Below are 57671 nucleotides of genomic sequence, written 5' to 3'. Positions count from 1 at the left end.
TTCGATCAATACCTCTTCATATACCAGTTTAAAAATTACTTCTACAACTGGTAATCAAGCCTATAAGACAATGCATGTCGATTCTTTTAAATAATATTCATTACGATATACAATTTTAACGAGAAATGTAGGAACTTCGGCAATGCGGAAGCGCTGGTCACGGTATAGCCTTTAAGCACAGTTTATTCCGAATTATTATTTGCCCTTCAGTAATAACTGAGAAAAGTGTTATATGCTCTCAACTTTATTAAATAGAAACTTCCGGGGACCGTTTCTCAGTATTTGTGCTGGTTTGATGCTGATATTGGGATCCCAATACTATGCATACAAAAGTGTGGAGAATCTGAGTGAGCATAATATAGGACTCAATAAAACGACCAGAATTCTACATCAGACTGCCAACTTCGGACAACGTGCCAAGGATCTGCAACTCAATATGCACAGTTTTCTGAATACTGATAACCAGGCACTTCTGAGAGACAATTACCTGAAACGCGTTGAATTGATCGAAGTAAGTGATACGCTTTTCAACTTAATAAAGGGAGACAATCAACAGACTTCCAGAGTGAAGGATCTGCTGGAAATTTCCAGCCGCATTGCCTTGTTTGCCCATCAAGTCATGAAGGCATATCAGATCGAGGGAACTGAGCAAGCGAAGACCATGATCCGGCAAGGCGAAGGAATCAGGCTTAACCAATTGCTGATGAATAAGATATCAGAGATTGATCGTTACGAAAATCTGAATCTGGAAAACCGCCGTAAACTGGTAGTCAGCACACATCGAGATACGACGCGTGCAATAACCGGAACCACTATGGCCGGTTTCTTTCTCACTATGGCGGCATTTGTTTTCATGGTACGTGAGCAACGCCGCCAGCGCATGATGCAGGCTGAACTGAATAAAAAGGAAGCTGTTCTCAAACAATACGTTGAAGCCATACCCGACGGTATCATGGTGCTGAATTCCGATAAGGAAATAGGGCTGCTGAACCAATCAGGGAGAGAAATGCTCGGTCTGAAGAATGAAGTGGTGCCAGATCTGAAAACATTATCTGAATATGTGAACTACACTTATTGGGATGATATAGCCAGAACAATTGAACCCGATGATCTACCTGTAAACAAGGCCTTATACGGTTATAAAAATACCGGCAATAAGCTTAATATTCTACTGGATGGTAAGATTAAAAACCTCGAATCAAATGTAAGTCCGGTTTACGAAGCCAACGGAGAAATTGTAAGTGCGATCACTGTTTTCCGCGACATTACAGAACGTGTCAATTACCAGACGATGCTTGAAAACGCACGTATTCTGGCGGAGAAATCACTTCGTGTAAAGGACGTATTTCTTTCCAATGTAAGTCATGAAATCCGTACACCACTGAACGCGATCATCGGTTTTACCAATCTGCTGGAAGGTGAGCTGAAAGACCACAAGAGCCTCGAATTTGTAACATACATACAATTAGCAAGTAAAAACCTGCTGGAACTGATCAACGATGTACTTGACTTCTCTAAAATTGAGGGCGGTCATGTCCAGCTGGAAAAAACACCTACTTCACTCAATGAACTGATTGATTCTGTTTCTGTACTCATCAGTCAGCGAGCGCGCGAAAAAGGTATTGACTACGAAGTTAAGCTAGCCGAAGGTCTTCCCAAAATCATAGATACAGATCAGTTACGCCTTACGCAAATCCTTTTAAACGTATGTGGGAATGCTGTGAAGTTCACAGAAAAAGGAAAGGTTAAACTAAGTGTAACTGCTATTTCTCCTATACGCAATGAGCAACAGGATCTTCAATTTACCATAGAGGATACGGGAATCGGTATTGCTCCTGACAAGCTGAATGAAATCTTTGATCGCTTTGTGCAGGCTTCTGAGAGTACAACCCGGCTTTTCGGTGGCACAGGACTCGGACTGAGTATTGTAAAATCCCTTGTAGAATTACTCGGCGGTACGATCGAAGTAAAAAGCGAGGCTCAAAAAGGCACTCAGTTCATAATACAGTGCTCCTTTAAGGTATTACCGGATGATACGTACGAGCAAAAAGATAAGTTGCTTCAACCTGCTGAAACAACGCTGCCTAAACTTCACGTGCTTGTTGCCGAAGACAATATACTAAATCAGAAGCTATTGAGAGCCATATTTGAAAGGCTGGGTCTGGAATTCACAATTGCTAATAACGGTTACGAAGCAATCCAGATTCTTCAGCAAAACCTGATATTCGATTTTGTGATTATGGATCTCCAAATGCCTGTGATGGACGGTTACACAGCAATAAAAAAAATCAGAAAGGAGATTTCGGCCACCCTTCCCATCATCACCATGACAGCCCACGCACTCGTCGGTGAAAAGGAGGAATGTTTGAGCATAGGCGCCAATGGTTATATTTCAAAACCTTTCAAACAGCATGAATTAATCCGCACCATTCTGCAAGTGACAGGAAAGGATGTTGCGTCGGATGACGAGAATAAAAAAGTAACAATACAAAAAACACCACATATGCCTGAGAGCACTTTAAACCTGACCTACCTGAATGAAATTACCGGTGGCAGTGAGGAACTTCGCGATGAACTGATTGCCATGTTTGAAACAGAAAGTACGACACAACTTGCGATCATAAGACAAGCCAATATAAATCACGATGCAAATGCCCTGGCTCAGGCCATCCACAAATATCGCTCTTCCCTGTTTTCAGTTGGCTTACTTCCGGTCGCTGACAAATACAAGGTACTGGAAGCAAGTTTGAAAAATAATATCTGGCCTGCAGACATCAACGAGTCCATTGTCTCTATCGAAAATGAAGCTTTGGCAGGCCTTTCCGAATTGAAGAATCTCTGAAATGTTGCCGGCAGAAAACAGAAAGACCAGCCCGGTTCAAGCAGGCTGGTCTTTCTGTTTCACAATTAATCACACTTACTTCAGGTATCTGCCTGCATAAGCCAGACATTGCATCGCTGCCAGTCCCCATTGTGCCACTGCATTTGTGGAGATTCCCTTTGCTTCTTCTATAGGCATAATTACCTGAGGTCCGGTGAGATTTTTTACATCATACGACTGACTCTTAATGCCAGCGCCTCCTTCAAAGAATTCATCCCACGCCCTGTCCGCAAGTTTTGCATCTTTCTTTCTCAGTGCTGCAAATGCCGTAAGACGTGCGTGTCCCTGCCGTAGATTCAATTTGGTAAGCGATTGACCCAAAACGCGCTTCTGTTCCTCTGGTGTTGCATTGTACAATTCGCAATACTGCACCCAGGCTTTTTCAAATTCAGGTATATCGAAAACTGCGATCAGTTCCGCGCATATTTCAGCAAGGCCAAATACAGCGCTCAGATGCGAAACAGACAACTTTCCTTTCTGAGCCATCTGAAATTTACCTGTGTTCAGATCCATAATGGATACTCCTGTAAAAAACCCGTGAGGCTGAGCAGCAATGGTTTTCATAGAATTCAGCAATTTGGTCTTCACTTTTTCATCACCGGTCCGCTCCCATTCCGTGAGCCACGCGCTTGCCAGTGCTCCCCAATCCGTTCCAAAAGAAATACTGGCAAGCTCTCCCTTCGGATCATTGGCAGGTGCGGTCTGCCCGATTTTCCTTCCCGGAATAATCGTCCGCAAAGTTTTATCTGCATCAATCTGTTCCTTCATTAAATCGCCTACCCTTTCGTCCGCGGTAAGGTAATAATAGAAGCGACGGTTGGCAGCAGTGCTGATACGCAGTTGCTTCGCGCTACATCCCCAGTGCATCACGTTATGCCGCGAACCAAGCGGACTGAATGGTCCGATATGGTGTACATCCACTTCCCCTGTATGCCTTGTCATAGCTTCCGCCATCCGGAATACATCACTTCGCCCCGTGCGCATGAAATAATACCAAAGCCATAGATCGGTAGAAAGCTCTGAATTATCCCAGGCATAGCCGCCTACATCGTAGCGCCATGTATGCCTGTCGTTATCGTATGCATGCATTACATCCCCGTAATTCCAGAAACCATACCATTTATGCTGATCCACTTGTTTATGGTAATAATCAAAATAAAAGTCTAGTTGCTTATCGATTTTTTCCTCAGCCGGATTTCCTTTTACTACTGCACTGAACGCCCCGCCAAAAACACCTGTTTGTGCAAAATACGCCGGCTCTGCTACGAGTTGCGCCGGATGTTGAATAGCATTTGCAATAGCAGCAATTTCAGCATTTTCAGGAGTTGCGGCTAAAATCTTCAATTGCATTTCACTGGTTCTGGCTACACCTACAGGCCGACCAAACTCCGGCTCATAATCCTCGTAAGTAATTTCAAGCGCATCGCGTTGTTTTTCAAAAGTGTCCTGTCCCATGCCATCATGGTAAAAGCGCAGGTCCATGGCAGAAGCCTTTGGAGCCCAGACCCACAGGGTAATTTCGGCCAGATTTGTATGCGCATTGCGGATATCAAGCTGAGCAGGATGGCTTTGCCAGAAATTCCTTATACCAAATAAAAACCCACCTTTTGACGAACCCAGATAACCTGTTCCTGTAGCTCTTTTCCCAAAAGCCGATTGCAACCAACCATGTCCGGCTTTGGTTCTTTTCTGTATTTCAAATGAATCGGGTGTGGGTTGGAAAAGTGTATAATCTCCGAAAGCAGGTATATAGTGCAGTCTTTTTGAAACGTTGTCAGGGAATTCGGTAGTGGATGGAGTTGCTTTACCATTAATCTGGGCATCTGTCACAGCCTTTCCCGGATCGCGTCGTAAACCTGTTAAACCACGAATAGCTTCAGCAAAAACACCATTGTCCTCACCGGTAAACCTCACATGCCGATTGTGTAGTTCGTCTTCCAGAGGTACACTTAGTCTCAAACCAATGCCGCTGATAAAATCTTTGCTTTCATCAGCATCATATATAATGGTGTGCAGAACACGGATCGCATCGCTGCTCTGATAGAAGTACAGCCTGACAACAAATGGTAATAAGGCTTTATTTTCAGCCGCATGTGAGCCCGTTATTTTGAGTACAGTACGTATCGGGCCACTCTGCTCAATTAAAACTTCCTTTATTTCACCTTGAAAAAACTCGGTTCTGATTTGTTCACCGGGCTCTGCGTCCGGTTGGTTTTGTACCTGTAACACCAGCCGGCCATCTTTTGCCGCAAGTCTCCCATCCCGTTCTATGCGGTCAATGATCAATTTGCCCTTTTTGTTAACCGTGCAAACAATTCTACCTGTATCAATGCTGATCATATCTGCATTTTCCGAAACCTTAATCCCCCCAGATACGGCTGATGCTTTCTCAGGCTTTAGCAATAATCCGCCGGCTATATCCGGCTGTGCAGAAATGGCGTGAGCTGTCCATTTAACAGAACCATCCGGCCATTGAGCTGTCTGCCAGCTTTGCACGGGTATCGCCCTTCCGTCCTGACTTTGCAAAGAAAAAGAGGAGTTTTTCTTCAGCGCTCCTTTTGGCCAGGGAACACCCCATGTCGTGCCAATTGTTTCCGCGCTTATTTTTGAATCAAGCCACTTCAACGGAACAGCTCCAGCCTGTAGGACGCTGCTCTTTTCTGTCTTTGCAAAAGACGAAGCAACCGGTAATCCGGCAGCCAGTACAAGCGCATTTTTAACAAATTTCCTTCGTGTAACCTGAGGTAAATATTTCATAATGCTTATAAATAAACCTATATTTCAAATATCAGAGGATGTAAAATAAGTTTGTAACCCTACTTTTACCAATTATCAAATGTAATCATTCCAATACCAGTCACTCTCCTGAGGTGTTATGTATGATTAATAAAACTTGTTTAATCCTGAGATTTCAAAATATCTTTCATTTTTTCGCTTATGAGAAAACTACTTATAGCTGCCTTACTTTTATGCACGGTCCTAAGCTGTGAACCACGGGAAATAGATACAATCAATATCAGGCAGGACTGGAAAGTAATGAGCATTAAAGAAAATGGAATAGTTGTTTTTGATGCTGCCAATGTTGAAGGAGCCAGCAGAGCTTACTCCAGGTTTACCATTGATCTTACGGATGCAAATGTGGTGAAGATGACAAACAAAGGTGGTGTGAAGCTTTCAGGTGAATGGGCACTGTCCGGCAATTATAAGAAATTGCTATTTACAAACATGACGATTACAGCTACTTCTCAGCCTAATGAAAACTACGAATTTGACATCATCAGCAGTCAGGGTAACAGGCTTCTTCTACAGAAATCCGACTCCCCAAAAGTGTTGTCGGAGTATATATTGATTCATAATTAAAACATATTCCTGCAACTGGCGTATTCCTGTCATTCTATTGTCAGAGATCGGCATTACTCAACTATTAATCAATCAGACTACTTCATTTCAGACAATTTCGGATTATCAGAGGCAATCCCGATAGCAGACAATCGACTGAAATTCAATCACTTAAAACATCAATTTTTCGGTGTTAACAATTTCATAATCTGGAACTAACACAAGGGTAACACAGCAAGGAGACCTTTGCACCCGAACAAAACCAGTGTTATGAACTTATTTACATCTACAAAAAATCTAATTACACTCTGCCTGTTGCTATTTGCAACTGTCGCCTTTGCCCAAAAGGGACTTATCACAGGTACGATCATGGACAGTCAAAAACTATCGCTGCCAGGGGCAACTCTTAAACTCTCTCCGGGAAATCAATATACAGTTTCTGATGTAAGGGGGAAGTTTGAATTTCTGAGTGTTCCGTCAGGAACTTACACACTGGAAGCTACTTACATCGGCTATCAGAATCACAAACAAGAAATTACTGTGCAATCGGGCCAAATCACTTCCATCCAGCTTGTAATGGATGAAGGAAGCCTTGACATGAATGAAGTTGTTGTATTAGGTGACCGTTTGAAAGGGCAAGCCAAAGCGCTGAACCAGCAACGTAACAACGAAAACATCAGTAACATTATATCCTCGGATCAGGTAGGTCGTTTCCCGGATTCCAACATCGGCGATGCACTTAAGCGTGTGCCGGGTATTACGATGCAGAATGACCAGGGAGAGGCACGTAACATCATTGTGAGAGGCCTTGCTCCTGAACTTAACTCCGTAACCATGAACGGCGATCGTATCCCATCTGCGGAAGGAGACAACCGTCGCGTGCAAATGGACTTGATTCCTTCAGATATGATTTCAACCATCGAAGTGAACAAGACCCTTACGCCGGATATGGACGCTGATGCTATTGGCGGTTCAGTAAACCTTGTAACGCGTGCAGCACCAAACGGACAACGCATCTCGGCAACATTATCAAGTGGTTTTAACCCTATCCGCGGAAAAGCGCTTTACACAGGAGGGTTTGTGTATGCCAATCGTTTTGCAAAAAATGCCATAGGAATGGTACTGAGCGGATCGTACAACAATAACAATTACGGTTCTGACGATGTTGAAGCTACATGGAGCAAAGATGATTTCGGCAATGTTTACATTGGTCAGTCGGATATCAGAAAATATGACGTACAAAGAATCAGAAGAAGTCTTTCAGCCGCATTTGATTTCAAATTAGGCCAAAACCACACCATCACTGCCAACGCGATGTACAACTGGCGCGACGATCTTGAAAACCGCTACCGTCTGCGTACTGATAATATCGCCCCTGTATATGACGACAACAACAGCATTACAGGATTCACAGGTCGTATCAGCCGTCAGACAAAAGGGGGTATTGAAAACAGCAGCAACAAAGGAACCAGACTTGAAGCACAGAAGGTACAGAATTACTCTGTAAAAGGCGATCACCTGTTGAGTTCAAAAGTTGATATGGACTGGTCTGTAAGTTATTCAACAGCAAGCGAAGACCGTCCTAATGAACGCTACATCAACTTCCGTAAAAGCGGTAGCCAGATCACTTACAACGGAGATTCCTTCTCCCCGATGTTCACTCCTACCAACCTTTCGGCAGGTTCATTGGGATTGAATGAGATCAGCGAAAACCATGACTTTACGGAAGAAACAGAACTTGGTGCGAAAGTAAATGTTCGTTTCCCATTGTATGTCATTGCCGATCAGAAAGGTCGTATGCGTGTAGGTGGACGTTTGAGATTGAAAACAAAGGATCGCAACAACAACTTCTTCGTATACAATCCTGTAAATGAGGATGATTATGCTACACTTGGAAGCACTTCTACAGTAAATTGGAATGCAGGCGATTTTCAGGCCGGATCACATCTGATTCCTGGTGTCTTTACTTCGAAGCAGTTCCTGGGTAATCTTAACCTGACCAATACTTCTCAATTTGAATCGGAAAGCGTGCCAAGTGAGTTTTTGGGACTTAACTACAATGCGAAGGAAAACATCGTAGCCGGATATGTACGCTGGGATCAGGATTTTTCTGACAAGCTATCTATGATTGCCGGTGTTCGTCTGGAAAACACTTCAATCGACTATACCGGAAATATGATCGAAGATGAAGAAGAACTTACAGGACAGCGTACTGTAAAAAACAGCTATACGAACTTGCTTCCAGGCTTGACCTTCAAGTATAACGCAACAGATAATTTCATCCTGCGTGCAGCTGCCACTACTGCACTTGCACGTCCTAATTACTACGCTCTTGCTCCTTACATCAGCACCATTCCGGGCGACAGAGAGATCAGAGCCGGAAATCCTGATCTGAAAGCAACCTACTCCTGGAATTTTGACCTGATGGCAGAAAACTATTTTGAATCTGTGGGCCTTATTTCAGGTGGTGCTTTCTACAAAAATCTGAAAAACTTTATTTACACATATCGTAATCAATCATACAACACAGCCAACTTCGCAGCAGATTTCCCTGGTGCCAGCAACCCGATTGCCGCTGGTGAGCTGTGGGATTTCTACCAGTCGAGAAACGGTGAGAATGTGAATGTATTCGGTTTTGAAGTAGCTTTCCAGCGTCAGCTTGATTTCCTTCCGGGCGCTTTGAAAAACCTTGGAATTTATACCAACTATACTTTCACCAAGTCATTTGCAAAAGGTGTTTATAACGAAGATGGTGATGTAAGAAATGATGTAACATTACCTGGAACTGCTCCTCATATGTTCAATGCGTCGTTGTCATGGGAAAATAAACGTTTCTCTGCACGACTTTCAGCCAACTACACCGCTGCTTATCTGGATGCATTGGGAGGTAGTGACTTTGATGATATTTACTATGACAAGCAGTTCTTCCTGGATGCCAACGCATCTTACAAGATAACTAAAAATCTACGTGTATTTGCTGAAGCGAACAATTTGACTAACCAGCCGTTGCGTTATTACCAAAGCATCTCATCACGCACTGTACAGGCTGAATACTACCGTCCTCGTTATAACATCGGTATCAAATTCGACCTTACCAAATAATTAAAACTGACAAATGAAGTTTAAAACCTGGGTCTGATTTATTCAGACTCAGGTTTTTCTAAATAACACTAACTTATGATCAAATATACCATTACCGCATGTTCGCTGGCTTTCCTGCTTGCCCTCACTTCTTGCGGAAAAAAAACAAGCGGTCTTAACGGCAACAGCGATTCCACAGCTATCAAACCTGTGATTATTACTGAGGCTGTCAGGCATGATACTGATGATCCTGCTATCTGGCTGAATCCGGAAGATCTTTCCAAAAGTCTGATCATAGGAACTGACAAAGACATTGACGGAGCATTGTATGTTTTCGATTTACAAGGGAAAATTATTGCTGATAAGGTAGTTAGAAATCTGAAACGTCCCAACAATGTTGATATTGCTTATGGATTGATGATCAATGGAAAGGCGACCGATATAGCAGTCGTAACAGAACGCGAAGCCAACAAAATACGTATCTTCAGTTTGCCTGATATGAAGGCGATTGACAATGGCGGCATTGAAGTGTTCAAAGGTGAAACCGTTCAGGCTCCGATGGGAATATCATTGTACACCCGACCATCCGACAAAGCGATCTTTGCAATTGTAGGACGTAAATCCGGACCGGCGGAAGGTTATTTGTGGCAATACAAACTTTCGGACGGAGGAAACGGGAACGTAGCTGCGGAAGTTGTCCGCAAGTTCGGCAAATATAGCGGCAAAAAGGAAATAGAATCTATCGCAGTTGACAATGAAAGCGGATACGTCTATTATTCCGATGAACAGGTTGGCGTAAGAAAGTATTATGCTGAGCCTGAAAAAGGTAACAATGAGCTTGCTCTCATTGCAAATGTGGGTGTCACCGAAGACAACGAGGGAATATCCATTTACAAAACAGGTGAAAAAACAGGCTACATTCTGGTTTCGGATCAGGGAGCAGGCAAGTTCCAGATTTTCCCTCGTGAAGGTAGTGCGAGCAATCCGCACGAACATAAAATGATCAAGTCTGTAAAGGTAACTGCTTTTAAAAGTGATGGTTCGGATGTAACAAACGTTGCGCTGAATGACCAGTTTAAAAAAGGCCTTTTTGTGGCGATGTCGGAAGGAAAAGTATTTCATTACTATCGATGGGAAGATATCATAGGCGCTGAAAAGTAACAGCGCTCCAGCATAATAGAAAACCGGTGCATGCGAACATGCACCGGTTTTTTCGTATTTGCAGGTATCGGGAATAGGCTATACTGCGTTAGTAACCATGTCGGGCAAGGTTTTTATAAAATTCTGATCAATATCTGAACTGGTATTAAACCTAAGGTTTTTATATTGTCAAAGGGATCTGAATTCCTCAACCAATAACCTCGTTATGAAAAGGATACAACGTATTTCGTTTCCCCTATTACTGTTTTTCGGTTTTTGGTTCTATTCATTTCATCCTGCTGAGCCACCGAAAATCAAATTTCCATACAAAGCTGCAGGACTCAATGACCGCCAGGCAGCTGCTCACCTTTTGAGCAGGTTCACCTTTGGGGCCACGCCCTCACAAATTGATGCAGTGGTAAAGCAAGGGCTCGTGGCATGGTTTGAAAGTCAGCTGAATGCCACCTACAAAGACGATTCTTTGAAAAGCAGATTAGGCGCATACGATGCTATCAACCTGAGTAATGAAGAAGTACTGCTGAACTTTCCCAAAAACTTTCAGGTCGTGCGCATGGCGATCAACGATAGTATTATCAGTAAAGACTCCGTCGGGTCGAAAAGTCCGCAGTACCGGGCTGCGATCGACAACTATATGGCTTCCAATGGTTTCAGGCCTCAGAAGGATCTTAACCAGCAGTTTATCAATCAAAAAATACTTCGGTCGGTTTACAGTGAAAATCAGTTACAGGAAGTGATGACCAGTTTTTGGTTTAATCATTTCAATGTGTCGCTAACCAAGGATGATTGCTCTCATTTTATTCCTGCATACGAAAGAGACGTAATCCGGCCTCAGGCATTGGGCAATTTCAGTGATCTGTTGATAGCTACTGCAAAATCACCTGCGATGTTGTATTATCTTGACAATTTCAGCAGCGCATCGGATAATAATCCGTTTAATAAAAAGAAAGATAAAAAGCAGCCACAACCTGCTGCACCGACCGGCGCTGTCGCCGACACCCTGATCGCAAGACTCAAAAAAATACGAAAAGAGAAAGGTATCAACGAAAACTATGCAAGGGAGGTAATGGAACTCCATACCATGGGCGTTGACGGAGGCTATTCTCAACAGGATGTGACCGAAGCAGCACGGGTACTGACCGGCTGGACCATTTACCCGTTTCAGGTCAACAGAAAAACAAAGGCACTGGAACGCAGCGCACGTTTTGAAAAAGAGGGCTTTGTAAGAGACGGGGATTTTCTGTTCGCTGCCAACAGGCATGATGCCGGTACTAAGACGGTATTGGGTAAACAATACGGACCTGACAAAGGATACGCAGAAGGGGTTGAGTTATTGAACGATCTGGCCATCCATCCATCGACTGCAAAATTTATCTGCAAAAAAATAGCCACCCGTTTTGTCAGCGATCAGCCCGTGCAAAGCCTGGTTGAAAAAATGAGTAAAACTTTCCTTTCGCAAAAAGGAGATATCAAAGCTGTTCTGATTACCATGGTTTCGGCCAGGGAATTCTGGGAACCCGGCGCCTTACGTGAAAAGACTAAATCTCCGTTTGAACTAGCCATCGGGGCCATCCGCAGTTTGAATGCGAAAGTGGAAGACCCCTACCCTTTATTTAACTGGATCTCACGAATGGGTGAAAGAATATATTCCTACCAGGCACCTACAGGCTTTCCCGACAAGGGGCAATATTGGATTAACACGGGAGCGCTGCTGAATAGGATGAATTTTGGGTTGGCACTGGCCTCTGGTAAAATTTCAGGTATCCGGGCTGATCTACCCGCTCTGAACCAGTACCATGAACCTGAAAGTTCACAAGCCGCTTTGGTCACTTACAGCAAGCTGATCATCCCCGAACGTGATCTTGCCAAAACAGTGGAACGGCTTAAGCCTATGCTAAATGATCCTGAACTGAGTGAAAAAGTGAACAAAGCCAGCCAGGCCACAGCAGGAAACGACAACGATATGCAGGCTGCAAACAAGACAACAACTACTGCCAAACCAGCCAGGAAAGAAAATGTCACCATGCTGGCCCAGGTTGTAGGTGTGATCATCGGTTCTCCCGAATATCAGCGACGTTAAAACATAACATGCTATGAAAACTTCAAGAAGAGTATTTTTAAAATCAGGCGGACTGGCCCTGTTTGGCATTGGGCTGGCAGGTAGTATACCGCCATTTGTTGCAAGAGCTGTGGCAGCGGAACAAAACAAAATGCCATTCAATAAAAGGAAGACGCTCATTTGTATTTTTCAACGCGGTGCGATGGATGGTTTGATGGCCGTCACTCCTTTTAATGATCCGTTCCTGAAAGCTGCAAGACCAAATCTGATGATGTCTGCTGCACAATCTGCTAACGGAAAATCATTGATTGATCTGGACGGAAAATTTGGCTTACACCCTTCTATGCAGGCTTTTGAACCTCTTTTTCGTGAAGGACGCCTTGGCATCGTACACGGTATAGGATCCCCGAATACTACCCGCTCACACTTCGACGCGCAGGATTACATGGAGTCTGGCACTCCGTTCCAGAAAGGAACGCCAAGTGGATGGCTCAACAGAGCACTGGGACTTTTGCAGGAAGATCATCTGTCGCCATTTGCGGGAGTAGCACTTACCTCTGCGATGCCACGCTCCTTTTACGGCGATAATCCCTCTGTCGCCATCAGCAATCTTCAGGACTTTTCTATTCAAATGCGCGGCAACCAGGCAGGAACCAATATGGCTGCCAAAAGCTTCGAAGAGCTTTACGACAAAACTGCTTCGGGACTGCTGCAGGAAGCCGGAAGGGAAAGTTTTGAAGCTATGAAAATTCTGAAGACAGCGGATTTAAAAAATTACAAACCTGCCGAAGGAGTTACTTACCCTGGCTCAGCATTAGCAAATGCATTGAAACAGATTGCCCAGCTTATTAAAATGAACGTCGGGCTTGAAGTTGCTTTTGCTGAATCGAACGGTTGGGATACCCACTTCAATCAGGGAACAGACAATGGTGTTTTTGCACGTAATGTTGCAGATTTGAGTAATAGCATCAGCGCGTTCTGGAACGACTTAAGCGCGTATCAGGATGACGTAATGCTTATGACGATGACCGAGTTTGGAAGAACCGTTCGCCAGAACGGAACCAGAGGAACGGATCATGGAAGGGCGTCCTGTAATTTCATTTTGGGAAATAATGTTCAGGGCGGAAAGGTATACGGGCGTGTGGATGAATTGTCTGAAGATAACCTGGAAGACAAACGTGACCTTGCTGTAACTACTGACTTCAGAAGCGTATTCAGCGAAGTTGCCACGCAGCACTTACACCTGAAAAACAGTGCGACACTATTTCCTGAATGGAAACAGGAAAATATTGGCTTAATAAAAACTTAGTTTGTAATGAACGGAAGAGAAACATTGTGATAACGGGGCAGCCTGATTTGCTGCCTCATATTTTTAAAGCTCTCCATCGGTCCCTGCGCCGCCAGCATATTCACCATCCAGGCAGGAATAATCCCTCCCGGATCTACCTGTAAAGTGTATTGCACCTGCACCTTATTTCCGGCAAGTGGAGTAATTGTCCAGTAGCCTAGTGACTTCCGTATTCTGACAACACCCTTGTTTTCATTTACCCAGCCCGGAACTGCCGGCGCATTCATTGTTACCACTTTGGTAATCGCGTCCTGTGTAACACGCACATGCGCAACAAAATCGCGGTTCTCTAACGGCCAGGGCAATGCCACTTCCGAGTAATAATAGAGTTCCGAAGGTGATATTCTCTTCACCAATGTGCAGGATTTTGTATGCGAAACCCACTGTATAGCCACTGGCAAATCCATTAACAGGGTTACGAGCTGTGATGCCGATGCTTCCAATGTACACTCCACCTTCACAGCCTTCACCTTACTCGTAGACACCGATTTTGAAAATACACTGATTCCCTCATCCTCTGCAATTAATCTCCAGTCGGACTGGGCTGATACCATATTCCCGCACTGCAAGAGGAAAAACAACATATAATATATTCTGTGCATGGAACTCCGGGTTGGTTCTACTGTTACTTCTGATTGCACCAAAAGTACAATATATATTTTGCGACATATATAGTCACCCGCAAAATTAACGCTACCTTAAAAAAGCGATGCGAAGCCAGGATTTCTCAACAGTCTTTTCAGGATCGGATGGAAAGAAGATTAATAAATTTGTAAAATCTGCGTGAGCTAACGCTGAAAATCCGCATTTTCTTTTGAAATTTGCATGAATGAAGCCATCAAGCATATCGTTTTGCAGATAATCATTCGGCAGATACCATCCTGGCAAAAAAATATTTTTTGCAAAAAACGAATTCCCGGCGACAAATTTTAGTTACATACAGAACCAGTTGCCCCAAGCAGCTATTAAAGCCTCAAACTTAAAAAAATACAATGGCTAAGTACTTAAACGAAACGTCAAGGACTTTCAGTGAATTCCTGCTTATTCCGGGACTTACTACAAAAGACTGTGTTCCTCCAAAGGTTTCTCTAAAAACTCCGCTAACCAAATACGCTAAGGGACAAACTCCTGACATTGAACTGAATGTTCCCTTTGTTTCTGCAATTATGCAATCAGTTTCGAATGATGGCATGGCAATAGCACTGGCAAAGAATGGTGGGGTTTCTTTTGTGTTCGGATCTCAGACTATCCAGGACCAGGCTGAAATGATTCGTAAGGTAAAAAACCATAAGTCAGGTTTTGTAATCAGTACAGCTAACCTCACTCAGGAGCATACATTGAGAGATGTAATTGCTCTTAAGGCCAAAACAGGTCACTCAACCATTGCCATTACAGACGACGGAACAGCCGAAGGCAAACTATTGGGAATTGTTACCAGCCGTGATTACAGAGTCGGAACTGATTCACATGATAAGAAAGTGAAGGAGTTTATGACTCCGTTCTCGAAACTGGTTACAGCGCAATTGGGTTGCACTTTGAAAGAAGCGAACGATTTGATCTGGGAGCATAAGCTGAACAGCCTTCCAGTGATAGACGAGGAAGCACGATTCAGATTTTTTGTATTCAGAAAAGATTATGACAACCATAAGGACAACCCTTACGAACTTACGGACAAGCAGAAAAAACTGGTTGTAGGAGCCGGTATCAATACCCGCGATTACAAGGAGCGTGTTCCTGCATTGGTTGAAGCTGGTGCTGATATTCTTTGTATTGATTCATCGGATGGCTTTTCGGAATGGCAGCGCGACACACTACAGTACATTAAGCAAGAGTTTGGTGATAAAGTGAAAGTGGGTGCGGGTAATGTTGTAGATAAAGAAGGCTTCTTGTACCTGGTTGAATCCGGAGCAGATTTTATAAAAGTGGGTGTTGGTGGCGGTTCTATCTGTATCACGCGTGAAACAAAAGGTATAGGCCGCGGACAAGCAACTGCACTGATCGAAGTGGCTGAAGCAAGAGATAAATATTTCGAAGAAACCGGTATTTATGTCCCTATTTGTTCGGATGGTGGTATTGCACAGGATTACCATATGGTACTTGCCCTTGCAATGGGTGCAGATTTCCTGATGATGGGTCGCTATTTCGCACGTTTTGACGAAAGCCCTACAAGAAAGCTCCTTGTTAACGGAAACTATGTAAAAGAGTATTGGGGTGAAGGATCTAACCGCGCACGTAACTGGGAACGTTATGACATGGGTGATACCGACGGACTCAAATTTGAAGAAGGCGTTGACAGTTATGTTCCATATGCAGGTACGTTGAAAGACAACCTGGCTATTACATTGGGTAAGATCAAATCAACGATGTGCAGCTGCGGAACACTATCCATAAAAGAACTGAAAGACAATGCACGTATCACATTGGTATCTTCTGTAAGTATAGTGGAAGGTGGAGCACATGACGTGATCGTGAAAGAATAGATTTTTAACATAGTAAAACGGTCTGATTTGCAAATTGTAGATCAGACCGTTTTTTATACTTAGCAGGGTAACTAAGCAAGCATCCTTCTGCTCAAAGCACTCACTCTGATCCCTTTAAGGCTCTTCACTCTGGCACCTATTTCGGTCTTATCCCGAAAAGTGTAATCAGGGCCAAACAACGCCTTAAATTCTGCGATGCTCTCTTTCAGTTGCTTTCTTGACAAACCGCTGTATTCCAGCTGCAGGAACCTTGATTTCTCAGCTGTGTATTTTTTTAACTTCCAGAATTGGGGATGATTCATCCCGATGGGTGGGCGAAAATTTTCCTCGTTGTCTCTGATCAAAAATTCAAGATCAAAGTTCACTTCCGATGAATTTTTCAAGGTTTGGCTCTTGATGACAATTTTCGCCTCCCTACCTACTGCCAGTTTGAATATCTTTTCATGTATCATTTTACCTGAGAATGCTGATTAGTGATTGTTTCCATATGACTGAAAACACAAAGTCTATAAATTCGATAGACAAAGAAAAGTATTAGTTTTTATAAATGCAATGTGTTTCACATTTTTTAAGAAATCCTTTTATATCCTAACCCTGTATCTGCTTTCACGGGTGCCTGTCTGGTCCGAAGTTCGACACTCCACAAAGCCATTTTCTGTAAGCCAGTTCAATGACTGATACACCGTAGCAGGACTGATTTTTACATAACTGTTGCGTAGCAAAAGATACAGGTTGGCGGCATCCGTATAGTCCTTAGTCTTTTGTAAATAATCTGCTACCAGTAGTTTTTTACCCGGGCAGCGAACGCCTTTCGCTTTGCAATAAGCTTTGATCTTTGTTGAAATCCTGCTCATGATCCACCTTTTACACGGTTCTGAATATCTTCACTGCCCGACTGTCTTCTTCTTGAAGGAATAATGTCTTTTCCGAAACGATACGAGAACGATAACGTAGCCATTCTGCTGTCAAAACGAATATGTCCGTTCATATCCAGATTCTCGTAGCGCGCACGCTGAATGCGCTGGCGTCCCTGAAAAATGTCATTTACCATGAGCTTCACAGTGGCCTTTTTGCTAAAGACAGACTTCTGCACTCCCGCCGAGATTACAGAGTATCCCTTCGTTACAAATACACCGTATACAGTTTTTGAATTATAGTAACCGGTCAGTTCGGCAGAATACCCATTACCGAAAGTGAACGTATTCTGAGTATTGAATGAGAAAGTAACAATGCTGTTGTTCAAATCTCCTCCATTCTGATCTCCTTTGTACTGATTCCGATACACATTGACGAAATTGTTGCTACTCCACCAGCTGGCAGGTTGTAAAGAGGCTGTAAAACTGATTCCGTAATTAATAAAGCTCTTAAGGTTCTGCGGACTTTGCGATGTGGTATTCAGCGAATCCACCTGTCCCATCATCCAGTTCATTACATCCGATGTGTAGCTGTAATTAATGGCTGTTATAAACTTCCCTTTTAATGAATGGCTCAGTTCCAATGAATGTGTAAGCTCGGGCCGCAGAAAAGGATTTCCTTCATAATACAAAAACGGATCACGTAAAAAGCGGAATGGATTAAGGTCACTGTAATCAGGTCGTTCCACTCTTCGGCTGTACGAAAACTGTCCGGTATGTTTGTCATTAAAAGTTTGTGTCGCAAAAAAGCTTGGGAAAAGCTGAAAATAGTTACGCTTCACCAGTGAGTCTGTGGTTACCTGGTTACTGGTTGTCTGTGTATTCTCTCCTCTCAATCCGAGTTGCAAACTTAGCTTGCCAAATTCCTTACTTACATTCACATAGCCGGCGTGAATGGTTTCCTTGTACTTGAAGTGATTGCTCCATGACGGATCTTTCACCCACTGACCGTTGCTCAATGTATCATAGTTGAGATTATTGTCTACATCCACATAGCTACTTTTCCAACCCGTTTCCAGCTTGGCCTTTTCTCCGAACGGATGCACATAATCTAATTTACCCACATAAACATAAGTAAGAGACGGTACAAAACCTTTCCTAACCGAACGCGTTGCGAGCGAAGGATTCTCGTCATTCAGATAGCGGGTATCCATTGTTTGGTTGGATCTGTTATCATTGACTGAATAATCAAGATCCACCGAAAACTCACGTCCTTTGTCGTCGAACTGATGCACCCAGTTCGCATTGTAGGCTGTACTGTTCCAACGATCCAGATTATCATTATGGGTCTGAGGACGACTTAGTACATCTCCCGCGCCTGAAACCAGCAGGTTACTGGTGTTATTATCATTGATGTATTTACCGAAATTTCCTTTAACCAAAATCCCGAAAGTATTTTTTTCATTTGCAAAAAAGTCAACCCCTGCTTTGTAGTTGTTGGTGTAAAGCGGTTCGTTTGTTCTGGTATCTTGGTAAGAAATACGATTGGGAACTGCTCCGGGATTTCCGTCATGAAATCGCCTGACATAACTAACATATTCGATTTCTCCCCGGTAAGCCCGGTCATAACTGCCATATACGTTCACCTTCCCACTCCGGTAGTTCAGATTTGTTCCTGCACCATAACGATTGGCTCTGCTTCGGGCGGCATTCACATACACACTTCCATTGATACCCGCTTTGTCACTCTTTTTAAGCACAATGTTGATCATACCGGAATTACCAGCGGCATCGTACTTAGCAGAAGGATTGGCGATAATTTCTATTCTGGACACAGATCCGGAAGCAGTCCCCCTCAGCAAAGTAGTCAGTTCCCGTTGTGAAAGATAAGTCAGCTTCCCATTCAGCATGATGGTAACTCCGGCTCTTCCTTTCAATGAAACATTTCCCTCATCGTCGACCGTTACGCCCGGAGCCCGCTCCAGCAATTCCAACGCTGTATTTCCCTCGGCCAGAATGCTGTTCTCAATATTAAGAATAGTCCTGTCGATACGCTGTTCCACTAATGGCTTCTTCGCCGTAACTGTCACCGTTTGCAGCAATTGCTCATCGGCTTCCATCGTTATCTTACCCAGATTTACCTCATTACCTGTAAGATTAATCAGTGTTGAAGTATAAGTCTTATAACCTACAAAACCAGCGGTGACGTAATATGTTTTTCCCGGCACTTTCTCAAACATGAACTTTCCGGTAGAATCAGAAAGTGTCCCTTTGGCCAGCAGTGAGTCTTTTGCTGAAAACAACGCCACTGTTGCGTATTCTATCGGTTGACCCGAAACGCTGCTGAGTTGTCCGCGGACAGAGGCTGTATTCTGACCAAAAGCCAGACCTCCGGCCAGCCATGCCGCAGCCAGCATGGTGAAATTTCTTGTTGTGTTTTTCATTTGATACCCTTAATCAGGTATTTAGATTTTTTGTTAGACGCATACAGGTCATCGTGCCATCTGATTTACAGTAGCACTCCCCCCGAATATTATTTCCGGATCCCCTTCCTCGGAATCCGATATTTCTATAGTTTTTTGATAATCAACGCTTTTCCTTCCACTTTAAGCCCCTTTTTAAGAGACCCCGTCTTGGTGTTGTATTCCCAGACGTAGGATTCATTCTTCTTTTCCGTCACACCAATATAAGCCATTCCATTATCAACCAGCACATTCTCTGTGAAGCCCAGTACATCCGCAGGCAGGTCCAGTTTGGTTTTGGTTTGTGCGTGAATATCAAGCAGATAATAGTCAGCCACACCGCGACCCAGATAATCCATATACTGTTTCACTTTCTTTCTTTCGATCATCTTGATGAGCGCTTTGCCTTCCCCCAAAGGATAGAGCATATAACCTTCCTTATCTGCGTCACCAATTTCAAAAAAATACTCTTTATCAAGTGTTTCGGTACCTTTCCGGATTCTGTAAAGAGCCGTTTTGGCCGAATGATGCCGGTGAGTTCGCTCACCCGGAGCCGCCAGAAAATAGATGTCTCCATTTTCCTGCATGGAATAGGTTGCGTGCAGGTAAAGTCCTCCCGGCGACGTTGAACGCGTATCCGTCTCAATTTTCAATGTTTTCATAGACGGATATTCAATCACCGCCAGAAATGTAGTATCGCTGCTTGGTTTTTTACTTTGCCATCCTGTATGGTGCGTGTAGCCTACAAAAAGCCGGTTGTCACGATAAACTCCCAGGACACCACCAAAATGCTGATCATCTGCCGGTTGCGGTATATCCAGATCTCCACTCTTTACAATTTTCATGGATTTCACATCGATAATACTATAAGTAAACCTATGTCCGTCCATAGAACTTCCCAGCAATATCGTATTGTCATCAATCCAGTTATACCAGCTCTCATAAGCATTCCAGGCTACCTGATGAAACGGAATTTCAACGTCTGTTATCAAACCTTTGTCAGTCGGGATGTACCTGGTAAACTTAGGCTTACCGTCATCAATACCATAAAAATATCCGTTCCCGTAAGCTGATACCAAACTGTATATTTTTTCAGCATCCGGTCTTATTTTCAAAAAACCACCTGACAATGAATCAGTTGTCAGCAAATATTCCTCATCTTCCTCTTCTCCCGCGAAAACAATGATACCGTACTTTGCTTTAGTCCGTTCTGCATCTGTTTCCTTTTGCGCTGATGTACAGGCCTTAAACAAAAACGCCGTAACCAAAAGGTATAAAAAAATGATTCGAAACGGTCTCACAAAAATCCTTTAATTAATGGTTATCAATGTATTTATCCTGATCTGTAAAGTTACAAAAACACATTGTTTCCCATTTTTTATTTATTTCTTTTATCTCTTTATGACAAAACTACCGATCCTGATTATACGATGACTAGAAATTGGCGACCTTAACTTGTTCCGCCGCGTGGTGGAACGAAGATTGTGACAATCCCTTCTACTACGCTCAGGGTTGACAACATCATCACATTGACAGCATCACTAATCATTGCCTGCATTATCACTCACATTCAAATTAACCGAAACTTCCGGTTTTACAGCCTTGGGTCTAAATGCCGGTTTCCGGGGTTCTGCTCCTGCTGAATCTGCTTTGGGTTTTACTCCCGGTTGCTTCGTCGCCTTCCCAACTTTCTTCTTTTTACCATTTCCAAAGCCTTTTCTGTTCCACCAGATGATAAAACCTGTTACCGGAAGAGATGCGCCTATTAAGGCTGCCAGAAATGCAAGCACCTTTCCAGGGAAACCTAATATACTTCCCACATGGATATCATAATTCATCCGACGCAATTTACCCGCAAAAGAGGCTTCAGCAAAGGCTTTATCATATACTTCGTTCCGCTCCAACCTTTTCAAAGTATGTCTGTCAAAATTATAAGAGACAGTATTGTAAAATTGTCCTGCTGTTGGATAAACCGTAAAATTGAGCGTTGATTTCGTATCCGTCGTATCAGGAAATCCATAGTAAAACCCTGTTGTGGCCGGATTCTCAGCTACGACCTTGGCCCACGCTTTATCTAATGCCTGCGCCGAAGTATAAAATTTACCATTTTGCAACGAATCCGATTTGTTTTCCTTCCATTCCGGTTCTGACTCACCTCCTGATGTTACCCAATACAAACCGTTACTATACCATTCTATTCCATAAACCATGCCCGTGAGTGCGATGGCGAGTAAAAATAACAATGAGTAAAATCCAAGTACATTATGAAGATCCAGGTTGATACGTTTCCATGTACCATTCCGTTTGATCTTAAAACTCTTGTCGCGTGTGCTTTGTGTCCATTTTTTAGGATACCACCATATCAGTCCTGTAATCAGTAGTACCACAAAAACCATGGTGGCATAATTTACTATTGGCCGGCCTATTTCCCAGGGCAGCCAGAGAAACCTGTGCCCGTTCAATATCCAGCGAAAAAAATCCTCTTCATCTTTCAAATGCTTTTTTACTGCCTGAATCTCACCTGTATATGGATTCATCAGTACCGTATAATAAAAAGCAGCATCGTAGTCGCCAACGCCCACGTTCACAGCTCTTCCCTGTTGCAACTGCGCATAGGTAACCTTCTGCCCGGGAAATTTTTGGGCTGCAATCTCACGTATCACTGAGGGAGCTAGTACAGCCTTTTCCTGCTTTTCTGCTCGTGTCTCAGGCTCAATAAGCCAGGTTATCTCGGAATTAAAAACCCAGATACAACCAGTTACACATACGATGAAAACGATAATTCCGGAAATCAAACCCAGCCAAAGATGAAGCCAGTCATTGACTTTTCTGAAAGTAGACTTTCCTTCACGCTTTACCTTTCCTCCATTTTCCAATACCTTACCCGATCTTTTTAAAGGATTCATATCATTGAATAGCTGCTACATTCCTGTTTTTTGGTTGAGGATCAGGTGGCATTCATATATAAGTTGCATAACTACCCCTTAACCCGAATGTCGGGCAGAAAAAAAATATATTTTTTCTGCCCGACGTACTCAGTTTAATCTTTTGAACGCGTAATAAATACCTGTATCGGTTTCTTTAACCACAAGTTCATCTGCCGACTGTTCAAGAATCACGAAGTTCCTGTCCGGATTATGCAGACTTAGCTTCTGACCATCCACTTCATATACCCAATAGGTTTTTAAAGTATTCCCGTTAAAGGTAAATGCATTCCAGCGGGCTCCGGCTTTTGTTCATCATTTTTGCAGGAAGCAACCGCAACAAGAAATAGAAGTAATAAAAGGTAAGTGTTAAAAAGATGTTTCATGACTTGTCAGGGATATTTCTGTTGCTGCTTAATATTCGATTTTTGAAATTGTAGTCACATCACTGATATTTTCAAATTCCAAACCTCTCGTACCTGTTGCAGTGCTCGCATTGATGTTGTACACATAGTGTTTACCTGCATCATCCTTCATCACATAACGAATAGTGTTTTTGTCAGCTTCTACAAAAGTTTTCTGCTTGTAGCCCATCTGAGCATGTTCAGGAACTCCTGTTACCCATGTGATTGTCTGCGCTTTCACGTCGACGATAGCCAGTTTAGTACGACCCGTCCATTCCTCCACTTCTTTTGCATTAATAAAGAAAGACATCAGGAATTTACCGTTACCCACATAGTCACCCCTTGAAACTTTCAAACCACCTGATTTTGCTTCCAGATTGAAGAAGTAACTCTGATCGAAAACCTCTGTATCCTTTTTGATACGAACAATTGCCGACGGATTCTTGGATTTTACAGCCGTTGAGTAGGCGTATACATCTCCATCCTCAATTTGTTTCATTCCATGCATTCCGAACCAGCTTCCAATCGGTCCCGTACGCCCATCGCGGATAATTTTTTTGAATTCAAGACCTGGATATGTAACAGCCAATACCCAGGTACTGTCTCGGAATTTTGTTTCAGTAACTCCTGTTTCCGTCGGTGACAGCTCATAAGGAAGGAAAAGCATATTGTTTCCAGCTTCGAATACCCCGTACCATGTCGGCCACTCTGTACCAATTGCCATTTTACTCATATCAATCGTGTTACGTCCTGATAGCACCAGATTATTTGCATCAAATCTGAATATGGTAGCACCAGGGCTTGTAGGGGTTCCAGACCAGCTTCCTCCTACCCAGGAATCAGTTCCTACTGCATTGTATATAGCCGCGGTGGGCGCATTTACAGTATTACCGATTTTCACGACGTTCCCCTTGCTGTCTAAACCGTATGGTGTTACAGGTCCTTGATCACCCCAAACTGCAGCGAATAGTTTATTATTCTGAGGAACAAAAGAATAGGCATCCGTTTCGACACCATTCACCAGATTCACCTTACCACCTGTTAGCGAATCGGCAGTAATAATGTAAGGAGCAGATTCCGAACCAGTTGATCCTACCGAGTAGGCAACAAATACATACTTGGATTTTCCGGTTGGTTCAACATTGCCACCTGTTTCCTCTTTGTCAGAACTACATGATGTAAAACCCAGCATTCCCAATGCGAACATGCCCAGTATAAACCTGTTTGTTTTCATTTTGAAAAGAATTAGTAATAAATAATTGATTGTAAGTACTTGTGAGAGATTCGTTTCTACTCTCTCTCTTAATAACATTATGATAATCAGCGAAGTCATAGCTAATCACTACAAGCTAAAGACTGAGTCTACTTCACGATGAAATAGCGTAGCTTCACATTGAAGGAGCGGCTTGGCTTTTGCAGGCTGAAATTGTCGTACAGTAATGCATCCGCTATGTTGCGGCATTCTACGGCGATGTTGTATTTACCATTGGCCAGCGAATAGGTGACATTCGCGTCATGAGCGATCTGCTCAGGAATGGTGAGCTTACTGCTCGCAGCTCCCTGGCTCGGCCACCTCAGGTAATACTCATGCACATAAAGCATGTTGTAACCAATGGTTAGTGTATTGCCCTGCCTCCCTATGTTCTGGAAAACCAAGGATGCATTTCCATTCCCGAACAGATACGGCATATTTGGAATACGGTCTTTATACACCGGACTTACAGTACTGGTTTGCCCTTCATATTTAGTATTATTGAGGATGTTCTGATACGTGACATTAATTCCCGCAGTGAATAATCTCTTGAATGAATACCTGATTTCGGCATCGGCACCGCTATTGGTCACGTTACGCAGATTGACCATTTGCTGTACCGCACGGTTGTAGGAAGTATAAACACTAGGTCTGATAAAGTCCTTTGCAGAGCGATAAATCACGTTTCCATCAAAATAAAAATGATGTATCTTATTCAGTGAAGTAGTATAGTTCACACCCAAATTGAAATTCTGGCTACTTTCAGGACGAAGAGAAAAGTTAGAGGCAAGGTTAATTACATCACCGAACATTTCATCATTTTCAGGCAGACGATAGCTTTTTTCAAATGAACCCTTTAGCTGCAGATTAGGAAGCAGAAAATAAGTTGTAGCCACACCATAACCTTCCTGCGTGAACTTGTTTTGCTGGGTGTAATATTCATCGTTCAGAATGTTGTAGGAACTGCTGTTCTGAATATATTCTTTGAAAAACAAAGAAGTGTTCCACTTACTGTTCAGATCGAAACGGTAGCCGATACCAATCACGTTCTTTGTAGTTTTCTGCGGCATTTTGTTTCCCTTGTCATCCGGCTTCAACTCATCTTCTCCCTGCCGGTCGAAAGTATTAAATGTGTTATTGATCACAATTGAATGCTTCGCACTAATCTGATAACTCAGGTTGGCATTGAACAACCCATTGTTGTTTCTGAACTTATAAAGTGTTCTCGCTGATTCCCCTCCAGGTGTATCAGGATTACCTTTGTAGATAAACCCACCCAGCCAGTTGTATTGCTTATAGGCAGTGTCGATAGACTGTTCCTGCCCGAAATTAAAGTTTCCGTTAAAGCTCAGGTTTAAGCCTTTTACAAACAGATCATTTTTCGAATATCTGATAGAAGGCATGACGATATTACCTTTTCTACGGCGCTCACCGTATACATCATACATTCTGTTACCAGTCTGAATCTCAGCCTTGTTCTGCCCGAGGGTCATGCCGATTGTTAATCTGTCCGCAAACTTTTTATTTACCACGCCTACGTTGGTTATCACCGTCTCATTGCGATAGGTATCGTTAAAGCGGCGCACACGCATAGGAACGTAAAGACCTGTGTTTAAGTCAGGTACTACGTCCACGTTAACCCAGTAATTATTATCAGAATAATTTTGAAAAGCGTTTACCTGAAAAGTAAATCCATTTTCAGTAGTGATACCGGTGTTAATAGCCGTACGGTGTGTGTTAAACGATCCGTATGAGTAGGACGCATCCAGATAATTACGACGGTTAGGATTTGTAACGATGTTAACCGCACCACCCAACGCATCGGCACCCAGCCAGATAGGTACAACGCCTTTATACACTTCAATACGATCCGCAAGATTGACCGGAATGTTGTTGAGCTGGAACGACGAACCAAAATTGTCCATCGGTATGCCATCCATAAAGAACTTCACTTGCTTTCCGGTGAAACCGTTAAGCGAAAAATTGAAGCTGGAACCTACTCCGCCGGATTCCCTCACACGAACACCAGATACCCGGTCGAGCACATTGGATAGGTCAAGTGTCGTGTTGTGTAGTTGTTTGGCATCAATGGCTGTAACATTAAACGCAAGCTTACTGGTTTCCTTCGCTTCTGTCAAACCAATCACTGAAGCTTCTTCAAGTTCTCTTGCACCTGTACTCAGCTTGAAATCAACACGTTGATCATCTCCATCTTTAAGCACAACCTCTCTGATCTGGGATTCATAACCCAGAAATGTTGCAACCAAAGAGACCCTGCCAGCTTTGAGTTTATCCAGTTTGAAATTTCCCCTGGCATCAGTAAATGTACCCTGGGAATTGTCCTTAACAGAAATGGTGGCACCCGGTAACACCTCACCATCAGAGGATTTTACAGTGCCATGAACCGCAGATTTTTGGGCAAAGGATAACAATGTACAGGCACAAAGCGTGCCTGTAATGAAGATTTTTTTAACTTGCATTACTTTTAATTTTTGACGACTTTAAAAGTTCCACGCTTGCGTGGACGAGCCGTACGGTTGGCGCCGTGCGGTTCTTTTTTTAGATCACTACACTGCCTGGCAGCTCGTTGACCATATTCCTGTTAATAATTATTATTTCATTTTCCTCCATTGGATCATGTAATGCAACATAGGATTTTCCTGGTTTGCAGGTGATGGTGTGCTCAGCTATGCCTCTGGTTTTACAGGTTGAGCTGAATACAATGCGTATATCTTTTGTGGAACGGTTGGTCACTTCCATCGCCCCGCAGAAACTAATGCTGTTTATCGTGTTCGTCAGACTCGCGTGTGCCTTACTATGTGCTGACAAGCGAAACACAAGACCGGAATCACTGTTAAAATCCTTGGTGTGCTGTCCTGACAAATTATCAAGAGACAATTGATTATCAGCGCTTACGATGGCATTCTGATACCAGCCAATTCCAATCATTCCTATCGCCAGACAAGCCGCAGCAGCATATCTCCATAGTTGGCGAGATCTTTGTCTGCGTGTGTCGGCTGAGGTTATCCGTTCGCGAACAGCTTGAAACATATCGCCGCCTGCATTTACCCCGGCGCGAAATACCATCTCCTGTCCCTCCGGCTTCGAAGTTTCCAGCCATAGCTCCACCACCGCTCTCTCGCTGCCGGTAAGCTCATTATTGCTGTATTTCCTTAAAAGTTCGTTGGTGATCTCCATGACTTAGATATGTTCCGTAGTTATGTTGAACAACCCATCGCGAAGTCCCAATGAATATGAAAAAAAATCAGAATTATTTTGCAGAAACGAAAGAAGAAAGATAGCACCTACTCCAACATGGAGCGAATAGAAGATAATGCACGGGTAAGATGATTCTTGACAGTTTTTTCTGAGATTACCATTTCCACTGCGATTTCCTTTGTATTGAGCCCCTGTGAGCGACTTAATTCAAAAACTCTTCGGCATTGATTTGGTAAAGTCTGCACGAAATGCTGAAGCTGCGTATTGAGCTCATTGAGCATTACATGATTTTCTGTCGTATTCTCCTGCCCGTGAAGATTGTGGGCAAATTCATCCAGATGACGACGGTGGATTTGATTGGTGCGGTAGTATTCAAGAATCTTCAATTTCACTGAACGATAGAGATAATGAACTACTTCACCCTCTATGACCAGCGTTTTACGTCTGTCCCAAAGTGAAAAAAACACATCCTGCACTACTTCTTTAGCTAGCTCTTCGTCGGCAAGCCGGTAGGTAGCCAGGGCAAAGAGTTTTTCCCAATGTTGATTATAGATTGCCTCAAATGATTGCTCATCAATAGTGAATGGAGAATTATTTTGTGGCGTATAATCTTTCAAAGCCTGGTAGTATGATAGTTCCTGACTCCGCAAAGGTATATACTTATTTAAAATAAGTCCAAATAAAATAATTTCATTAATCTCATTTTAATTCAAAAAAAGTACACAAAATCCTTTCAGGAACATACGCGACACTTGTGACAACCGTTAGATAACCATTTTTTCGTTACTTTTATGTCCTTACAACCTCCACACTCCGCATATCATTCTGCATTATTATATTTTCACCAAATATTACTAACCGTTAATCTATGAAGAAAAAATTATTACTGTTGACATTAACCCTGTGTAGCTTTCAGTTATTAAGCTTTGGCCAATCTTTCAACAATTTCCCCGTTACCACACAAAAACCGCCACTTCACGCAAAACATTGGATGGCGATTACCGGAAAACCACTGGCTGCCACATCGGGGGCTATGATATTCAGCAAAGGAGGGAATGCTATTGACGCTTCCTGCGCAATGCTGGCATCTACCTGCACCATGTGGGATGTGTTGAGTTGGGGAGGAGAAACGCAGGCGCTCATCTATAATCCAAAGACAAAAAAAGTGATTGCCATCAACGCAATGGGCGTAGCGCCTACAGGAGCAACTGCGGATTTTTTTAAGAACAAAGGCATGAAATACCCGCCGGAATACGGTCCGCTGGCAGCTACTACGCCCGGAACCGCAGGCGGACTCATGACAATGCTGGCCGAATATGGTACCATGAGTTTGAAAGAAGTACTCGCACCGGCTATGCAACTTGCCTCTGGCTACCCTATTGAAGCACAAACTGCCAATTCTATCGAAAAAGGAAAAGACAAGATCAAACAGTGGCCCTATTCGGCAAAGGTATTCCTGACTCACCCAGGAGAAAAGCGTGAAGCACCGGATGCCGGCGAAATATTTGTTCAGAAGGATTTACTGGCTACACTTCAGAAACTGGTTGATACAGAGGCAGCAGCATTGAAAAAAGGCAAATCACGAAAGGAAGCGATTTACGCGGCCTATGATCGTTTTTACAAAGGAGATATTGCCAAAGAAATTGCACGAAGCACCCAGGAACAAGGCGGATTGATCACCGAACAGGATATGGCTAACTGGAAAGTGAAAATTGAGGAACCGCTGATGACCAATTACAAAGGGATTGAAGTTTATAAAATGCAACCCTGGACACAAGGCCCTTTTATGCTGCAGGCGCTCAATATGCTTGAAAACTTTGATTTGAAAAGTATGGGTTACAACTCATCCCGTTATGTTCATACTTTGTATCAAACAATGAATCTGGCATTTGCTGACCGTGATTTTTACTACGGCGACCCCGCATTTGCTCCTGAGGAACCAATGAAAGGACTGTTGTCGAAGGAATATGCCAAAGAACGTATTAAACAAATCAACTGGGAAAAGAACGACCCAAAAGTATTACCCGGCGATCCTTACCCATTTGAAGGGAAGACAAATCCATTTGCCCACCAGATCAAGAACTGGGGTAATTTCCAGGCAAATACAAAAAGGAACACAAACGGACTGGATGAGAAATACATGGAGGAATTTACGGCCGGCACCACTTCTGTTGAAGCTGCGGACGAAGAGGGCTGGGTAGTTTCGATCACGCCAAGCGGAGGCTGGGTACCCGCGTGCATTGCAGGTAATACAGGTGTTGGTTTAAGTCAGCGTATGCAGTCTTTTGTGCTCGACCCACGTGAAAATCCTTTTAATGTGGTAGAACCAGGTAAGCGTCCGCGTGTTACGCTCACACCAAGTCTGGCTTTGAAAGACGGAAAGCCCTTCCTTTCTTTTGCAAAGCAGGCTGGTGACGAGCAGGATCAGTTGCTCCTACAGTTCTTCTTAAATGTAGTTGAATTTGGTATGACTGTGCAGGAAGCGGCAGAAGCGCCCAGTTTCAAAACGTTGCAAATGTATGCCAGCTTCGGGGCTCATGAGAAAGATCCGGGCGGGTTAATCCTGAACGAACAAATGCCCGATTGGACCCGCAAAGAATTGTCCAGAATGGGTTATAAGAATTCCTATCAACCCCGTACCAGCGGACCAATTAACGCCATTTATTTCGACTGGATACATGGCAGCATGTGGGGAGGATCCAGTAACCATGGGGAAGACTACGGAATAGGCTGGTAAGTTTAATCCTTATTTTTTTCTACCACGGATACACGAATAAAGCACGGATTTGACCTTTCAGTATGAAAAGTTCGTGATAATTTGTGTATCCGTGGTCAACTTCTAATCTGCCACTGATGCACGAATAAATCACGGATATGATGTACGTAAATAAACAAATTCGTGAAGATTCGTGTATTCGTGGCCAATTAAACTCTTGACACAGATCTACTAATAGAGCACTAATTTGATTTTTTGCAGATATAAAAATTCGTGATAATCTGTGTATCCGTGGCAATAATCCATTTCCATTACCTCATCACTTCCATTTTACTTTTGGTCCTACCACACCTTCCAGTAAATTTCTGAACTCCGCTACATCCTCGGTGGTAAATGCCCTCTTCGGCATAATATTGGCAGAAGCTTCAGTGGGCTTGACAAGAAAAAAATCTGCCGTCTCAACAATGGAATGAAATTTCTCCCATTCCATAAAGTTTGAGAAAGACTCACCTTTCATCCTGAATCCATTTCCATCCATTCTTACCTTCACCTCCTGTACAAAAGGATTTTTAGTTTTGATGAGATTCGGCACCTGTATTTTCGCAGTAATCTCGGACAAAAAGGTAAGATATACACCCATCAGCAATGGAAACAAGTACGACATGCTGAAGTAGTAGATTCCATTTACGAGATTGACAGTAGTGGTAAATACCATTACCACCATCAGGAAAACTCCTAAACCTCTCAGAATTTTGGTGATCAGCCTGGAGCTGTTATTCTGCACTAAACCTTTGTAAACTTCCTTTTCTGTTAATTTATATTCGATTTGCACCATAGATGAGAGAATGAACGTAAAATGTTAATGCAAGATAAAGTGTAGCTCTGCAACAGCAAAGTTCCTCAATCTAAAATATCCCTGTGAACCACTGCGGTTTATATCTGAATCTAAAAATCAGATTAAAAAAGATGGAAATCTTATTTGGACTTGTTTTAAACAAGATGCTATATTTGCTGTCAGTTCGAATTCAGTCTTCCCATGAGCGATCCAATTATTCAATCTTCTCCATTCCGCATTGATGAGTCATCCTTCCGGCAGATTTACCTGCAATACTGGGATAAGGTCTTTGCTGTCTGCTACAACAACCTCAATGACAGTGAGGTGGCGAGGGGAATGGTTCAGGAGATTTTCAAGTCACTTTGGGAAAGAAAAGATGAACTGGAAATCACCACTTCAGTTGAGCGGTATCTGGTACGCTCAGCTAAATTCAAGGTATTTGAGTACATAAGAAATACAACCAGCCGTCGTGAACATGACGAAAAAGCGTTGGCAGATTACTGTAATCATTCTCACTGTACTGAAAACGAGATCATGTACAATAGTCTGAAAAGCAAAGTAGATACGCTGGTGGACACACTCCCCTGCCAATGCCGCAATGTGTATAAAATGAGCCGGGAACAGGGACTAACGAACCGCGAAATTGCATCTAATCTGTTAATCTCTGAAAGAGCTGTAGAATATCACATTTCAAGGGCATTATCTACGCTTAAAGCCAATCTTTCTGAATACTTGTCCTAGTTTTTTACCCTGCACATTCGGTAAAATCTTTTTTATGCTACTTTTACTTAAAAGTGGGTCGATATAGCATTGCAAAAGACTATCCATGAAGGTCACCAGAGAACTTATAGAAAAATATCACGCGGGAAAGTGTACGCCGGAGGAAATGCTCATGGTAGAGGAATGGCTTCTCGACGACGAAGCTGAGGAAGAGTTTATTGCTCCGAAAGCGACAGATCGTAAAACGCTGAGAGATGCTATTTGGGAAGATCTCCAGGCAGAAATAAAATCTTTTGAGCCGGAAAAGACTTCAATCAGCAAATCGTCGTTTTCGGTCAGGTCAATTCCATTCTGGAAACTTGCTGTGGCAGCTGCGGCAGTGTTCATTTTGGGCACCTTTCTGTATAACTCCAAACAGCAGGCTTCGGTAGACGAAGTATTTGTTCTCAAAAATTCCTCTGATACTACAAATAAAAATGTCAGCGAAAGCCTGTACACCATTAGCCTCGCCCCGAAGAGCAATATAGAGATAGACAATAGTACGGGTAATATAGATTTTTGCGGCGCTGTCCTCATCAATCCCAAGCGGGATATCGAATTTACTATCCAGGGTACTTGTGCAGCACCTGATGAACAAAAGGAAAAACTGTTCCTGAAAAAAGGCCAGAATTATATAGCGCTGAACTACAACAGCCCGGAAAATGAAAATGAAATGATCATTCTCGAAGAAGGATCACTCACAAGTCTCCCACCTGTCGTAAAGCGGCAACTGATGGAGCAGTTCAACATCTGACAATCTATTCAATGACCCCTCGCACTATTTTACTACTTTCTTTATCATTCTTATTTTTTTCAATTGTTGGCTGCAAGCAAAGTAATCATGAGGATGCCTCATCAAAAAAGTACAGCATTTATGCGGGATTAAAGAATGGGCAGGACTTTCTGGTGACTACAGATACCATAGACTCTGGCATAATTGACCCTGAAAAACAAGGAGTATTGGCTGACCCTCAGCGTATTTTCCATGATCTTATTGTAAGAGACGGACATTACTACCGTCTTGATCAGCGCACGGGCATGTTCAGCGAATCGACAATATCTGATGGATTGTTCAAAGAAAATAAATCCGTCAAAATCGAAGGCTTCAACGATATTGAAAATTATAACTGGATCAGTAAAGATACGCTGATGCTGATTGGGTACGAAGAAAAAAGCAAGAAGGCAAGGTATGCCAAAATCAATGTGCAACATATGAGTGTCGTCCAAAACGAACTCCCCATTCCAAGGCCTTTTGGCAACTATAACTGGATGTCGATAGGTTTTAGCAAGTTCTTCGACAACAAGCTTTTTGTGGGATACTGCTACCACAGCACTACCAATCTGCACAGCTATACCACCAGCGACACACTTTACACTGAGGTGATCAGTTATCCTGAAATGAAATCTGTTAATCGGCTGAAAGACACGCGTACCACCTATCCCGGTGGTATTAATTCGGCGATGGAAAGTTTCTTCACTGATGAAAGCGGGGATTTTTACTTTCTGGCATGCCCTGGCATTGCTACAGGTAATGTTCCGGAAAAGTCCACAGGTATTCTCAGAATAAAAAAGGCTGATAACCAGATTGACCCTGACTATTTTTTCAACATATCCGCCTCTCCTATTCAGAACCATGGTTACGGGCTATGGTATCTGGGAAAAGGCAGAGCAATCGTACGAACCGAACGTAAGGGAGTGTTCACCGGCGTGAACGACCATTGGAAGGTTCCTCATTTTGACTATTATGTCCTTGACCTGATTAAGCAAACTACCAGAAGACTGGAACTTCCTCTTGACAAAGGAACCAGGAAACAGTGCGTTCTGGTAGAAAATGGGATCGCACATATCGCCATCAATTCAGATAAAGAAGGAAGTGCTGTTTGGATCTACAATCCGGAAAACGAAAGTTTAAAAAAGGGTCTGCAACTTGCAGGAGAAATCAACTACTTTTTGCGCTTGGAGAGGCTGAATTGAGCAGAAACTTATCCCCAATTGAGTGATAGTGTTTGCAAAGCCCTTCGACAGGGTGACAGGAAATGATAACTCATTAAGTAGAAACATCTGTCAGGCTGAGCCTATCGAAATCCCGGAACTTTCTTTTTATTAAACCGGAACTTTCTTTTTATTTAATTAGTACTGATGCTTTAAGTTTTACTCATCAAATAGGTTCCATTGTTCTGCGACATTTTGATTGATTTGACATTCAGTAATAAGCTCTTTTGATGGAGTTTTGTCGAACACAGATATGCCCACTATTTGCATAATCTCATAGATCGAGAGGTTGCTTTTCAAAGTATGTTTGAGATAAGCTACTATAAAATATGTACTTATCGCGACCCAAACATGAATATTGACTACATTTTCAGAATGGTCCCAGAGCGTTTTTATGGTCTGATTTTGCCGACTCGGCCTTAAAACTATCTTACCCTTACGTATTTACCGGTTATTCCATTGCACCACGCTATTGTCATCTGATCGCCTACTTGAGTAATGGCTACATCAGGACACATCATGCAGTCAACATATGCACAATTCGGGTTTACAGGCACCTGTCTGACCGGTTTAATTTCGAACAGTACGCCGTTAACTTTAAATTCTGTAATCGGGCAACATGAACCGTAGCCCTCTGAAAGCATAACACCATCGAAGCGTATAGAGAATTCGTTATTGGGGACATCCTCCATGTCTCCAGGCTGAATGATTATTGAATCACCTCGCATATACTGCATTTCGAGCATTTTCCATTTCCCTACAATACCCGCAATTTCCTTTGCAGGCTCCGGATCCTTATTTCTGTTGCACGCGGTAAACAGCACAAAAAATAAAAAGCATAGCAGTAATTGTCTCATAATATTTCAGTTTAATAAAAGAGACGCGGGAAGGCATTGAAACGTTGGAACGCAGTTTTGATTTCGCTGAAATAAATCCAATACACCGCTAGTTTACCAAACTGCATTTTGCCGCCAACTCTATTACTTTCAACGGTTTTTTAAAACCGCTTAGTTTATACAAATAACATGACAGATTGAAAGATATATAACGATTTATATCACTGATAATTTCTATATAATATTTCAAAACTTATTCCGTTAATCAGATAGTAATGAGTATCCAGGTTCACAACAACCTTCTTTTATGAAAGCTACCCTTTACCTTCTACTCTGTGCTTCTGCACTATTATCATCTTGCAAGAAAGAGTCAAACAATGTTGATCCTCAAACTGCTCTGGAACGCTCAACAGGATCAATCATCGGATTGAATGATCAGGGAAGATTATTAGGACCTTTAAGCGGAGTAACCGTTACAGTTGAAAATTCAAATCCTGTTATTTCTGCAATTACTGATGATGAGGGCTTTTTTGAACTACCAAAGATCGAAAATCAGGATTTAATTACCTTGGTTTATTCAAAAGAAGGATTTGGTGATTACAAAGAATATTTTACCTGGTCACGATTTGACAGCATACAGAAAGGATTTAATAAAACAACTGTAATGTTTCACCAAACCAGTCCCGTTATTGTAAATTCACTTTCCAGCACAGTAGGCGGAGACACGCTATTTGTGTCGTGTAATGTCTCTTTCACCGGAGATAGCAAAGAAAGGTATGTCCGCTTCTTTCGTCAGGATACAGAAGATGTATCACCTGATCGCATTTCAAATCTGGTGCGCGACGTTTCCAGTTCCATTAAAGTTCGTAACGGCGACAATAATCTCAGGTTTAGCATATCTGCTGTGAAGGATTGTAGTAAATACAATACAGGCGATACGATCTACATGAAAGCTTACGGAGATACTGAACATATTTATTATTACTCCGACCCTACATCCCAAAAACTTGTTTTCCCGGCGACAAATCGTCAGGGAAAGGAAGATATCATTTCATTTAAGATTCAGTAAATTCTTCGGAAAATATTGAATTCAAGCGACCCTGAGTTAAAGATCAGTACGTATATATTTTTAAAATATAAACCACTGATCTTTTTTATTTACTAAGCAACAGCTCGCTGATTTTTACAAAAAAAACGTTCCGTCTGAATGCCCAACTTTATTCTTTCCCCAGTCAATTATTAATCCAATTTATGATCAGGTTGACAAATTCTTTCTCAGAACAACCCTGTATGTCCATTGAAATACTAGTCCCTCGTTGATTCCAGTATAAAATCCTGGTGAAAACACCCTTTGTAATATTCAAGCAAGTTAGCTACAAAAACATAGCGCTATTTTAGCTCACAATTAGCCCAAATTTTGCTATATTCCTATCAATCAAATACATGACCAGCAGAGAGCGCCGGTATCTGCTCAGGTAAGGGTTTTCCTACAATTTCAAGCAGCGTTGTCTCGATCATTCTGCACATGGCATTCAAAGCCAGATCGTTCGGCTCAGTACCGAAAGGTTCTTCCAACTCATCTGCAATGGCTTCGAAGGCAACAAAAGTATAGCCGATAAAGACTGTAATCAGCGGTGTGATCCAACCCAGACTGTCAACTAAACCGAATGGAAGCAGAAAGCAATACAGATAGACAGTCCTGTGCAGCAGAACCTGGTAGGTATAAGGGATAGGTGTGGATGCGATTCTTTCACAACCTCCCACTATATCTGAGAGTTTATTCAAATTTCCATCCATAGCGACCTGGCTTATGGAGTCGAAACCAGGCATAATGCGCGCTTTTTGAATCCAATTTCCCAACTCGATCATCAACACGATCGGTTTGTATTTAGCTTCTGTTATGCTATGGGCAAGTTCACCTGGCAATAATCTCTGAAGATCTTCACTGGCAGAAGTATTTCTCAGCTGATGTTTCAGACAATAAGTGAAAGCGATCAGTATGTTGATAAACGCTAAAACCTGCTCATCATTCTTGCTGTGCCCGGTCAGCGTAATAGCCTGACGTGCCAAAGACCGGGTATCATTCAACAGCGCTCCCCAAAGTTTTCTCCCCTCCCAGAACCTGTCGTAGCTGGCACTATTCCGGAATCCCAGAAACAGGGCCAGTGCTATACCAAAGATAGTAAACGGCGCAGGACTGAGCGGCACCTTATATTCGTAAAGGGTTCCTTTCAGATATACGATCAGAACAGACAATAAAAACAATACACCCAGCCTGGGCAGCAACTGAGGTAAAACAGAGCCGTGCCACACAAAAAACATTCTGAACCAATGCTGTTTCTTTCTTAAAATCATCTCATTTGTTTGCCGGGTACAGCTTCCGTTACACCCTGTGCAAAGTTAAAATTGCTATTTACTTCAATTAAGTGATGTTTTTTGATTAATGCTACAAATACCTTTTGAATCAGAAGACGCTTTGTGTAACCAACTGATTAGAACAGCACTCGCTGACTTACCCTAGAATCTTCCGTGTCCATAATTTTTAATCCATCAGATCTTTCAGGTCGTCCAAAGGTGAACGACAGGTGTTCACAAGTGAACATTTTTTTCGAACGAAAGCCGCTTCCAGGCGTATTAGTTCACTTTTGTTCAGCCGGCAAGGTATTTGTCAGACATTTATATAACTAATACATAGTCGTCATGAAAGGCACTTATCTGGGGGAGTTCGAAGAAGTAGTTTTATTGGCCGTTGCCATCCGTACAGGTGATGCCTACGGAGCAGCTGTCGTCCAGGAAATCGAACAGCAATCTGAGCGGAATGTGAACCTGGGTGCTGTACATACTGCGTTGCACCGACTCGAAGAAAAGGGTTTGGTAAAATCAGAAATGGGGGGAGCAACCTCTGAACGGGGCGGGCGCAGTAAGAGACTATACACAGTCACTGTGGCTGGCGGCCACGCACTGGAGGAAATCAGGCAGGTTCGTAACAGGATGTGGAACACTATTCCAAAAATGAGCTGGTCATGAATCAACAGAATAAATTCCGGCCAACCCCGCCCCGTTGGGCAGTATTACTGCTGCAATGGCTGTGCCCTGCGGATCTGAGCAATGAGCTGGAAGGCGACCTCGAAGAACTTTTCAGCCGGCGTGTTACTACCACAGGGTTACGTGAGGCAAAATGGCGTTATATAAAAGACGTATTCAGTTTGCTAAAACCTCTGATAATCACATCCAAACCAAGCCCATACCCAAAACAAAGCCATACAGTTATGCTATACAACTATCTTAAAATTGCGCTTCGTAACCTTACCAAAAGCCCGGTTTATTCCACAATCAATATTGTTGGTTTATCTGTAGGTATCGCTACCACTTTGCTGATCAGTTTATGGATAAACGATGAGCTCAGCTTCAATAAATATCATCGTAACTATGAGCGCATTGCAAGGGTTATGCAGCATCAAACCTACAATGGCACTACCAGTACAACCCCGGCCACTCCCCTCCCCATGAACCAAGCTCTGCAAAATGAGCATGGAGGTGAATTCAGCGCTATTGCAAATTCCTCATGGACAGAAGATCGCACACTGGCGTTCGGGGACAAAAAAATTTCCAGAAAAGGAAACTGCGTAGAACCTGCATTTCCTGATATGATGTCGCTCAACATATTGAAAGGCACCGCTTCCGAACTCAAAAATCCCAACACTGCGCTACTTTCGAAATCTACAGCCGATGCCCTTTTTGGTGATCAGAATCCGATTAATCAACTCATTACAGTCGACAATAAGAGTCATTTCAAAGTAGCGGGAATATATCAGGACCTACCTCATTCGACTGAATTTGCTGATATATCCTTTCTTCTTCCATGGGCGTATTATTTGCAGGAAGAGCCATGGGTCAAGAGATCGGAATTGAATTGGGGAAATAACTCTTTTCTATTGTTTGTTCAAATTGCTCCTCATGTCAGCTTCGAAGGTGTGAACTCAAAAATTGAAAAGATAAAAATGAGGCATGCCAAAGATGAGGCAAGATTTGATCCCAAAGCTTTCCTACACCCGATGAGCAAATGGCACCTGTATTCGGAATGGGACAACGGTGTTCAGGTTCGGGGAAGGATTCAATTTGTATGGTTGTTTGGTATCATCGGGGGATTTGTGCTTCTGTTGGCGTGCATCAATTTTATGAACCTTTCTACGGCACGCTCACAAAAACGCGCTAAGGAGGTCGGTATTCGCAAGACAGTAGGCTCCGTACGCAGCCAGCTAATTGCTCAGTTTTTCACAGAGTCGATCATGACGGCTGTGTTCGCTTTTTTGCTTGCCATTCTGTTGGCGCAGCTATCACTACCCCTGTTCAATCAGATTGCAGGTAAAAAAATAACCTTACCGTGGGCGGATACTCAAAGCTGGTTAATTGGTTTCGGCTTCACACTGTTAACAGGTTTAATTGCCGGCAGCTATCCCGCGCTGTATTTATCAGGCTTTAAGCCAGTAAAAGTACTGAAAGGTGCTGGTTCGGCTCTTGTCCTTGCGTCAGGCAGATTCGCTGCTATCCCCCGTCAGACTCTGGTGATTCTGCAATTTACAGTTTCTATTACCCTTGTAATCGGAACACTCGTGGTACTGCGCCAGATTCAACATGCCAAAAACAGACCTGTCGGCTTTCAAACTGCTGGCCTTATTTCGGTATTGATGAATACTCCCGACTTGAAGAAAAATGCCGATGCTCTTGGGAAAGAGCTTTTACAATCAGGAGCGGTGATTAACATTGCAAAATCATCAAGCCCTGCCAGCGAAGTTTGGAGCACCGATGCGAGTTTTAGCTGGCCCGGCAAAGATCCTGATCAATTGGGCGATCTGGGAACCTTGGGCATAACACATGACTACGGCAAAACAGTAGGTTGGCAAATCAAACAAGGCAGGGATTTCAATCGCAGCTTCTCTACTGATTCCTCGGCAATGATCCTGAATGAAAGTGCTGCCAGATTCATGGGACTAAAGCAAACTATAGGAACCAAGGTTCAATGGAACGATAATAAATACACTATCATAGGAATAATTCAGGACGTTGTCACAGGATCTCCTTTCATGCCTGTTCAGCCCGCAGTATTTATGCTCAAAGAGAATTGGACATCATTTTTACAAATCCGTTTGAATCCGGAGATGAATGCCAGCCAGGCACTTTCAGTAATTGAGCCGGTCTTCAAGAAATTCAATCCCGGTAGTCCTTTCGATTACAAGTTCGCCAGTGCAGAATATGACATGAAGTTTCGCTCTGAAAACAGAATAGGGCAACTTTCAACCATCTTTGCTTCCTTAGCCATATTCATCAGTTGCCTGGGACTGTTCGGATTGTCTTCGTTTGCCGCAGAGCAACGACAGAAAGAAATTGGAATCCGTAAAGTTCTGGGAGCTTCTGTTACCAGCTTATGGCAAATGCTTTCAAAAGATTACCTGATTCTGGTTACGATCGCCTGTGTAATCGCAATACCGATTGCCTTCACGCTCATGCAACATTGGCTGCAGCAATACACATATAAAACAACGCTCTCATGGTGGATCTTTGCATCAGCTATACTTGGAGCTGTTGTGATCACTCTCTTTACTGTAAGCTATCAGTCAATCAGAGCAGCGATGTTAAATCCGGTGAAGACCTTGCGCAGTGAATGAGAATAAGCATGTAAGCTATGAGAGAGCACGAAATAGGCTACCTCATAGCTTACGTAAAACGCTAAAGCTTACTACAAATTCTGGTCAGTCAAAACCAAATCAGGACTTGAATTTCTTTTACTCCGGCTTTTCAGATTCATTAGTATGACTGCGAGCAGAATTAGTACAACTCCACTCCACTGAATTAGACTCACGGCTTCACCAAGAAGAAAATGTGCCATCAGTATCGATACAGGGATTTCTACTGAAGCTATGATCGCACCCAGTCCCATTCCTATCAAAGGAACCCCTCTTGTAAAAAGTAATGGTGGAAGAATGGTGCCGAAAAGCGAAAGCAGCAGCCCCCATCTCCAGAAAATCGGGTAGGAAAAAGACCGGTTGATAGATCCGTGAAAGATAACGGCAATGATAATCAAACCTCCCAGAATCAAAAACAAGCTTCTTTTTTGTGATGGAAAATGAAGTGCGACATTATTGGAAGCGTACATGGAAGCCGTATAGGATACTGCCGCCATCAACCCCCATCCAAAGCCGATCCAGCTGACATTTACTGATTGACCCAGCAAGTTGGTTGCCATTACAGTTCCCGCAAGTATGATAAAAACTGCCGCTGTTTTTCTTAAACCCGGTAGTTTTTTGTGCAAAATCATTTCAACAATCACACCCATCCACACTGTCTGCATCAGCAGCACAATCCCAACGCTAACCGGAATGTACTGCACAGACATGTAATAGAAAATACTGGTTAAGCCCATAGAAGTTCCGGCAAAAATCAGTTTCAAAATACTGCGAAAATCAGTGGTTGTACGCTGAGAAGACTCCCGTTTTGCACTAAACAAACTCAGAACGAAGAGCCCCGCAAATCCTAGTAAGAATTGTGATAATGTCACCTCTGCAGTAGTGAATCCCTGCTTATATGCCATTTTCACAAAGGTTGCCAGCATTCCGTAACTCGAAGCACCCAGTGCGACCAGCATGCTCCCTTTGATAATATTATTTTTCATTTTATAAGTACTTAATTTACAAAAGCTTCCTGACCGAATTTCAGTCTGTAAAGCTTTAATTCCAACCCGAATTCCGGATCAAATGTAGATGAAAAGACCAGGATAGTTCTTTACATATGTTGAGAGAAGATGATTATAATTCCGCTCTGATACGGCTGAGCTGTGTAGGTGTGATCGCCAGGTAAGATGCAATATGATGGAGTTTTAACCGTGGAATCAGATCTGGATGCTCTCTTTCAAATTGCTCGTAGCGCTGTTTGGCGGTTTGAGACTTAAGCGTAATTTCTTCAAATTCCTTCTCTATTACCCAGTGCCGCTCCATGTATTTAATATAGAATGCAGCCACATCACTGTATTGTTCTGTCAACGCTTTGAAGCCCTGAAACGAATAGCTGATCACCTGGCAATCTTCCAAAGCTTGTATGGTAAACCTGCCCGGTTCCTGTTTCAGAATAGCGCTGTTGGAAGCGACCAGAGAATTTTCAGGAAAGAATTTTTTGATAACCTTGTCGCCCTTCTCATTCAGATATTCATAGGCAAACAAGCCCTTTCTGACGAAAACAATCTCTTTGGGAACAACACCTGCTTCAAGAAGAAAACTGCCCTTCCCGACCTGCGACTCTTTTAATATTTCAGACCATGCCTCCTTCGAACGTGCTGAAAGGAGTGCGTAGCTTTCTATAAAATTCCAAAATTCATCCATTACCTGCAAAGGTAGCGCTTTCATGCTTACACCTTTAAGCACACGAATTTTCTACATCAGTTCCGGAGAGCATCTTATAACAGCAAGTCAGACGTTACATTTTTAACAATATTTTTTACAAGAATACAACTATTTGATTACCAATGCTGTCTATTAAATCTAACTGAATCATTTTATAACATAAGATCACGGTATCATGAAATCAATATACTTCATCCTCTTCATTCTGTTACTCACTATTTATTCGTGTAAAGACAAAAACCCGCAGGCAGAATGCGGCTGTGAGAGTCCCGTGGTTAAAGTCCATGAAAATGTAAGCGCGAGTTATCTGGGAGAGAACAGACTTCTGGTGAGACATGTTGTGGGAGGAGATATGCTCATGGAGGAATTGTACACATTATGTGCATCTACCGACACCTTAACCGTAACCCCAGAGATACTATATCCTGACTATGTTGTCAGTGGCAGTGAGAGGAACGGTTGTTCCTCTGATTTCTTATCTAAGCCTCCGACACAATATTTTGAATTAACCTCAATTAAAAAAATCCCGTAACTAGCATATCAGTTTAATTATCAAAACCTTTAAATTCCCATTTCATCACTCCTCCAAAAACACCTGTGGCAATCGTTTTACCGTCGGCCGAAATAGCAATCATCTGGGGAGTTTCGTTGATCATTTTCATCGGGTAGTCGCGGTGTGCGCCTGTTGCCAGATCCCAGGTGCGAACGGCACCGAAAATTCCTGTGGCCATCCATGTGCCATCTGGTGAAAAGAAAACATGTGTCGGCGTTTCATTGATCATACCTACAGGATAATCTTTCAACTCTGCAGATTTCAGATCCCAGACACGTACTGCCCCCCAGCTTCCAGCGGCAATCCGTTTTCCATCAGGTGAGAAGGTTACATACTTTGGTGTTTCATTTCGCAGTTTGGTCTTGTAATCTTTTGCTTCCTCTGAATCTACATTCCATACCCTTACTCCTCCCCAAACACCTGCGGCAACCCACTTGCCATCAGGTGAAAACACGGTTGATGTAGGTGTCTCGTTTACCAGTTTTGCCCGAAGCGGTGGTTTGCTACTTCCGCATGAAGTAATAACGAGAAGCAAAACGAGAGTTAAAAGGTTGTAAAACTTGAATTTGATAAAGGTCATGAGTGCGATTGTGAGTGATGTAACCTGATGACAACCAATGAGGCTATGTCCCCTATTCCAGACTACCTCAAAGTTTCTTTTTTTCATTGTGTTGATATTCTTAATGATTGGTTTGATAATCTTCACAAGCATGCCTGCCGCTCCCGATACCTTTGTCTTTGTAATTAAAGCTAAAAGTATGAAGCAAAATAAGAACATAGGCAAAATGAAAAAAATGGGCCTGGCAGCAATTGCCTTACTTGTCGCAGCAGGAAGTGCTGCGGCACAAATAACATCAGAAAAGATGAGCAAAACAGAGAAAAATCAACATTATACTTTTGAACTGAGCGATAAAGTCACACGCCAGAAAGTGAGCTTCAAAAACCGTTACGGAATTACGTTGTCCGGAGATCTATATCTACCAAAAAACAGTGGAAACGAGCCATTGGCAGCCATCGCGATCAGCGGGCCATTTGGGGCAGTGAAAGAACAATCATCAGGTTTGTATGCGCAAACCATGGCAGAACGCGGATTCGCAACGTTAGCATTCGATCCTTCCTATACCGGCGAAAGTGGTGGCGAACCTAGAAATCTTTCCTCTCCGGAAATCAATACCGAAGATTTCAGCGCAGCAGTCGATTACATGGGTTTAAACAAAGCTGTGAACCGTGAGCGTATAGGAATTATAGGTATATGCGGTTTTGCAGGAATGGGGCTTAACGCGGCGGCTGTAGACCAAAGAATTAAGGCAGTAGCGACAACGAGTATGTACGATATGTCCAGAGTAATGGCGCAAGGTTATTACGACAAAACGACTCCCGAAGAGCGCTCAAAAGCGCTGACTCAGATGAGCAACCAGCGTTGGGTGGATGCCAAAAACGGAAAACCTGCTGCAGGCCCTCGTAATCTTCCAGAGAAGCTGCAAGGCAATGAACCGGAATTTGTAGTGAATTATTTCAACTATTACCGAACAGCACGAGGTTTTCACGAGCGCTCGGTAAACTCCAACGGTGCCTGGCTGATCACGAATCCACTATCATTTATGAATATGCCGCTGCTAACCTACATCAAAGATATTTCACCGCGCCCGGTGCTTTTGATCGCTGGTGAAAGGGCTCATTCCCGCTATTTTTCTGAAGACGCCTACAAAAGTGCCGCTGAACCAAAAGAATTGGTCATTATCCCCAATGCCACGCACGTTGATCTGTACGATCAGGTGAATGTTATCCCGTTCGATAAATTGGAAACTTTCTTTAAGACGAATTTGAAATGAGGTAGTATATGTTGGTTGTAATGCAAACACTCTTCATCCAAGCCCTGCATAAAGGGTATTTGCTTCAAAAGACCAGACTATAAGCAGTAAAAGATATAATGAGAAATCAAAGCTGATACGCCACTTTCAAAAAGCCCTCGACAGATTCAGGATCTCTCCCTAATATGGTTTGAAGGTTAGTTGATGGAAAATTAAACTCTCCCTGCGCTATTGCCGAACAGAAAGTTGCAGCCCCCTGTATGGCTTCGTCTGGCAACCCATAGCTTTTCAACTGCGTAGTAAATTCATCCACCGATGGCGATACATATTGGATAGTCTTCCCGGAAAGCTGACTGAGTATACCGGCAATTTCTGCAAATGAATAACTCACGGGCCCTCCAAATTCGTAAATTTTATGATCATGCCCGTCAGTAGCAAGTATATTTGCACCAGCCACAGCCAGATCCTGACGACTCACAAAAGAGGTTTTTCCGTCTGCTGCCGGTAAGAAGATAGTACCTGCAGCAACAACCTGATCGCCCATGAACATTGGGAGAATATCGGAATACAAACCGTGTTTCAAAATCGTGTATTTCAATCCGGATGCCTTGATGAGCTCGTCAGTTTTCCAATGCGCATCGCCCACAAATGCGATGGGTGAAGTGCCATCTTCAGATTTACGTTGCGCACTTGTATAGATGATGTGCCCCACCCCGGCCTGCACTGCCGCTTTCACAACATGCTCGTGCTGAGGCATGCGGTTAGCCACATCGCTTGACGAGACAAAATACAACTTGTCAACCGATGCAAAAGCGCTTTCCAAAGAAGTATAGTTGTTGTAGTCTGCCTGGATTACATTTACTCCTTTGCCTTTCAGATCTTCCACTTTTACAGGATCCCTGACCAGGACCGAAATGGTGGTTACATCTACCTTTTGCAGCAATTCATTTACGACTGCTTTCCCTAAAAACCCGGATGCTCCGGTTACTAATATCTTGCTCATGTAAGTTACTGTTTGTTTAGTTTCGAAGGCAAAATTAACTACATTAGCATTCCAAAGGATAGCAGTTACCTCAAAGTAGCCAGTTACCTTAAGGTAGCCAGCTTTTCAAAAAATGAAACAAAAGAATCATACACAGTGTACTGGGGCACTTTTGCCGATACGGGATGCCCTTGATGTTTTAAGCGGGAAATGGAAATTGCAAATTATCATTGCCATTTCAGCCGGCAATAACCGTTTCCGGGAAATTGAAAGGGCTGTTACCGGTATAACGTCAAAAGTCCTGACCAAAGAGCTAAAGGATCTCGAAGAGCATCAGCTTGTACGCAGGACGGTTTACACGGGCACTCCCGTTTTAGTCGAGTACACCCTGGATGAATATGCAGAAAGTCTGGAAAACGTAATAGTTGCCTTAAATGAATGGGGAACAGGCCATCGTAACCGTCTGATGAAAGCCGAAGCAATCTCCAATTAGCATTCTTTTCTGAAAGCAGTACGTTTAGAAGAACCGCGAACACAGTGATATAAATTCTGATCTCTTGGTCAGATCGAATTCATTATTCCAATCATAGAGTATCCTGTGAAAACTCCTTCTTAATCTTTGCTCTGTGCTGAATCCCCCAGTCAACCAGTGATTCCACCACCTTTTCCAATGTCTGACTATACGGGGTTAGCTCATATTCAATAAGTACGGGATAGCCAACAGATACCTTTTTAATTACGAAACCATTCTCTTCCAGGTCCTTTAATTCACTCGAAAGCACTCTGGCTGAAATCCCTGCTATCTGCTTTTGCAGTTCTCCAAACCTCTTATTTCCCCTTGCTATGGATATGATGATCCTAAGCTTCCACTTCCCTCCTATAGCATACATAGCGTCTCCTACTGCATTCAGGATCACGTTACATTCTTCGGTAAATGCCTTGTTGCCCGGCTCACCTTCTTTAATTTCCTTCATATACCACTACGACAAAGTAACTTACTAACCATTTAGTAACTAGTAATAAAAGGTTAGCGAATATACCATAATTTTGTCCCGTTCCAAAAAAGACAAAACAATGAAAAAGATATTTTTAGAAAGTAGTAACAATGACCAATTGAATATGGGTAGCAGGATAGATGATCTGCTATTGGAAAGTTATGGATTCATGCCCTCGCGTGGCACCTACCCGTTTACAATGATTAGGCTGGTTGATTCTCAATTAAGTAATTTAAAAACGAACCCTGCTCTGGCTTCTGATGTTCACCTACTAGTGCTCACCCGGACCGACTTCACAAAGGATGATCTGGCAGACTATATCACAAAATCTAAAGAGTATACACTCATACGTTCCGAGGATCAGCCAGCATTTTTGCAAAGCTACCTTCACAAATACGAGCATGCTGCAGCAGAAAAAAAATGGCGGGAACACATCACCAGCCTTGCCATTGGCATAGTCACGCAGCTTGCTAAACAACAACAGCTGCAGTTAACCCCAGTGGAAACCGATACGGCAAAGGTGGATGCACTACTGAACCTTCATGCCAAAAATCTGGCAACCTACCAGCTATTTGATGTTCGCTCAGCCGCCCGGCAGTCAGAGTAGCAAAGTATTTTCAGTAAAAACAAATCTAACCGTATACTTATCACTCTAATTGGCTCCATCCGGCCGGCAGTATTCCTATGCCCTAAACTTCGGATAAAATTGTCACCAGGTTACCGATAGATATGGAAAAATAGAATCAAAAATGATCGCAAAAAACAAATTTAAACTTTAAATAAACTGAAATTATGACACTTGAAATTTTGAAATCAAAAGAAGAACTAAGGGATTTAGTAGATGCTTATGCTTACCTGGGCGACGAAAAACGAATCGCTGAAGTGATGGATTTATTTACACCTGATGCGGTCTACAAAGTCTATATGGGAGGCACTTTGCTGGCAACTACAAATGGAATTCAAAACCTGGAAAGAGATTTTATGGGGCACGCTGCAGATGTAAAAACATATTTTACACTCAATGGGCAACATACTGTAAAAATTATCGGCGATGTGGCTACCGGAGTTTCTTTTTCTCAAATCAAAATGATCAGAGAGCCGGAAGGGAAAAAAGTGCTGACGGATTACAGCGTAAGATACGTCGACCAGTATGTTCGTCTGAACGGAAAATGGTTGATTAAAGAGCGTACAGGTCATTTTGTTATTATAGAATCGAGATTTCTCGATAACTAACAGCCGATTAAATAACGGTTAGGTAAATTGGGGAAGCTGCCTTTTATAAATAGCAGCTTCTCCAATTGTGCAACATTCTTTTAGGCTTTGAAATATTCCTACTTCCCTTGCGAATAAGCATCATCTGCAACCTGCTCCATCCAATCCACCACTTTTCCATCCAGATTTTCCTGAATAGCAATATGTGACATGCCCGTTGTCGCAGTTGCTCCGTGCCAATGCTTTTCATTCGGCTCAAACCACACCACATCTCCCGGAAAGATGTTCTCAAGTGCCCCACCTTCCCGCTGTACCCAACCACTACCGGCAGTCACGATCAGCGTTTGCCCCAACGGATGCGTATGCCAGGCTGTTCTTGCCCCTGGCTCAAAAGTGACTAATGCAGACGCTCCACGCCTGGCTTCATTGGCTTCAAAAAGCGGATCAATGCGCACTGCACCTGTAAACCAGCCTTCGGGACCTTTTGCTGAAGCTCTGCTTCCTATTTTTGTTATTTCCATTTTTCTCGGGGTTATATCTATTGAGTTTGACCACTTCTGATCGCATTTTGTCAAAACAGATCAGTCCAAAATATACAACACAAATAGAATACCTTTTCTGATTTCAAAGCTAAGTTTTTCAATCTATCTATTAAGAATTTCAAATGTATAGCCTGTTTCAGGCGATGCATTGGCCCTCAGCGCATGCAGGATTGAATTTTTAGAAGCACTTTGGCAGTTGTGTATGCAGACCAGCTATTTCTGGCTCAGTATCGAACCGGAAGTAGACTACAAAACAGACTTTAAAATGGCAAAAATATTCATCACAGGCTCATCGGACGGGCTAGGCTTGCTGGCAGCAAAATCACTGATCGGGAAAGGTCACGATGTTGTGTTACATGCAAGGAATGAGGAGAGAAAAGCGGAGACACTTACAAAAGTTCCAGGAGAAACAATCGTATTGACTGCGGATTTATCAGACATTAAGCAAACAAAAAAGCTGGCAGAGCAAGTCAATGACCTGGGTACTTTTGATGTCGTGATTCACAATACAGGCGTGTGGAAAGCATCAGCGGATACAATTTTATCTGTCAACCTGATAGCTCCTTACCTACTCACTGCATTGATCAATAAACCAAAACGATTGATTTATTTGAGCTCCTCAATGCATATGCAGGGACATGCTGAGCTGAAGCGCCTGACGGCAAACAGCATCAGCTATTCCGATTCTAAACCGTATGTTCTGATGCTTTCAAACTTTGTTGCAAAACATTGGCCCGATGTATATTCCAACGCAGTTGATCCGGGTTGGGTGCCTACCAATATGGGAGGAAAGTCAGCGCCGGATGATCTGCAAAAAGGATTTGAAACCCAGGTGTGGCTTGCTGAAAGTAATGAAGTTGATGCCGAAGTAAGTGGAAAATACTTCTACCATCAAAAGCAAAACAAACCCAACCCGCACGCTACGGACAACTTGCTACAGCAAGAGCTAATCGACTATTGCAGACAAGTATCGGATCTTAGTTTTCCGCTTTAGAGGTTGACGAAAGCAAATATTCTGAAGTGGGCAAAACTAATTCCTGATGCTTTGGTACATCAGGAAATTTCTTCTTCGAAATAAGCGTAACAGGTATATCGAAACGCTGATGGATAGCAATATTGAAATTGTACTCTCCGAAATAGTGCTTATAGATTTATGTATAGAGGGCCAGTTGTAGTGAGCATAAGCAGTAATTACAAAAATCGAATTATTGGCAACATGAGCTCCTATTGCTACCCAAAGGTTGCCAGACCAGTAAAAGAAATAACCAAATAACGCTCCCAAAAACAAACGTGGGAAAAAGCCATAAAATTGAAAATGAATAATACTGAAAAGCAATGCGGTAGCCCAAATGCTCGTTACAGGGTTTACATGCCATTCAGTCAATTTACGTTGTAATACTCCCCGAAAAAGAACCTCCTCACCAATAGGACCTATTACACCAAATACCATTAACGCAACCAGCAGCTCTGAGAAGGATTCAATTTGTAAAAGCTTTTGGGTAATCAGGCTTTTCTCCTGTTCTGTCTTCCGCATCCAGTTTTCAATCTGTGCAAAAGCAGAAGGAAGTTTCAAACTCTGGTTCCACTCAATAATTTGCTGATTTACAGGAATCAAAAAGACAACGATGATTACCGCTATCCATAACACCGAAGGTGAGTTTAGTTTTTTCCAGGAAAAATCAGCAAGACTTCTTCTTTCAAAATAGCGCCAATACAAAATAACCGGTAACAAAAATGTGGAAACGTGCGAGACCCCGTTCAGGAACATTCTCAGAAACCACTGATCCGGAAAAGCCCGATCAGATAGCTCTGTAAGTGGTGTAAGTTCAGAAAAATGAGTGATTACCAGGCCCAGTCCAATGCCCAGAGCTGAACAAAGGAATATACAACCGACTAATATTAACAAAGAACTACTTTTTTGCATAGAAAAAATCTTCTCGTTCACACACCCTGAACAAATCAGGCTTTTATCAAAAATACAAAATGAATGCGCTGTGACGTCAGAAAGCCAAAAGTAAAATAAACAGATGTTCAATTCAGCCCCTCTGATGAGTGTTATTCAACTATTACATACAAATTTTTTTTGCATAACATAAGTGTTGAAAACCTTTCTATTATATCAATGATTTTGATTTTTGATAATTACTCTATTTGGTTAAATATTAAAAATAACATAGCTTCAATTTTTTAATATTTATCTCAACACAACACGCCGCATGCGCAAATTATCCGTTCTGCTTTTTTTCCTTTTAATCGCAAATCTCTCTTTCGCTCAATTTGGAGTCAGTGTACATCAATCCAATTTACCTTTCGTAGGCTTTAACTATGAAATTGCAGACCGGTTTTTGCCGGAACTTCGACTGGGTGTAGACACCTATCTGGATAATATGTCTGTTGAAGCAGTCGCTACCTATCAGTTTATCGACAAAGAAAAGGTGGAAGTGTATGCTGGTTTGGGAGGAAGAGCAAATAATACTGCGGGATTAGTAGCACCCATAGGCGCTCATTTTTTTCCCTTTCCAACCAAAAACTTCGGATTTCATATAGAGCTGGCGCCTATCTTTTCAGATGATTCGCCCATTGTCAGGGGGAGCTGGGGAATCAGGTATAGATTCAAACAAAAAGACTAAATCGTTTATTTACAATATTGCATGCAATCCTGGCAGGATTGCAAACATAGTCTTGAATGATAAAATAGGTCATAATGAAAAAGGTAATCTTAAATCTGGCGGTAAGTCTGGATGGCTTTATTGAAGGTCCGAATGGTGAAGTGGATTGGTGCATCATGGATGATGAGATGGGCTTTGACGCATTTATCGACAGTATCGATACGATATTTTACGGAAGAGTCAGTTATGAGCTCTGGGGAAACTACCAGCCCGGTTCAGATATCAGCGAAGCTGAAAAATCGCTTTGGAACGGAATCCGTTCCAAAGACAAATTCGTTTTCTCGCGCAGTGAGTCACCATACCAAAACGCAACCGTTATCAGTGAAGATCTTACTGACAAAGTAAGGCAGATAAAAAGTCGGAATGGCAAGGATATATGGCTTTATGGGGGCGCCGGACTTACCAAAACTTTTATACAGCTCGGTTTGGTAGATGAATACAGAATTTCAGTTCATCCAGTGGTACTGGGAAGCGGAAAGCCACTCTTCGAAGATATAAATAGTCGCATCGGGTTGACATTGATTGACACAAGAGTTTTTAAATCAGGTGTAATCGAGGTGGTCTACGAGACCTGCTAAGTAAACTTTATCAGCCATTCCTATGCGGGCAGCAACTATGCTTCAGATTTCTGCGTGCATAAGAATGCATTCTATTTCTCCAACTGAGATGCGATCATCAATTCCAGCATATCACGGTTAGAATCGTTGATTGTAAAATCCTTAAAAATAACCTTCCCATCCTTGTCTATCAGAAAGTTGGAAGGAGCACCACTGACACCGTAGCTGTCCGTAGCAAAATCCCAGCTTCCCCGCAAAGGAGTGAATGACACATTATTTTTTTCCAAAAAGGGCAATACAAATCCGTCCTGAGAAGGTTGTGTGTTGACTGCAAGATACACTAATTCATCGCCTTTAAATTTGTCCACTACCGTTTGAAAGTGTGGGAACTCTTCCTTACATGGCCCACAGCCGGGAAACCAAAATGTCAGAAGGATAACTTTGCCTCGGAGCGACCTCAAACTTACCTTCTCATTGCTTGTGTAAAGCCCAAGGTCAAAGTCGGCTGCAGCGGAGGCTTTACTTATTCTAATTGAATCAATGTCGTCGTATATTTCCTTTTTGTCCTTCCCTATTTGCAGACCGTATGCCGATAACGAATCGTTAAGAGCATGACCGGGCGATTTTGCGAACCTGATAGCAAGGCTATCGTAAGCGCCATTCATATCACCTGATTTCGCAGTTAAAAATGCTTTCTTTAGTGAAGGAAAATCCCTCAAAAAATGAAAGGACGGGATCTTAGCCCGATTGAGTGTAGCCAGCGCCGCCTTGTAATTCTGCTCTTTTTCGAGCGCAGCACTTTTTATCAGAGATTCAGCTAGTTGCTTTCTGTAATCCCATGCAATGCTTTGTTCACCTACTTCATGGATAAGACTCAATACCTTTTCGGGATTTGTCTGCATATACATATCCGCCAATTTGATCACCGAAGATGCCGACCAGGAAAAATGTTGTGGAGGATATTGCTTTCGAACCTGTTCCAGATAGTATATTTTCTTTTCCGGATCCGCACTACTACTAGCAAGACTGGCCAGCAGGTTCGCCCCGCGGTTATCTTCCGGAAACCGTTTAACAAATTCTCTGATATTTTGTTCGTAGCGCTCTGGCTCTGCTTTCTCAGAATGAGTTACCATGGAATAAGCATAACCGATATTCGAAGGATCAAGCTGCGCTGCCTTGCCCATATAGACAGCGAATAAAGCATCGTCAGACTTTAAAAATGCATCCTGAGCCAGCATGTTCCATATTTTATCATTTTAAGGATCCATTTCTGCAGCCTTTAAAAGAAAGTCGCCAGGCTGCGGCATAGTTGCTTTGTAGTAAGCCGTTCCGATGGCCAGTGGGATATGCAGATCGCCGGGAAACTCTGCCATCCACTTTTGATACTGCGCTGCAACTGCAGGACTACTCATTCCCATAGCATGAATATATGCAGCGTGCGCTTTGAGATTAGTCATATCTGCCTTCAGGGCAGTCAGAGCTTTCTGAATAACCTCATCAGATGCCGGCCCTAATCTCCGGGGTGTCTGAGCAGTAACCAGGCATGTTTTACAGAATAGCAAAACCGCAATTGCAGCGAAGACGTATGTGAATTTTGTTTCCTTTATTATTTTCATGTCAGATGAGTTTTCAGAAGATTATCTTTTTATGGCTACCGGCTCTACCTTATAGCCATTTTTCCGTAATAGGGATATAAGGCCGGTTTTGTAGAGAAGATGGCCGGCTCCCACAGCGATCAGGCAACTGTTTTCAGCTATGCCTGACCGGATATCTGCCATCCATTTTTCATTTCTTTGTGCACTCGTATTACTGGCTAAGAGCGCACTGGTTTCGGGATCTGCTTTACTAAACTGATAATCGTAACTCATCGATTTATACACTGCGATTTCCCTATCAGCCTGTTTGGCAAGACCAGGCTGATCCGATCCGGCATAAGCATCTGTTCTGATCCGTTCGACCAAAGAAGACAAAAGACGCCTTGCTTTGGTGCTATCCGAGCTACTCAACGCAAAATTTCCCATACTGTCTAAGCCAATACACCGTTTGTGCTTTCTTTTAAAAGCATAATACAGCTCCCGGTCCATGTTAGGTAAGGTAACGCCCTGCCGGGTCTTGTCACTCATCAGCGTTGTCAATACAGCACTTCCAAATTCCCAAACATTCATTTCAAGAGCATCCGGATTTCCAGTTATTCCCTCACCCACCCTGGCTACGAAAAATGAATCAACCGTATTGTGCTCTTCAGGGGTAAGCAATTTCACTGCCTTCAAAGCGGAGTCCGGACCAATGTTTTTATCTGAGTTGTTTCCATAAACAGCCGTTTGGTTATCACCAAAAAGTTCCGTCATCAGGATTTCACTCGATTCAATAGCAGATTTGATTTCGGGAAAGCTGTAAAGGAAATCGGAAGAAACGACGTGATTTACCCCTAACAGATACGAAGGCTTTTTCAACTCAGGTGCAGTAATTTTCCAGAGTATGGTACCTGGTTTATCGCTGGCAGGTTTTAGATCCGGCTGAGTAAATAACAGAGATAAAGAAAATAAAATGCTTAAACTCATCTTCATTTATTGTGTTTGAAGCTCATTTCTGAAGTCATGATTTCCAGTTAACCAGTCCCATTAGTTGTATAAGAGATACATAGGGTTCACATACCCTTCTATCATTGATAAATCAGGATCTAGTTTAATCGTCCAGGCAGTCAACTTGATGCATAAAATTTACCGTACCCTTACCATTTCACGATTCGGATACAACAATCAATGATTGGGCTAACTTTGCTTAATTTGCTCTTGCCAACTTTGTTGCATCAAAAATTTAAACAAACACAAAGATGGAAACAACAAAAGTTTGGCTTGTAACAGGAGCCTCCAAAGGATTGGGATTAGCCTTAGTAAAAAGTCTTTTACAGCAAAACATGCGTGTAGCAGCCACATCCCGAAATTTGCAATCTCTGGTAAGCGCTATCGGAGAAAAATCTGATCAATTTCTTCCAATGCAGCTTAACATAACAGAAAATGAAGCTGTGAAAGCTGTTATTGAACGAACTGCAGCACATTTTGAAAAAATAGATGTGGTGGTCAATAACGCTGGCTACGGACAACTGGGTACACTGGAAGAGTTGTCGGACACAGAAGCAAGAGAAAATTTCGATGTGAATGTATTCGGTCCTTTGAACGTGATCAGGCATGTGATGCCTTATTTGAGAAAGCAGAAATCAGGTCATATTTTTAACATCGCCTCTGTAGGTGGTTTTTTGGGAAACTTTCCGGGTTGGGGCATCTACTGCGCTTCCAAATTCGCCATGGCAGGATTCAGTGAAGGTCTGGCTGAAGAAGTGAAGGAATTTGGCGTACACGTCACGATTGTCTATCCTGGATACTTCCGCACAGATTTTCTCACATCCGGCTCACTAAAAACACCACAGCAGAGTATTGATGAATACACCGCTGCCCGGGAATCTGAAAAAGCTCACTTAAATCAGATCGATGGTAGCCAGCCCAATGATCCTGAGAAAGCTGCAGATGTGCTGATCGCTGTTGCCGGCCAGCCTAATCCGCCGGTGCACCTGTTGCTGGGAGTTGATGCCTATGATCTTCTCCAACAAAAAACCTACATTATCACACAGGATGCAGAAAAATGGAAAAGCTACACAATTTCAACCGGCTACTGATTATTTCAATGTTAGTCGCGGCATATAGCTGTAAATCTCCGAGCAAACTTATGGCAGTGGACACAATAGAGCAGACAAGAGAATACATCGGCATGTGGGTGACCAAAGATGGTTATATTCGCCACGAGTTACTGGCCGGGAACCGATACGATGAAGCGCGGGGAAACCGTAAGAGCGCATACCAAGGCAGTTACAAAATTACTGGCAACCATATTGATTACAAAGACGACACCGGATTTACCGCTGACGGAGAGTTCATCGAAGGTGTGCTGCATCACGCAGGAATGATATTGTACAAAGAGAATTAAGCAAAACCTAAAACCAATGGCTAACACATTTCGTTTCAACTCCCTGTCAGAGTTTCATGCTTTTTGTGGTCTTCCAAAACCAGAACATCCGTTGATTAGTCTGATTGATTACAGCAAGGTTGTATATCCTGTAATTGACAATGAAATGGCATGGGTACAGCACTTTTACTCGATCGGGTTGAAGCGGAATGTGAATGCCAAATTTAATTATGGACAACAGCAATACGATTTTGACTCCGGCGTGCTGACTTTCGTCTCTCCGCTTCAGTTCCTTAAAATTGAAATTTATCCGGACGCCCAAATAGAGCCTACAGGTTGGCTGCTGCTAATTCATCCTGATTTTCTATGGAATACGGATTTGGCTAAAAAGATGAAGTCTTACGAATTCTTTCAGTATGCAGCCAATGAAGCATTGTTTCTTTCTGAGAAAGAAGAGAATACGATAGTCGACATTCTTCAAAATGTGCAGCAGGAATATCAGTCCAATATTGATCGCTTTAGTCAGGATCTGATCATCGCTCAAATCGAGAGACTGCTGATTTATTCCGATCGGTTCTACGCCAGACAGTTTATCACCAGAAAAAAATCAAACCATGAATTATTGACACGTTTCGAGCAGTTGATATCCGATTATTTTCGCAGTGGAAAGCTATCCGAAAATGGTATTCCGCAGGTGGGATATCTGGCAGCAGAAATGAATATATCTGCCAACTATTTGAGTACACTGCTCAGAATATATACCACCCAAAGCACACAGCAGCACATTCAGAGCAAACTGATCGAATATGCCAAAGAACAACTGACAACAACGACTCTATCAATAAGCGAAATTGCCTATCAACTTGGATTCGAGCACCCTCAGTCTTTCAATAAGCTTTTTAAAAACAAAACAGACCAGACACCCCTGCAGTTCAGACAGATGTATGGATAATCATCACTCAAAAAGCTTTATTCAAAAGCTATACCAGTCCTAATTGATATTCAAACCCACCGTCAACCCCAAATACGGCTTTCCCTGATAAATCCAGAACTGTCTGTTACTATCCATCAAATGGTCAATGCCAAGTGCGAGGCCAAAGTTAAGTTTTTCCACGCCCATAAGGATACAGACTGCTTTGGACCAAACAAACCCGTCATACTCATCTGTGATATTATCATCTGTAACCCAGGGATTAAGCGGTGTTGAACCGATACCAGTTGCCAAACCCGCCGAAAACCCAAAATGTGTAATGCGCTGATTCACCTTTCCGATCGGGTTACTCTTATACGAAAGCTCATAGGTATCGCTTCGGTAACCCAAATAGAGAGCGCCGTTCAAATGATTACTTAGCTGGGTATTCAGCGTGCTGGTGGACGGACGGAACTTGAATGGTATTGTCAATACGTCCAAATCAAAGGTATTCTTCCTATACTTACTGCTGGCAATTTCTTCATCTACGCCTGCCCGAGGGAAAATCATTTTGGGCTTCATAAGTTTGGCACTTCCGGGTTTGGTCTGTTTTCCAGAAGGGAGGCTGTAGACCAGCACCGAGTCTTCGGTATTTTCCACATAGACCGTAACCTTCTTACCAGCGTTTCGGGTTATGTATATTCCGTCTGTGAGTTTATATTTGGGACTGTCCTTCAGAGCCCTGCAAGAAAAAAATGACACGAAGACAAGCAGCACTAGTATAGTCCGGACCATATATGATTGGTTTGTTCAGATTGTGTTTTCTGACGAATCATAGTGTTAGTAAGCAATGCTTAGTAAACGCTCTCGTCAACATATCCATCATACCAAATATGTGCCAGCAATTCATAACCAGATGCGCACAGGTCATGCAAGGCAAGTGAAAAAGGAATTTCTATTAATTATTTCTTCACTTTCTCAAACTCAATAGCATCCTCAGTTTGGGTAGCTATCAGTTTATTTTCCTCAGGTTTGAACTCTATCAGCAAGCCTACCCCATCAAACTTGAATTTATGAGTGTCGTACGGAGTCAGAATGAAAGGCGGATCTGCATCAGCCTGCCCCAAAAGAGTATTGTTTCTCCGTGATACAGTAAATTTTATGTCCAACTGTTTGCTTGTATACATCCCTGTGTATCTGTCAAGTATTTCCGGTTTCAGAGACAGGGCCTGAAAATCAGGATTTGTAAATCCAATTTTGTAGTAGCTGCTCAACATTGCCTTAGCTATATCACTGATCGGATAGTCAACCCCATTGCTGACAACCACCACAGCAAGACTATCGGAAGGGTAATAGGCAAGCGAGCTTTGGAAGCCATCCAGTCCTCCTGTGTGTCCAAAGCCTTCATACTTATTAAGCCTGTATGTTTAAAATGAAATAAGCCCGGGGTTTTTAAATTTGATTAGTAAAAGAAATTTAAAACAGCG

51 protein-coding genes are annotated in these 57671 nt (G+C 42.7%); 25 read left to right on the top strand and 26 right to left on the bottom strand.

Annotated elements, in window-relative coordinates; genetic code table 11:
• Window positions 1-232: 232 nt before the first annotated feature.
• On the top strand, window positions 233-2842 hold the full coding sequence (locus tag DSL64_RS22015) for a hybrid sensor histidine kinase/response regulator (RefSeq protein ID WP_115833103.1): 2610 nt from the start codon (window positions 233-235) through the stop codon (window positions 2840-2842).
• A gap of 75 nt (window positions 2843-2917) precedes the next feature.
• Here the strand turns inward: DSL64_RS22015 and DSL64_RS22010 are convergent, their stop codons facing one another.
• Entirely contained in the window at window positions 2918-5638 is a 2721-nt protein-coding gene (locus DSL64_RS22010; RefSeq protein ID WP_115833102.1) for an exo-rhamnogalacturonan lyase family protein, read from the bottom strand.
• Between the two features lie 180 nt (window positions 5639-5818).
• Between DSL64_RS22010 and DSL64_RS22005 the strand changes: the two genes are divergently transcribed.
• The 5 genes from DSL64_RS22005 (at window position 5819) to DSL64_RS21985 (ending at window position 13827) form a co-directional block, all read left to right on the top strand.
• Window positions 5819-6241, top strand: a complete 423-nt coding sequence (locus DSL64_RS22005) for a hypothetical protein (protein ID WP_115833101.1) — start codon at window positions 5819-5821, stop codon at window positions 6239-6241.
• A gap of 249 nt (window positions 6242-6490) precedes the next feature.
• On the top strand, window positions 6491-9322 hold the full coding sequence (locus tag DSL64_RS22000) for a TonB-dependent receptor (protein ID WP_115833100.1): 2832 nt from the start codon (window positions 6491-6493) through the stop codon (window positions 9320-9322).
• 75 nt (window positions 9323-9397) lie between these two features.
• Window positions 9398-10462: a phytase gene (locus DSL64_RS21995; protein ID WP_115833099.1), complete on the top strand. Its 1065-nt coding sequence runs from the start codon at window positions 9398-9400 to the stop codon at window positions 10460-10462.
• A 205-nt stretch (window positions 10463-10667) separates the two neighbouring features.
• A complete protein-coding gene (locus DSL64_RS21990) occupies window positions 10668-12539 on the top strand; it encodes a DUF1800 domain-containing protein (protein ID WP_115833098.1) in 1872 nt (623 codons plus the stop codon).
• 13 nt (window positions 12540-12552) lie between these two features.
• Entirely contained in the window at window positions 12553-13827 is a 1275-nt protein-coding gene (locus DSL64_RS21985; protein ID WP_115833097.1) for a DUF1501 domain-containing protein, read from the top strand.
• On the opposite strand, the gene DSL64_RS21980 is transcribed toward DSL64_RS21985, so the two are convergent.
• Window positions 13824-14468 carry an START domain-containing protein gene (locus DSL64_RS21980; protein WP_229217182.1) on the bottom strand — a complete coding sequence of 215 codons (645 nt, stop codon included), beginning with the start codon at window positions 14466-14468 and terminating at the stop codon, window positions 13824-13826. The two genes, DSL64_RS21985 and DSL64_RS21980, sit on opposite strands and share 4 nt — an antisense overlap.
• A gap of 390 nt (window positions 14469-14858) precedes the next feature.
• On the opposite strand from DSL64_RS21980, the gene DSL64_RS21970 reads away from it, so the two are divergent.
• The gene (locus tag DSL64_RS21970; protein ID WP_115833094.1) at window positions 14859-16346 is read left to right on the top strand and encodes an IMP dehydrogenase; all 1488 of its coding nucleotides are present in this window, start codon (window positions 14859-14861) and stop codon (window positions 16344-16346) included.
• 71 nt (window positions 16347-16417) lie between these two features.
• On the opposite strand, the gene DSL64_RS21965 is transcribed toward DSL64_RS21970, so the two are convergent.
• The 9 genes from DSL64_RS21965 to DSL64_RS21925 form a co-directional block, all read right to left on the bottom strand.
• Window positions 16418-16798, bottom strand: a complete 381-nt coding sequence (locus tag DSL64_RS21965; protein ID WP_115833093.1) for a hypothetical protein — start codon at window positions 16796-16798, stop codon at window positions 16418-16420.
• A gap of 129 nt (window positions 16799-16927) precedes the next feature.
• Window positions 16928-17200: a Fur family transcriptional regulator gene (locus DSL64_RS21960; protein ID WP_115833092.1), complete on the bottom strand. Its 273-nt coding sequence runs from the start codon at window positions 17198-17200 to the stop codon at window positions 16928-16930.
• Window positions 17197-19644 (bottom strand): outer membrane beta-barrel family protein, encoded by a 2448-nt coding sequence (locus DSL64_RS21955; protein ID WP_115833091.1) that lies wholly within the window; start codon window positions 19642-19644, stop codon window positions 17197-17199. The genes DSL64_RS21960 and DSL64_RS21955 overlap by 4 nt, the downstream gene beginning before the upstream one ends.
• Window positions 19645-19769: 125 nt before the next feature.
• Window positions 19770-20963, bottom strand: a complete 1194-nt coding sequence (locus DSL64_RS21950; protein ID WP_147300400.1) for a DUF4374 domain-containing protein — start codon at window positions 20961-20963, stop codon at window positions 19770-19772.
• A 240-nt stretch (window positions 20964-21203) separates the two neighbouring features.
• The gene (locus DSL64_RS21945) at window positions 21204-22568 is read right to left on the bottom strand and encodes a PepSY-associated TM helix domain-containing protein (RefSeq protein ID WP_115833089.1); all 1365 of its coding nucleotides are present in this window, start codon (window positions 22566-22568) and stop codon (window positions 21204-21206) included.
• Window positions 22569-23000: 432 nt separating this feature from the next.
• A complete protein-coding gene (locus tag DSL64_RS21940) occupies window positions 23001-24224 on the bottom strand; it encodes a DUF4374 domain-containing protein (RefSeq protein WP_158547969.1) in 1224 nt (407 codons plus the stop codon).
• A 128-nt stretch (window positions 24225-24352) separates the two neighbouring features.
• Complete coding sequence (locus DSL64_RS21935; RefSeq protein ID WP_115833087.1) at window positions 24353-26722, bottom strand: TonB-dependent receptor; 2370 nt, start codon at window positions 26720-26722, stop codon at window positions 24353-24355.
• 79 nt (window positions 26723-26801) lie between these two features.
• Entirely contained in the window at window positions 26802-27440 is a 639-nt protein-coding gene (locus DSL64_RS21930; RefSeq protein WP_115833086.1) for an anti-sigma factor, read from the bottom strand.
• A gap of 107 nt (window positions 27441-27547) precedes the next feature.
• Entirely contained in the window at window positions 27548-28111 is a 564-nt protein-coding gene (locus DSL64_RS21925; RefSeq protein ID WP_158547968.1) for an RNA polymerase sigma-70 factor, read from the bottom strand.
• Between the two features lie 218 nt (window positions 28112-28329).
• Between DSL64_RS21925 and DSL64_RS21920 the strand changes: the two genes are divergently transcribed.
• Window positions 28330-30198 (top strand): gamma-glutamyltransferase family protein, encoded by a 1869-nt coding sequence (locus DSL64_RS21920; protein WP_115833084.1) that lies wholly within the window; start codon window positions 28330-28332, stop codon window positions 30196-30198.
• A 298-nt stretch (window positions 30199-30496) separates the two neighbouring features.
• Here DSL64_RS21920 and DSL64_RS21915 read toward each other — a convergent pair whose 3' ends face one another.
• Complete coding sequence (locus tag DSL64_RS21915) at window positions 30497-31012, bottom strand: YcxB family protein (protein WP_115833083.1); 516 nt, start codon at window positions 31010-31012, stop codon at window positions 30497-30499.
• Between the two features lie 201 nt (window positions 31013-31213).
• On the opposite strand from DSL64_RS21915, the gene DSL64_RS21910 reads away from it, so the two are divergent.
• The 3 genes from DSL64_RS21910 to DSL64_RS21900 all read left to right on the top strand — a co-directional run bounded on the left by DSL64_RS21910 (window position 31214) and on the right by DSL64_RS21900 (window position 33745).
• A complete protein-coding gene (locus tag DSL64_RS21910; RefSeq protein ID WP_115833082.1) occupies window positions 31214-31753 on the top strand; it encodes an RNA polymerase sigma-70 factor in 540 nt (179 codons plus the stop codon).
• Window positions 31754-31838: 85 nt separating this feature from the next.
• Window positions 31839-32525, top strand: coding sequence for a hypothetical protein (locus DSL64_RS21905; RefSeq protein WP_115833081.1), 687 nt, complete (start codon window positions 31839-31841; stop codon window positions 32523-32525).
• Between the two features lie 11 nt (window positions 32526-32536).
• Entirely contained in the window at window positions 32537-33745 is a 1209-nt protein-coding gene (locus DSL64_RS21900; protein ID WP_115833080.1) for a DUF4374 domain-containing protein, read from the top strand.
• 443 nt (window positions 33746-34188) lie between these two features.
• Here the strand turns inward: DSL64_RS21900 and DSL64_RS21895 are convergent, their stop codons facing one another.
• Window positions 34189-34620 carry a hypothetical protein gene (locus DSL64_RS21895; protein WP_115833079.1) on the bottom strand — a complete coding sequence of 144 codons (432 nt, stop codon included), beginning with the start codon at window positions 34618-34620 and terminating at the stop codon, window positions 34189-34191.
• A gap of 286 nt (window positions 34621-34906) precedes the next feature.
• Here DSL64_RS21895 and DSL64_RS21890 point away from each other — a divergent pair, with 286 nt between their 5' ends.
• Window positions 34907-35668 carry a peptidase associated/transthyretin-like domain-containing protein gene (locus DSL64_RS21890; RefSeq protein WP_115833078.1) on the top strand — a complete coding sequence of 254 codons (762 nt, stop codon included), beginning with the start codon at window positions 34907-34909 and terminating at the stop codon, window positions 35666-35668.
• Between the two features lie 362 nt (window positions 35669-36030).
• Here DSL64_RS21890 and DSL64_RS21885 read toward each other — a convergent pair whose 3' ends face one another.
• Entirely contained in the window at window positions 36031-36954 is a 924-nt protein-coding gene (locus tag DSL64_RS21885) for a bestrophin family protein (RefSeq protein ID WP_115833077.1), read from the bottom strand.
• A gap of 345 nt (window positions 36955-37299) precedes the next feature.
• Here DSL64_RS21885 and DSL64_RS21880 point away from each other — a divergent pair, with 345 nt between their 5' ends.
• Window positions 37300-37626, top strand: a complete 327-nt coding sequence (locus DSL64_RS21880) for a PadR family transcriptional regulator (protein ID WP_115833076.1) — start codon at window positions 37300-37302, stop codon at window positions 37624-37626.
• Window positions 37623-40265, top strand: a complete 2643-nt coding sequence (locus DSL64_RS21875; protein ID WP_199539465.1) for an ABC transporter permease — start codon at window positions 37623-37625, stop codon at window positions 40263-40265. The genes DSL64_RS21880 and DSL64_RS21875 overlap by 4 nt, the downstream gene beginning before the upstream one ends.
• Window positions 40266-40336: 71 nt before the next feature.
• On the opposite strand, the gene DSL64_RS21870 is transcribed toward DSL64_RS21875, so the two are convergent.
• Window positions 40337-41269, bottom strand: a complete 933-nt coding sequence (locus DSL64_RS21870; protein ID WP_115833075.1) for an EamA family transporter — start codon at window positions 41267-41269, stop codon at window positions 40337-40339.
• A 133-nt stretch (window positions 41270-41402) separates the two neighbouring features.
• Window positions 41403-41996, bottom strand: a complete 594-nt coding sequence (locus tag DSL64_RS21865) for a Crp/Fnr family transcriptional regulator (protein ID WP_115833074.1) — start codon at window positions 41994-41996, stop codon at window positions 41403-41405.
• Window positions 41997-42168: 172 nt separating this feature from the next.
• On the opposite strand from DSL64_RS21865, the gene DSL64_RS21860 reads away from it, so the two are divergent.
• The gene (locus DSL64_RS21860) at window positions 42169-42525 is read left to right on the top strand and encodes a hypothetical protein (RefSeq protein WP_115833073.1); all 357 of its coding nucleotides are present in this window, start codon (window positions 42169-42171) and stop codon (window positions 42523-42525) included.
• 13 nt (window positions 42526-42538) lie between these two features.
• Here DSL64_RS21860 and DSL64_RS21855 read toward each other — a convergent pair whose 3' ends face one another.
• The gene (locus tag DSL64_RS21855; RefSeq protein WP_158547967.1) at window positions 42539-43213 is read right to left on the bottom strand and encodes a WD40 repeat domain-containing protein; all 675 of its coding nucleotides are present in this window, start codon (window positions 43211-43213) and stop codon (window positions 42539-42541) included.
• Between the two features lie 91 nt (window positions 43214-43304).
• Between DSL64_RS21855 and DSL64_RS21850 the strand changes: the two genes are divergently transcribed.
• Window positions 43305-44378, top strand: coding sequence for an alpha/beta hydrolase (locus DSL64_RS21850; protein ID WP_229217181.1), 1074 nt, complete (start codon window positions 43305-43307; stop codon window positions 44376-44378).
• A gap of 106 nt (window positions 44379-44484) precedes the next feature.
• On the opposite strand, the gene DSL64_RS21845 is transcribed toward DSL64_RS21850, so the two are convergent.
• Window positions 44485-45360: an SDR family oxidoreductase gene (locus DSL64_RS21845; RefSeq protein WP_115833070.1), complete on the bottom strand. Its 876-nt coding sequence runs from the start codon at window positions 45358-45360 to the stop codon at window positions 44485-44487.
• A gap of 112 nt (window positions 45361-45472) precedes the next feature.
• On the opposite strand from DSL64_RS21845, the gene DSL64_RS21840 reads away from it, so the two are divergent.
• On the top strand, window positions 45473-45832 hold the full coding sequence (locus tag DSL64_RS21840; protein WP_115833069.1) for a winged helix-turn-helix transcriptional regulator: 360 nt from the start codon (window positions 45473-45475) through the stop codon (window positions 45830-45832).
• Between the two features lie 91 nt (window positions 45833-45923).
• Here the strand turns inward: DSL64_RS21840 and DSL64_RS21835 are convergent, their stop codons facing one another.
• On the bottom strand, window positions 45924-46313 hold the full coding sequence (locus DSL64_RS21835) for a winged helix-turn-helix transcriptional regulator (RefSeq protein ID WP_115833068.1): 390 nt from the start codon (window positions 46311-46313) through the stop codon (window positions 45924-45926).
• A gap of 100 nt (window positions 46314-46413) precedes the next feature.
• Between DSL64_RS21835 and DSL64_RS21830 the strand changes: the two genes are divergently transcribed.
• Complete coding sequence (locus tag DSL64_RS21830) at window positions 46414-46941, top strand: hypothetical protein (protein WP_115833067.1); 528 nt, start codon at window positions 46414-46416, stop codon at window positions 46939-46941.
• A 185-nt stretch (window positions 46942-47126) separates the two neighbouring features.
• A complete protein-coding gene (locus tag DSL64_RS21825; RefSeq protein ID WP_115833066.1) occupies window positions 47127-47567 on the top strand; it encodes a nuclear transport factor 2 family protein in 441 nt (146 codons plus the stop codon).
• A 98-nt stretch (window positions 47568-47665) separates the two neighbouring features.
• On the opposite strand, the gene DSL64_RS21820 is transcribed toward DSL64_RS21825, so the two are convergent.
• Window positions 47666-48067, bottom strand: coding sequence for a (R)-mandelonitrile lyase (locus DSL64_RS21820; protein ID WP_115833065.1), 402 nt, complete (start codon window positions 48065-48067; stop codon window positions 47666-47668).
• Between the two features lie 223 nt (window positions 48068-48290).
• On the opposite strand from DSL64_RS21820, the gene DSL64_RS21815 reads away from it, so the two are divergent.
• Complete coding sequence (locus tag DSL64_RS21815) at window positions 48291-49082, top strand: SDR family NAD(P)-dependent oxidoreductase (RefSeq protein ID WP_229217180.1); 792 nt, start codon at window positions 48291-48293, stop codon at window positions 49080-49082.
• A gap of 36 nt (window positions 49083-49118) precedes the next feature.
• On the opposite strand, the gene DSL64_RS21810 is transcribed toward DSL64_RS21815, so the two are convergent.
• The gene (locus tag DSL64_RS21810) at window positions 49119-49994 is read right to left on the bottom strand and encodes a CPBP family intramembrane glutamic endopeptidase (protein ID WP_158547966.1); all 876 of its coding nucleotides are present in this window, start codon (window positions 49992-49994) and stop codon (window positions 49119-49121) included.
• A gap of 310 nt (window positions 49995-50304) precedes the next feature.
• Here DSL64_RS21810 and DSL64_RS21805 point away from each other — a divergent pair, with 310 nt between their 5' ends.
• Window positions 50305-50718, top strand: coding sequence for a hypothetical protein (locus DSL64_RS21805; protein WP_115833063.1), 414 nt, complete (start codon window positions 50305-50307; stop codon window positions 50716-50718).
• Between the two features lie 74 nt (window positions 50719-50792).
• Window positions 50793-51335, top strand: coding sequence for a dihydrofolate reductase family protein (locus DSL64_RS21800; RefSeq protein WP_115833062.1), 543 nt, complete (start codon window positions 50793-50795; stop codon window positions 51333-51335).
• A gap of 71 nt (window positions 51336-51406) precedes the next feature.
• On the opposite strand, the gene DSL64_RS21795 is transcribed toward DSL64_RS21800, so the two are convergent.
• From DSL64_RS21795 to DSL64_RS21785, 3 genes are read right to left on the bottom strand one after another with little or no spacing between them, the layout of a single operon-like run.
• Window positions 51407-52552 (bottom strand): TlpA family protein disulfide reductase, encoded by a 1146-nt coding sequence (locus DSL64_RS21795; protein ID WP_115833061.1) that lies wholly within the window; start codon window positions 52550-52552, stop codon window positions 51407-51409.
• Between the two features lie 18 nt (window positions 52553-52570).
• Window positions 52571-52930, bottom strand: coding sequence for a hypothetical protein (locus DSL64_RS21790; RefSeq protein ID WP_115833060.1), 360 nt, complete (start codon window positions 52928-52930; stop codon window positions 52571-52573).
• A gap of 21 nt (window positions 52931-52951) precedes the next feature.
• Entirely contained in the window at window positions 52952-53875 is a 924-nt protein-coding gene (locus tag DSL64_RS21785) for a TraB/GumN family protein (RefSeq protein ID WP_158547965.1), read from the bottom strand.
• A gap of 272 nt (window positions 53876-54147) precedes the next feature.
• Here DSL64_RS21785 and DSL64_RS21780 point away from each other — a divergent pair, with 272 nt between their 5' ends.
• From DSL64_RS21780 to DSL64_RS21770, 3 genes are read left to right on the top strand one after another with little or no spacing between them, the layout of a single operon-like run.
• The gene (locus tag DSL64_RS21780; protein ID WP_115833058.1) at window positions 54148-54987 is read left to right on the top strand and encodes an SDR family NAD(P)-dependent oxidoreductase; all 840 of its coding nucleotides are present in this window, start codon (window positions 54148-54150) and stop codon (window positions 54985-54987) included.
• Window positions 54988-55037: 50 nt separating this feature from the next.
• Entirely contained in the window at window positions 55038-55295 is a 258-nt protein-coding gene (locus tag DSL64_RS21775) for an Atu4866 domain-containing protein (RefSeq protein WP_115833057.1), read from the top strand.
• A gap of 16 nt (window positions 55296-55311) precedes the next feature.
• The gene (locus tag DSL64_RS21770) at window positions 55312-56226 is read left to right on the top strand and encodes a helix-turn-helix domain-containing protein (RefSeq protein WP_115833056.1); all 915 of its coding nucleotides are present in this window, start codon (window positions 55312-55314) and stop codon (window positions 56224-56226) included.
• A gap of 39 nt (window positions 56227-56265) precedes the next feature.
• On the opposite strand, the gene DSL64_RS21765 is transcribed toward DSL64_RS21770, so the two are convergent.
• Both DSL64_RS21765 and DSL64_RS21760 read right to left on the bottom strand, forming a co-directional pair.
• The gene (locus DSL64_RS21765) at window positions 56266-56979 is read right to left on the bottom strand and encodes a hypothetical protein (protein ID WP_115833055.1); all 714 of its coding nucleotides are present in this window, start codon (window positions 56977-56979) and stop codon (window positions 56266-56268) included.
• Between the two features lie 167 nt (window positions 56980-57146).
• Window positions 57147-57515 (bottom strand): hypothetical protein, encoded by a 369-nt coding sequence (locus DSL64_RS21760; RefSeq protein WP_147300399.1) that lies wholly within the window; start codon window positions 57513-57515, stop codon window positions 57147-57149.
• Between the last annotated feature and the right edge of the window lie 156 nt (window positions 57516-57671).

It is taken from the genome of Dyadobacter luteus, from assembly GCF_003383615.1.
Classification (GTDB): Bacteria; Bacteroidota; Bacteroidia; order Cytophagales; family Spirosomataceae; genus Dyadobacter; species Dyadobacter luteus.
This window is presented reverse-complemented; position numbering and strand designations above follow the sequence as displayed.

Excerpts from the sequence above, each read along its gene's own strand:
- DSL64_RS22015 (WP_115833103.1), top strand. The coding sequence starts at position 233 with ATGCTCTCAACTTTATTAAATAGAAACTTCCGGGGACCGTTTCTCAGT.
- DSL64_RS22010 (WP_115833102.1), bottom strand. The coding sequence starts at position 5,638 with ATGAAATATTTACCTCAGGTTACACGAAGGAAATTTGTTAAAAATGCG.
- DSL64_RS22005 (WP_115833101.1), top strand. The coding sequence starts at position 5,819 with ATGAGAAAACTACTTATAGCTGCCTTACTTTTATGCACGGTCCTAAGC.
- DSL64_RS22000 (WP_115833100.1), top strand. The coding sequence starts at position 6,491 with ATGAACTTATTTACATCTACAAAAAATCTAATTACACTCTGCCTGTTG.
- DSL64_RS21995 (WP_115833099.1), top strand. The coding sequence starts at position 9,398 with ATGATCAAATATACCATTACCGCATGTTCGCTGGCTTTCCTGCTTGCC.
- DSL64_RS21990 (WP_115833098.1), top strand. The coding sequence starts at position 10,668 with ATGAAAAGGATACAACGTATTTCGTTTCCCCTATTACTGTTTTTCGGT.
- DSL64_RS21985 (WP_115833097.1), top strand. The coding sequence starts at position 12,553 with ATGAAAACTTCAAGAAGAGTATTTTTAAAATCAGGCGGACTGGCCCTG.
- DSL64_RS21980 (WP_229217182.1), bottom strand. The coding sequence starts at position 14,468 with ATGCACAGAATATATTATATGTTGTTTTTCCTCTTGCAGTGCGGGAAT.
- DSL64_RS21970 (WP_115833094.1), top strand. The coding sequence starts at position 14,859 with ATGGCTAAGTACTTAAACGAAACGTCAAGGACTTTCAGTGAATTCCTG.
- DSL64_RS21965 (WP_115833093.1), bottom strand. The coding sequence starts at position 16,798 with ATGATACATGAAAAGATATTCAAACTGGCAGTAGGTAGGGAGGCGAAA.
- DSL64_RS21960 (WP_115833092.1), bottom strand. The coding sequence starts at position 17,200 with ATGAGCAGGATTTCAACAAAGATCAAAGCTTATTGCAAAGCGAAAGGC.
- DSL64_RS21955 (WP_115833091.1), bottom strand. The coding sequence starts at position 19,644 with ATGAAAAACACAACAAGAAATTTCACCATGCTGGCTGCGGCATGGCTG.
- DSL64_RS21945 (WP_115833089.1), bottom strand. The coding sequence starts at position 22,568 with ATGAATCCTTTAAAAAGATCGGGTAAGGTATTGGAAAATGGAGGAAAG.
- DSL64_RS21940 (WP_158547969.1), bottom strand. The coding sequence starts at position 24,224 with ATGAAAACAAACAGGTTTATACTGGGCATGTTCGCATTGGGAATGCTG.
- DSL64_RS21935 (WP_115833087.1), bottom strand. The coding sequence starts at position 26,722 with ATGCAAGTTAAAAAAATCTTCATTACAGGCACGCTTTGTGCCTGTACA.
- DSL64_RS21930 (WP_115833086.1), bottom strand. The coding sequence starts at position 27,440 with ATGGAGATCACCAACGAACTTTTAAGGAAATACAGCAATAATGAGCTT.
- DSL64_RS21920 (WP_115833084.1), top strand. The coding sequence starts at position 28,330 with ATGAAGAAAAAATTATTACTGTTGACATTAACCCTGTGTAGCTTTCAG.
- DSL64_RS21915 (WP_115833083.1), bottom strand. The coding sequence starts at position 31,012 with ATGGTGCAAATCGAATATAAATTAACAGAAAAGGAAGTTTACAAAGGT.
- DSL64_RS21910 (WP_115833082.1), top strand. The coding sequence starts at position 31,214 with ATGAGCGATCCAATTATTCAATCTTCTCCATTCCGCATTGATGAGTCA.
- DSL64_RS21905 (WP_115833081.1), top strand. The coding sequence starts at position 31,839 with ATGAAGGTCACCAGAGAACTTATAGAAAAATATCACGCGGGAAAGTGT.
- DSL64_RS21900 (WP_115833080.1), top strand. The coding sequence starts at position 32,537 with ATGACCCCTCGCACTATTTTACTACTTTCTTTATCATTCTTATTTTTT.
- DSL64_RS21895 (WP_115833079.1), bottom strand. The coding sequence starts at position 34,620 with ATGAGACAATTACTGCTATGCTTTTTATTTTTTGTGCTGTTTACCGCG.
- DSL64_RS21890 (WP_115833078.1), top strand. The coding sequence starts at position 34,907 with ATGAAAGCTACCCTTTACCTTCTACTCTGTGCTTCTGCACTATTATCA.
- DSL64_RS21885 (WP_115833077.1), bottom strand. The coding sequence starts at position 36,954 with ATGATTTTAAGAAAGAAACAGCATTGGTTCAGAATGTTTTTTGTGTGG.
- DSL64_RS21880 (WP_115833076.1), top strand. The coding sequence starts at position 37,300 with ATGAAAGGCACTTATCTGGGGGAGTTCGAAGAAGTAGTTTTATTGGCC.
- DSL64_RS21875 (WP_199539465.1), top strand. The coding sequence starts at position 37,623 with ATGAATCAACAGAATAAATTCCGGCCAACCCCGCCCCGTTGGGCAGTA.
- DSL64_RS21870 (WP_115833075.1), bottom strand. The coding sequence starts at position 41,269 with ATGAAAAATAATATTATCAAAGGGAGCATGCTGGTCGCACTGGGTGCT.
- DSL64_RS21865 (WP_115833074.1), bottom strand. The coding sequence starts at position 41,996 with ATGAAAGCGCTACCTTTGCAGGTAATGGATGAATTTTGGAATTTTATA.
- DSL64_RS21860 (WP_115833073.1), top strand. The coding sequence starts at position 42,169 with ATGAAATCAATATACTTCATCCTCTTCATTCTGTTACTCACTATTTAT.
- DSL64_RS21855 (WP_158547967.1), bottom strand. The coding sequence starts at position 43,213 with ATGAAAAAAAGAAACTTTGAGGTAGTCTGGAATAGGGGACATAGCCTC.
- DSL64_RS21850 (WP_229217181.1), top strand. The coding sequence starts at position 43,305 with ATGAAGCAAAATAAGAACATAGGCAAAATGAAAAAAATGGGCCTGGCA.
- DSL64_RS21845 (WP_115833070.1), bottom strand. The coding sequence starts at position 45,360 with ATGAGCAAGATATTAGTAACCGGAGCATCCGGGTTTTTAGGGAAAGCA.
- DSL64_RS21840 (WP_115833069.1), top strand. The coding sequence starts at position 45,473 with ATGAAACAAAAGAATCATACACAGTGTACTGGGGCACTTTTGCCGATA.
- DSL64_RS21835 (WP_115833068.1), bottom strand. The coding sequence starts at position 46,313 with ATGAAGGAAATTAAAGAAGGTGAGCCGGGCAACAAGGCATTTACCGAA.
- DSL64_RS21830 (WP_115833067.1), top strand. The coding sequence starts at position 46,414 with ATGAAAAAGATATTTTTAGAAAGTAGTAACAATGACCAATTGAATATG.
- DSL64_RS21825 (WP_115833066.1), top strand. The coding sequence starts at position 47,127 with ATGACACTTGAAATTTTGAAATCAAAAGAAGAACTAAGGGATTTAGTA.
- DSL64_RS21820 (WP_115833065.1), bottom strand. The coding sequence starts at position 48,067 with ATGGAAATAACAAAAATAGGAAGCAGAGCTTCAGCAAAAGGTCCCGAA.
- DSL64_RS21815 (WP_229217180.1), top strand. The coding sequence starts at position 48,291 with ATGCAGACCAGCTATTTCTGGCTCAGTATCGAACCGGAAGTAGACTAC.
- DSL64_RS21805 (WP_115833063.1), top strand. The coding sequence starts at position 50,305 with ATGCGCAAATTATCCGTTCTGCTTTTTTTCCTTTTAATCGCAAATCTC.
- DSL64_RS21800 (WP_115833062.1), top strand. The coding sequence starts at position 50,793 with ATGAAAAAGGTAATCTTAAATCTGGCGGTAAGTCTGGATGGCTTTATT.
- DSL64_RS21795 (WP_115833061.1), bottom strand. The coding sequence starts at position 52,552 with ATGCTGGCTCAGGATGCATTTTTAAAGTCTGACGATGCTTTATTCGCT.
- DSL64_RS21790 (WP_115833060.1), bottom strand. The coding sequence starts at position 52,930 with ATGAAAATAATAAAGGAAACAAAATTCACATACGTCTTCGCTGCAATT.
- DSL64_RS21785 (WP_158547965.1), bottom strand. The coding sequence starts at position 53,875 with ATGAGTTTAAGCATTTTATTTTCTTTATCTCTGTTATTTACTCAGCCG.
- DSL64_RS21780 (WP_115833058.1), top strand. The coding sequence starts at position 54,148 with ATGGAAACAACAAAAGTTTGGCTTGTAACAGGAGCCTCCAAAGGATTG.
- DSL64_RS21775 (WP_115833057.1), top strand. The coding sequence starts at position 55,038 with ATGGCAGTGGACACAATAGAGCAGACAAGAGAATACATCGGCATGTGG.
- DSL64_RS21770 (WP_115833056.1), top strand. The coding sequence starts at position 55,312 with ATGGCTAACACATTTCGTTTCAACTCCCTGTCAGAGTTTCATGCTTTT.
- DSL64_RS21765 (WP_115833055.1), bottom strand. The coding sequence starts at position 56,979 with ATGGTCCGGACTATACTAGTGCTGCTTGTCTTCGTGTCATTTTTTTCT.